Consider the following 57,119-nt stretch of genomic DNA (forward strand, 5'->3'; position numbering starts at 1 on the left):
TTCCACCCCCAAGTCGCCTGAACCACCACCACAGCGGTCCAGGCAGCGCCAGTCACGGCGCTACGCGCCATGCCTGGCGCACCAACAAAAAGCCCGGCGCGAGGCCGGGCTTGATATCAGGAATTTCAGATGGATCAGGCGAGGCTGCCATTGATCCAGTGCGACAGCGCGGTCTTGGGCGCCGCGCCGACCTTCATGTCGGCCACTTCGCCGCCCTTGAAGATCATCAGCGTCGGGATCGAGCGCACGCCGAACTGCGCGGCAAGCTCGGGATTCTCGTCGATGTTCAGCTTGGCAATCTTAATCTTGGCGCCAAGTTCGCTGGCGATATCCTCAAGCGCCGGCGCGATCATCTTGCAGGGACCGCACCATTCCGCCCAGAAATCGACGACGACCGGTACGCTGGCGTTAAGCACATCGGCCTGGAAATTGCTCTTGTCGACCTTGACGGTGGTCATGCGGAAATCCTTTCGAAATTTTTCGTCGCACCAAATGTGGTGGTGATCGCGCCCTTCTTCAAGCAGGTGTTGTGTCACGCTCCCGTGAGTCGAGCAAGGGCGTCATCCATGGCGCTCGCCGGCAGCCCGATCAGCCGCGGCGCCTCGGTGAACAGCAAGGCCGCCTGGACCGCGCGACCGGGATAAAGCGGCTGCAGCAGGGCACGATAGAGCGCCAGCTGCAGGACATAGGCCGGCGGGACCTCGGCCAGAGAGGCGGGTGCCGGCCGGTTGGTCTTGTAGTCGACGATCGAGACCGCGTCCGGCGTCACCGCCAGCCGGTCGATCTTGCCGGAAATCGAGCGCTTTTTGCCCTTGACCTCCAGGCTGCCCATGATCGCGACTTCGGCACGCGACGACGGCGCAAACAGCTGACTGAAGCGGGGATCCGCAAGGATCGAAGTGACCGAAGCCAAGGCTTTCTCCCGCTCTGACGGAGGCCAGCCGGCGCCGGTTCGTGCGAGGTAGCGTTCCGCTGCTCCCGCGCGTTCGGGCTCGGCAATACCGGGCAGCATCTGCAGCAGCTTGTGCAGGGCAAGCCCACGCAGCACGGCAAAACCTGGCTCCGCATCGGCATCGATAACCGGCGACGCCTTGTCGATCACGGCTTCCTTGCCTTCGTCGATCAGCGCCGCGGCGCCGGATGGCGACAGGGGACGCGGCAAGTCCTCGAACGGCGGCAAGGGCCGGAACAGGCCCGACGGCAAAGGCTCGAAAGCGTCGGCCTGCCGTGCCTGCTCGCTGGATACCAGTGCGACCGGCGGCAGCTTCGTGACATGGAAACGATGCGCCGGCTCGCCGCCGGCGGGATGCGGATGCTGCTGGCTCTCCGGAGCGCCGACCAGTGCGCGGCTGACGATCGAGTGCCAGGTGCCGGCGTTCGGCGCCCGCTTGCCGTGATAGCCGCAGACGATCAGCCGGTCCTCGGCACGGGTCATGCCGACATAGAGCAGCCGGCGGTATTCGTCGTCGGCAAGTTCTCGTGCCCGCGCTGCCGCTGCTTTGGAAAAGCCGTTGGCGACGTCGCTGGCCGAGCGCCAGAGATAGCCCTTGCCATCCCAGGTGGCGCCGGAGCCATCAAAGGGCATCAGGCGCGGCAGATGCTGGTCGCTGAACGGGGCGGAGCCGCCATCGACCAGGAACACCACCGGCGCTTCCAGGCCCTTGGCTGCGTGTACGGTCATGACCCGGACCTCGTCGCGGGTCTGGTCCATCTCGCGCTTGATCTCGGGACCGGCGTTTTCCAGTGTCGACAGGAAGGCTTCCAACCCAGGCAGGCCGGTCCGCTCCTCGGCAAGGCAGAAACTCAGGAACTCGTCGAGAATGTCGCCGGCTTCAGGCCCGAGCCGCGCGATCATTTTTTTGCGCACGCCATCGCGCGCCAGCAGCCCGGCATAGAACTCGAAGACCGGCTTGAACGCGGCCTCATTTGTCCAGATGTCCAGTTGCGCGACGATCTTTGTCAGTCGCTCGCTTTCGCCGGCAAGCTGGCGCAGCGATGCGATCAACGACAACCCAGCCGACCTCTGCGCAGCGAGCGTGAACAATTCCTCCTCGGGCAAATCGAAGATCGGACTGCGCAGCACGGCGGCGAGCGACAGGTCGTCTTGCGGCTGGATCAGGAAATGGCCGAGCGCGATCAGGTCCTTGACCGCTATATGACCGGGCAAGCTCAGCCGGTCGGCGCCGGCGACCGGAATGTCGCGGCGTTTCAAGGCGCGAGTCAGCGCATGGACGAAGCGGTCGCGCTTGCGCACCAGCACCAGCACGTCGCCAGGCCGCAGCCGCTTGCCGCGGCCTTCGATGATCTCACTGGTGCCGATCCAGCCCGCAATGGTGGCGGCGACGTTCTCGGCCACGCGAACCGCCGGTGCATGCGCATGGTCGATGGCTTGCGTCCAATCGTCGGGCTCGTCGACGACGTCGGCGCCGACCGACGGCCACACCTCGACATATCCCGGCGCATCGGTGCGGATCGCCTTGTGGCTCAGCGGATCGGGATCGTGGCTGATGCCGCGCCGCACGAGGGGATCGGCGAAGACGCGGTCAACGGCGGCCAGAACATCGTCGGTCGAGCGGAATGACCAGGTCAGCTTCAGATCGGCGAAGGACGCCTCGGCGTCGCGCACCCTGCCGGCAAACAACAGCCGGCTGTCGGCGAAGGAATCCGGCGCCGCACCCTGGAACGAATAAATCGACTGCTTCTCGTCACCGACTGCGAAGACGGTGCGTTGGACCTTGTCGCGGGCGCCGAAGCCGGCAAAGAACTCTTCCGCCAGCCGCTTCACAACCTCCCATTGATCCGGGCTGGTATCCTGCGCCTCGTCGAGCAGGATGTGGTCGATTCCCTGGTCGAGCTTGTATTGCACCCAGGGGCCGGCATCGGGCCGCGCCAGAAGATTGACGGTGCGGGTGATCAGGTCGTTGAAATCGAGAAAGCCGCGGCTGCGCTTCAGCACTTCATAGCGGGCGATCAGCCAGTCGGCGATGGTCAGCGCGGCAACCGTGCCTTCCAGCATCCGGAACAGGGCCAGCCGATCGACGGTTTCAACGATCGTGCTGGCTGCTGAGAGATAGCGCTCCGCCAGATCCGGCAGTCGGTCGACCAGCGCCTTCTTGAAGGCGTTTGCCGGGTCGTAGGCGTCGCCATCGGTCTTGAGGAAGGCTCTTGCGAGCAATTGCAGGCGGCGAATGGGATCGCTCTCGGCGAACGCCTGGCGCGCATAGGGCAGGATGTTGTTCAGCACCGTCCTGGCATCGGCGGCATCGGCGGCCTGGGCAAAGCCGGCAAAATAATCGGGCAGGAAGCCCGGCAACGGCCAGACCGATGCCGCTATTCCTTCGGCGGTCTGACCGCGGCGGAAATGGAATTCGTCGAACAATGCCTGGAAGCGCGTGCCGTCGCGCCCGACTGCGTCGATGAAATCGCGCAAGCCGTCGCGCTTGCGCACGATCTCGCCTAGCAAGGCATCGAGCCCGGCCTCACCGCCACGATCGAGGATGGTGGCAAAGGCCTCGGCCAGATCCCTGTCGCCGGCGGCAGTGCCGGAAATCATGTCGCGGCGCGCCGCGGCAAACAGCGAAGCCTCCATCTGGCCATCGAGCATCTCGAAATGGGCCGGGATGTTGGCCTCCAGAGGGAACTGGTGCAGCACGGATTCGCAGAAGGCGTGAATGGTCTGGATCTTCAGGCCGCCGGGCGTTTCCAGCGCCTCGGCGAAAAGGCGCCGCGCCCGGCGCATGGTCTCTGGATCCGGCCGCCGGCCTTCCAGCGCCTCGACCTTTGCCGCCAGGTCCGCGTCACCGAGTGTGGTCCATTCCGACAGTGTCGAGAACACCCGGTTCGACATGTTGGCGGCGGCGGCGCGCGTGTAGGTCAGGCACAGTATCTTCGACGGATCGGTGCCGCGCAGCAGCAGCCGGATGACGCGCTGGGCCAACACATGGGTCTTGCCGGAGCCGGCGTTCGCCGACACCCAGGCGGAATTCTGAGGGTCGGCGGCGCGGGCCTGGCTGGTCGCGGTGTCGCTCGGGATGGGATAGGCCTTTTTCATGCCTCCCCTCCCTCGTCACCGGCGTCGCCGCCGGCCGACCATTCCAGCACGCGGGCAAGATGGTCGTAATCGCCATCGGTCTCGCCCTCGCGAAACGGCAGCGCGCGCGACAGGTAACCGGTCGCCGGGTCGGCATAGTGGATCAACAGCTTTTCCAGCCGCGCCCAGGCCTCTTCGGCAAGATCGGCTGCGGTGCGCGGTTGGCGGTTGTGTTCGAGGATCGATTCCTCGAACACCTCGCCATTCGGCTTCAACCTGATGAAGGCCAGTTGCGACGGTTCACGCGCGCCCAAATCCTTGAAGGCGCCGCGCCTGAGCAGAGCGCCCTCCAGCGCCAGTTGCGGCGCCAGCAGCGTGTGCGCCTGCGCCTTGGACGGCGAGGAGCCGGTCTTGTAGTCCAATATGTCGGCCATGCCGCCAGCCAGCAGGTCGACACGGTCGGCATAGCCGGACAGCGTCACGCCGGACTGGCCAACGACGGTCTTTCCGGCGCGCTCCTCGGCATGCCGCCGGATCACCGCGCCGGCGCGCGTGCGCTCCCACTCGATGATGTTGGCGGCAAGCTTTTCGAAACGCGGCCACCACACCGCTTCGACATCGGCTGGAAGGGCTGCATCGGCAAAACAGGCACGGCCGGCTGATATGAGGCCGGCGAGCGCATCGGGAGCACGTGGATCGGCGACGCGTGCCGCGAACAGGTGCAGGATGGCATGGAACAGCGTGCCGCGCTCGGCCGCACCGGGGTCGCGGATGACCGGATCGAGCGGCACCAGGCCGAGGATTCGTCTTGCGTAGACGGCATAGGGATCACGGCGCAGTGTCTCGATCTCGGTGACCGAGAAATGGCCAGGGCGCACTGACAAGGGCGGCCTCGGCTGCGGCCGCGGCGCGAAATCCTGTCTTGGACCGGAGTCGAGCGCGCGCGCCCAGGTGAGCAGTTCGTCACCACGGCGGCGCAGCGCTGCCGCCTGGTCGTTGCCGATGAAGGTGAGCAGGCGCTGCAACCAGCGCGACGGCACCGCCGGTGCATCGCCGGCACGCGCCGAGCGGGCCAGCAGCACCTTCTTCGCGCCCATGGCCATCTGGAAATCATGCGCGGCAAGGCCGATGCGCCGTTCCGGCGGTTCGAGATCGATGCCGGTCTTCATCAGCCGCGACATGAAGCGGTCGCTCTCGGGCTTGCGCGGCCATACGCCCTCGTTGAGCCCGCCGATGACCAGCGTGTCGACAGTCTGCAAGCGTGCTTCCAGCGCGCCCCAGATGGCGATGTTCCTGTCGGTGCCTTGCGCCGGTTTTACCGTTTCAGGCGCGACCAGCGCCGCCATCACGTCGGGCCATTCGTTCGCCGCGAACGACAAGGGCGCGGAAGCCGCGATCAGTCCGCGCAGCAGTTCGGCAAGCTTTTCGCCGGCGTCACCGGCATAGAGTTCGGCAAGGCCCCCATCTGCGGTGCGCCCGAGATTTTCGAGGGCGACGGCGCTGGCTGTGACCAATGCGGCAAGTTCGGCGTTATCCTGGCTCCGGAAAGCAGCAAGTGGCGCGAGCGCTTGTGTGAGGCGGTCGAGCAAATTCCGTGCGCTTTCGATGGAACGCACGGTCAGCCGCGACAACCAGAAGGGTGGCCGGCTCCCGCTGCCGAGGCCGGTGAGGCGAGCCTCGAACAATTCCGGAAGCGAAACGATGTCGGGGCGGCCGGTGCCGCCGCGCAGCGCCACCAGTTCGACCAGCTCCGCCGCACCGCGCACATCAGCCCGTTCGAGGCCAAGGCCAAGCAGCGGATGCTTGAGCAGCGACAGCAGTGCGACGGGATCGCCTGGCCGGAACACCGCCTCGAGCGCCAGCCTGAGCAGGCTGGCCGCCGGGGTGTTGGCGAGCGGTGTGCCACCGGAATCGTCGGCAACAACTCCGAAGCGCTGGAGCTCGACCGAAACGCGCCGCGCCAGCGCACGGTCGCCGGTGACGAGAGCGGCCTTTTGGCCTGATACTTCGACCGCGCGCTTGAGCGCGACGGCAATGGCCACGGCTTCATCGCGTTCGCTGGCTGCTTCGAGCAAGGTCACGCCGGCGAATGCCCCGGCGATATCGGACGCCGAAAAGCCATTGCGCGTCTCGGCCCACAATTCGGTGGTCTCGGCCGGCCGCAGGGCTTCGCCGACAAGGGCGGCGCGAAGCGCGAGCCGTGGCTCGGCCGCGTCGATCTCCTCGACATCGCCGCGCAACACTCCGATCTTGCCGATCAGCCTGGCCAGACCGTATTGCGGATGGCCAAGCACGGCCGGACGGGCGCCAGGCGCTGCAATTGCCTGAAAGGATGCTTCGTCCAGCGTGCGGTCAAGACCGGGCAGCACGATGGCGCCGCCGGGCAAGCGGGCAATCGCCGCAAGCAGTTCGGCGGTGGCCGGAATGGAGCCGGTCGAGCCCGCGGCGATGACCGGTCCAGCGGGCGGATTGCCCTGCAGCCGCGCCGCCTCGGCGCGGATCAGCGCGCTGCGATGCGCGGCCGGATTGGAGCGATCGCTCTCGGCAAGGAATTTCGGCCAGGCGTCGGTGACGATGCCTAGGAATTCGAGCGTCACCTGCCACCATCCGGCAAGGTTGCCACTCACCAGGTCGGTGAGCTTGGCCCAGTCCGTGCCTTCGGTCTCGATCTCGTCCATCAGCCTTGCCAGATCGCGCGCCAGCCAGATCGCATCGGCGGTGGAAGCCGGGATGAGTATCTCCTCGGCGAAAAGAGCGGCGACATGCGCCGGCAGCCGGCGTTTCCAGGCGCGCACCAGTGGCGTCAGCAGCAACAGGCGCTCAGTCGCGGCTATCGGCGGCGCGAGATGGATCGCCGCCGCTGCCTCGGTCTCGAACGCGGCCTCATCCTCGTCGAACTCGCCGAGTGGCCGGATGACCGGCAGGATCGCCGAACCGCCGCCACCGCGTGCCGCCAGGCTGTCGACGAAGACACCCCGCAGCGCGCGCGCTGCCCGGCGCGTCGGCACATAGATGGTGACATCGGCCAGAGCGAGCGGGTCGCCGTCGAAGCGAAAGCCAGGAACAAGGCGGCCGGCAAGCAGCGCTTCGGCAAGCGTCGGTAGAAACGGCGCTCCGGGCGGGATCGAGAAAACGCGGCTTGAGCCGCTCATTGCGACTCGATTAGCGCGCCGGCGACCGCCGCTTCGGCAAGCGGAATGGCATCGGGCGTGCCGACGGTGATCCACTGGCCGTGCATCGGCATGCCGAACAGCCGCCCGGCGGCGATGCTCGAATCGAAATAGGCGTTGAGCGAGTGCGGCCCGGCCGCTGCTTGCCCGAACAGGCGCGGATGGACGATCGCCGCCCCAGCATAGATCAGGCCCGCCGGATCGCCTTTCGAGCGCCGCAAGGCACCATCCGGCGCCACCAGGAAATCGGTGCTGCCGCAGTGTCCGGTCGCCTGATGGAGATCCGCCAGCATCAGCAGAATATCCATTTTCGCCGCGTCCCATGCAAGGGCGAGGCGATCGAGATTGAGGGGACCGTCGTCGATCCAGAAGGTGTCGGCGTTGAGGATGTAGAAGGGCTGCTCACCCAATTCCGGCAACGCCTTGACGATGCCGCCGGCGGAATCGAGAAGTCTTTCGCTCTCATCGGAAATGACGACCTGTGGCGCGTGGCGCGTGGCGACATGGGCGACGATCTGTTCGGGAAAATAATGGACGTTGACCACGGCCTTGCCGACACCGGCGGCGGCCAGGCTGTCGAGGCTCCAGTCGAGCAGCGTCTTGCCGGCGATCCTGACCAGCGGCTTGGGAATGGTGTCGGTGATCGGCCGCATGCGTTTGCCGAGCCCGGCGGCAAGTACGATGGCAGTGTCCGGTTTTGCTGTCACAGCGCTCGCTCCTCCAGCAAACCGTTGGCGTTGTAGAAATCGCGCATGCTTGCCAGCGCCGGATGAGACAAGGCCCGGCGCAGATAATCGCGAATGCGCGGCAGATGTTTTAGATAATAGGGCTTGCCGTCGCGCTTTTCGAGCCGGACGAAGATGCCGAGGATCTTGGAGTTCCGCTGCGCCGCCATGATGGCGTAGGATTCCAGGAAACTTGCTTCGTCGAAAGCGCCGGCTGCGTGGCGCGCCGCGATATAGGCATCGAGCGTCTCTCTCTCGATCTCGGGCGACATCGTGACGCGCGCGTCCATGGCGAGCGAGGCGACGTCATAGGCGGACGGGCCGATCAGCGCATCCTGGAAATCGACAATGCCCAGCCGGTCATGCCCGAAACGATCGCCGCGCCAGATGATGTTGGGCGAATGGAAGTCGCGCAGCATCAGCGTGACTTCGCGGCCGTGCAGACGATCGAGAAGCGCATTCCACTCCCTGTGGTAGCCGGCGCGCAAGCTGTCGCTTGCCGGGCTGCCCGATAGCGCCGGCACGTACCAATCGACCAGCAGATCGACTTCGATCATCATGGCATCACGGTCGAAAGGCGGCACGTCGTGGAAGCCGCTGTGCCCTGTTTCCAGGCGCTGCGGCCAGGCCCTGCCATGCATCATGGCCAGCAGCTCGGCCGCCGCCGCGCAGCGCTCGGCCACTGGCTGGCCATCGCTGCCGAGAAATGCTTCAGAACCAAGATGTTCGAGCAGCAGGAATCCCTGCTCCTGGTCCTCGGCATGGATTTCCGGAACGCTGACGCCGCCGGCCCTCAAGGCGCGGTCGATGGCGACGAAGGCGGAGACCGACTGGGCGGTATGAGCGATCTCGGCATAGGCTCTGCCGTCGCGCACAGGTGGGCCGAGCACCAGCCGGGGCGAGTTCATCAGCACTCGCGGCTTCCGGTCCGGCAGCGAAACGATTTCGTAGGAGCGGGCCGAAGCATCGCCAATAAAATGGCGGCGCTGCGCTTGCCCCCAGCCGGCGTTCACGAGAAAGTCGCGCATGGCCAGCGATCGTGCCGCCCGATCGAAGGCAGCGCCCTGCCCCGACAATCTCGCCAACCGGCCGTCGCCATGCTGGACGAGTTCGATCAGGACCGCGGTTTTCGGCAGATAGTCTTCCGCACGTTCCGGCCATTCGACCAAAGCGGCGCCTTGGGACAGGGCTTCGTCGAAGCCGAGCTCATCGATCTCGGCCGCCGAGGACAGGCGGTAGAGATCGAAATGATGGACCGGGATGCGCGTGTCGTAGCTCTGCACCAGCGTGAAGGTCGGGCTCGGAACATCGAGACCGGCATCGTCGGCCAAGGTCCTGATCAAGGCCCGCGCCAACGTCGACTTGCCGGCGCCGAGATCGCCCTTGAGGGCAAGCACATCACCCGGGCGCAGCGACAGGGCAAGATCTTCGCCCAGCCGTGCTGTCTGTGTCTCGTCGGCGAGCAAACGCTCCAGCACCAATCCCGTCATCGAGCGTGCTACTCGGCCGCGGCACGGATGCCCGGCATATCGGGAAAGGTGCAGATGACGGTCGTGCCCTTGTCCTTGCCGGTTTCGATGCGAACGCTGCCGCCATGCAGCTCGACAAAGCTCTTGACGATCGACAGGCCGAGACCGGCACCGCGCCGGCGGCCGCCATTGGCGCGCGGCTCGAAGCGGCGAAACACCGAATCGAGCAGGTCCGGCGGCATGCCGGGACCGTCGTCATGAACCGAGAATTCCACCCCGTCCGCCAGATTGCGGCAAGTGAGCCGGATGGTGCTGGCTTCCGGCGCGTAGTTGGCGGCGTTGCTAAGCAGATTGTAGAGGATCTGGCGGACGCGGATTTCGTCGCCGTGGAACGTCTTCGGCGCAGCGGTGGCGTCGACCTCAAGCCTGATCGAATGCTCTTCCAGCCGGTCGGCGACCAGTTCGGCCGCGGCCGCAATGGTGCGATCGACGTGCACCTCGGAAATGTCGAGCTGCATGATGCCGGCGTCCACCGTCGCCAGATCGAGGATGTCGTTGACGATGGTGAGCAGCACCGAGGACGACGAGCTGACATGCTCGACGTATTCGCGCTGTTTCTGCGTCAGCGGACCGGTCGTGGGCTGCGACAGCAGTTCAGTGAAGCCGATGATGTTGGTCAGCGGTGAGCGCAGTTCATAGGAGACGTGCTGGACGAATTCGTTCTTGAGCTGGTCGGATTTCTGCAGCGCCTCGTTCTTGTCCTTCAGCGCCCTTTCGACATGAACGCTGTCGGTAACGTCGACGAAGGTCATCATCACCTGCCCGTTGGGTAACGGGATCATGGCGTAGCTCAGCACATTGCCGTTGTTGAGTTCGGCCTGGCCGTGGCGGTCGCGGCGCTCGTCGTCGAAGCCGGTGATGGCGGCGACGAAGCCTGGCCAGGGACTGTCCGCCGCCCGCCGGTCGCAAAGGTCGCGGATCGTGGAGACGTGGACATTTGGCTTGGCCGCTTCGCCGCTCAAACCCCAGAGTGTGGCAAAGGCGGGATTCGACAGCCGAAGCCTGCCGTCGGGGCCGAACACCGCCACGCCTTCGGCAAGATTGTCGAGCGTCTCGCCCTGGACCCGCACCGCTGTCTGGTAGCGGCTTTCGAGGTCCATCTTCTCGGTCAGGTTCTCGAACACCCAGGTCACGCCACCCTTGGGCTGCGGGTTGGCAACGACGCGGATGGTCTTGCCGTCCGGCAGATGCCACCAATGCTCCTGCGATTCCACGGCACGATAGGCGCCGAGCAGACCTTCCTTCCAGCGGCGCCATTCCGGTTGCTCGGCGATCTTGCCCTCGCTGCGCAGCCGGTCGAGCAGCAGCGCATTGTCGGGAGCGCTGTGCAGGAAACCACTGTCGAGGCCCCATAGCTTCTGAAAGGCCTGATTGAAGAACCGCAGCTTCTCGTCGGTGTCGAAAATGGCGACCGCCGTATTGAGCTGATCGAGCGTGTCGGCGTGGCTCCTGACGGTCCGCTCGTATTCGCCGCGAACCGTCTCGATGGCGCTGGTGTCGCAAGCAAGCCCGGCCGAGCCATCGCTGCCGGCGAAATCGGTGACTGCAAACACACGGCGATCACCTTCGATCACGGTGGAAAGCGACTGTTCGAAGACCGGATGTGTCTTGTGCTGGGCTGCAATCGCATCGCGTGCCTGGCCGCCGAGGAACTCCTTTGCCTCCCGAACCGCGGTTTCGGCATTTTCGGATTCGACCGCATCGGCATAGGCCCGGTTGACCCACTTCAGCCGCCCATCCGCGCTGCGAAGCCAGGCCGGCATGTTCAGCGCGTCGAGCAGGCCGATCATCGTATCATGGTCGGCGGCCAGCCGCTGGTTCTCGATCTTCAGCCTGGCCTGGCTGCGCTGCGTCTCCGAAAGCGAGATAAAACGCACGAGCACATGCGCCGCGCTCTTGCGGCCATGCACTTCGAGCGGAGCGCCGGCCTGCGATTCGATGACGAGGTCGAAGGGTTTGGCCTTTTCGCGCAATCCCGCAACGGCATGTTCAAGTGCTGCCGCCGAACGCGGCATCAGCCAGCGGCCGAAAGCGAGGAAAGCGGCCCGGTCCTCCGGAGCGCCGGTTTCGACGGGCAATGTGCCGATGAGTTCGGGCTTCTTGTTCTCCGCGGCCCAGACGACCACGCGCTGGTCGCGCAGATTGAGCAGCGCCTCCGAGCGGCGGAGCGCCGCGTTGATGTCGGCGAGGCGGCTCCTGAGCTCGACATTTTCCGCCGAGGTGCGGGCTCTTTCGCGGATGAGAACGATGGCCGAGAGAAGGGCAGCGCCCGTCACCCCGACAAACACGGCAAGCTGCATCACCTCGACGGCGCTCATCGACAATCCGGCGACGGCGGAACCAGCGGTCTCGGCATGCGCGACAGCACCTGCCAAAGGGCCGGCAAGCACGGAGGTGGCAAGGAAGATCGACGCACGGACGCGCCAGGACAGGCCCCCGCTTTGCAAGGCGGAGCCAGTGATCCTCGAATCGTCATGGCCGCCGGAAACGGCCCGTCCCGCTCTGTGCGGGTGTTGCCCCGGCATGTCTTGGTCCTCTCCGCCGCCTGAATGCAAGACCGCCCTGATGCACACCTCTCTTGAACCCCTCTCGGGCTGGAAGCGTCGCGAATCAGCTGACAATAAACCCTCGCCGAATCGTCGTGAAGGCGATTGCGCGCAAAAAATAAAGCCGGGCGAAAAGTCAATCGCCCGGCCTCAATATCTGGTAGCAATTTTAGATTTGGTTAATAGCGGTAGTGTTCCGGCTTGAACGGACCCTGCGGCGTGACGCCGATATAGGCCGCCTGCTCACCGGACAATTCGGTGAGGCGGGCGCCAAGCTTGTCGAGATGCAGGCGCGCGACCTTTTCATCGAGATGCTTGGGCAGGACATAGACCTGGTTCTCGTACTGGCCGGGCTTGGTGTACAGCTCGATCTGGGCCAGCACCTGGTTGGTGAAGGATGCCGACATGACAAAGCTCGGGTGGCCAGTGGCGTTACCGAGATTGAGCAGGCGGCCTTCGGACAGAAGGATCATCCGCTTGCCGTCCGGGAAGGTGATCATGTCCACCTGCGGCTTGACGTTGGTCCATTTCAGGTTGCGCAGCGCGGCCACCTGGATCTCGTTGTCGAAGTGACCGATGTTGCCGACGATCACCATGTCCTTCATCGAGCGCATGTGGTCGAGGGTGACGACATCCTTGTTGCCGGTGGTGGTGATGACGATGTCGGCGGTGGGTGCCGCGTCTTCCAGCGTGACGACTTCAAAACCATCCATCGCCGCCTGCAGGGCGCAGATCGGATCGACCTCGGTGACCTTGACACGGGCGCCGGCGCCCTTGAGCGAGGCCGACGAGCCCTTGCCGACGTCGCCGTAGCCGCAGACGACGGCGACCTTGCCGGCCATCATCGTGTCGGTGCCGCGACGGATGCCGTCGACGAGCGATTCCTTGCAGCCGTATTTGTTGTCGAATTTCGACTTGGTGACCGAGTCGTTAACGTTGATGGCGGGAAAGGGCAGCAGGCCCTTCTTCTGCAGCTGGTAAAGCCGGTTGACGCCGGTCGTCGTCTCTTCGGTGACGCCGCGGATCGCCGCCTTCTGCTTGGTGAAGAAGCCGGGCGACGCCTTCAGGCGCTTCTTGACCTGCGCGTAGAAATATTCCTCTTCCTCGCTCTGCGGGTTGGACAATACGTCCTCGCCGGCCTCGGCGCGGGCGCCGATCAGGATGTACATGGTGGCGTCGCCGCCATCATCGAGGATCATGTTGGAGAGGCCGCCGTCGGCCCACTGGAAAATCTTGTCGGTGTAGTCCCAGTACTGCTCGAGCGACTCGCCCTTGACGGCAAACACCGGGATACCGGCCTCGGCGATGGCCGCGGCCGCGTGATCCTGGGTCGAGAAGATGTTGCAGGAGGCCCAGCGGATATCGGCGCCGAGCGCCTTCAGCGTCTCGATCAGCACTGCGGTCTGGATGGTCATGTGCAGCGAGCCGGTGATGCGCGCGCCCTTGAGCGGCTGCTTGTCGCCGAATTCCTCGCGGCTGGCCATCAGGCCCGGCATCTCGGTCTCGGCGATCTCGATTTCCTTGCGGCCCCAGCCGGCAAGCGAGATGTCGGCGACCACATAGTCCTTGCTACCCGTCATGGCAGTGCTCCGAAGTTTTGTGCTGCGAATTGGTTGCGGATGCGCCCACGCCGGCAGGCGCGTTGAAGGGCGCGAATTGCCGGGTTGACTAGCAGATCGGCACCGGGACGACAATGGGATATAAAGAAATCTTTATTCGTGCATGTCTCTCGGACATGCGTGCGCGGTGTGGCGGATCAGCTTTCCTCGCCGAAGCGGGACGCCACCAGCTGCTCCAGAGCGTCGATGACCTGCCGCGCCTGCGGCCCGCTGGCGGTGACGCGGATCGAGTAGCCGGGGCTTGCCGCCAGCATCATCAGGCCCATGATCGAGGTGCCGCCGACCTGGACGCCGTCCTTCTCGACATGCACCGAGGCGTCGAAACCGCTGGCCAGCTGGACGAATTTCGCCGAGGCGCGGGCGTGCAGGCCGCGCTGGTTGATGATGGGGAAGTCCCTCGTGATGGTATCTTTGGTGATCTGATCTTTTTCCGGGGACAGCGCGTTCATTTGCTGCTCAGAAGCTGACTGGCGACATTGATGTATTTGCGGCCGGCCGCCTGCGCCTCGTCGAGCGCGGCGGCCATATTGTCGCCCTTGCGGATCGAGGAGAGCTTGATCAGCATCGGCAGGTTCATGCCGGCGATCACTTCGGTGCGGCCGGACTCCATCACCGAGATGGCAAGGTTGGAGGGCGTGCCGCCGAACATGTCGGTCAGCACGATGACCCCCGCCCCTGTGTCGACACGGGCAACAGCGTCGACGATATCGCGGCGACGCTGCTCCATATCGTCATCGGCGCCGATCGCCACGGTTTCGAAATTGTCTTGTGGCCCGACGACATGTTCCACGGCATGTCGAAACTCGGCGGCCAGTTGACCGTGCGTTACAAGCACGAGTCCGATCATTCTTTGGTGGCTCCCGTCATCGCCGCTTCACAGGCGCATTTTATGCTCGCCAGCCATTCCAGGCGGCGGGAGCGCTATCTTGTCGACGCACGGCCCGTTGACAAGCCCAAAATTGCGCAGGTCCATGCCATTTTGACGCATTGCAGCAAAAAAGCCGGGGCGGATCATAGAAAAGGCGCGATCGACAGCCGCGCCATCACGGCGGGCAGTGCCGTGGCGGCGTTACGCTCGGCAAGGTCGATACGCGGCACCGGGCAGCCTGCGACAGGCTCGCTGATTTCCTCCTCCTGGAAACGGGCCATCTCTGCCTTTGGCACCAGCCTCACATGCAGGTCGATCACTCCGCCCGGCTCGAACGGCAGCGGGCGCGGCAAGAACCCAGGCACTTCGGCGAGACCGGCGATGGTCGCCGGCACGCGACAGACCAGCCGCCCGGCGCGGGCTGCGGCAAGCAGCCTGTCGTCGCCGATCAGCCGCGAGAACAGTCCGCGCGCGCGGCAATGGTCCAGGAGTGTCAGCGCCAACGTCGTCTTACCGGCGCCGGACGGCCCGGTGATAAGGACGCCGCGCTCGCCGATCAGGATCGCGGTTCCGTGAATGTTTTCAGGCTGTGCAACTGGATCAGGCACGATCTTGCACGATCATGTTTTTGGATGAAGCATGATGATCTTGTCCGAAAACCGGTTTCCACTTTTCGGGATCATGCCTGTTGGATCAAGCATGATCTCTGGACGAACGGAACCGTTCGTCCGAGAAAACCGGTTTCCACTTTTCGGGATCATGCTTCGGCCGGCAGCGTCACGACGAAGCGCGCGCCCTTGATCTCGCCGGGTTTGGTGCCGGGGATGTTCTCGGCGGTCAAGGTGCCGCCATGGGCCTCGACGATCTGCCTGGATATCGACAGGCCAAGGCCTGAATTCTGGCCGAACGCCTCGCCGGCCGGCCGGTCGGTGTAGAAGCGTTCGAAGATGCGGTCGATGTTGTCGGCCCGGATGCCGGGACCATTGTCGTCGATCGTGATGATGTTGAACTTGCCGGCGCGCGCCAGCGACAGGCCGATGTGGCCATGGTCCTCGGGAACGAAGGAGCGGGCGTTCTCGATCAGGTTGGTGATGACCTGGCCGATGCGCAGGTCATGGCCGACGACGAAATAGCCTTTGACGCCCTGCGGCAGTTTGGCGACCTTGAACTCGATCTCGACCGCCTTCTTGTTGCGCGTGGCTTCACGCGAAACGACAACGAGATCGGTGATGAATTTCTTCAAGTCGACGGTCCCGGCATCTTCGCGTGCGAGCTCCGCGTCAAGACGGGAGGCATCGGAAATATCGGTGATGAGGCGGTCCAGCCGCCTGACATCGTGCTGGATCACGTCCATCAGCCGGCCGCGCGAATCGTCGTTCTTGGCCAGCGGCAAGGTTTCCACCGCGCTGCGCAGCGACGTCAGCGGGTTCTTCAATTCATGCGACACGTCGGCCGCAAAGCTTTCGATCGCCTCGATGCGGGCGTAGAGTGCGTTGGTCATGTCGCGTATCGCGATCGACAGATTGCCGATCTCGTCCTGGCGGTCGGAAAAGTCGGGGATTTCCTCACGGCTCTTGACGCCGCGCCGCACCCGCACCGCCGCCGCCGACAGCCGGCGCAGCGGATTGGCTATGGTGGAGGCGAGCAGCATCGACAGGATGGCGGTGACCAAGGCCGCGATGCCGAAGACGCGCAGGATCGCCTTGCGCTCTGCGGCGACGATCTTGTCGATATCGCCGCCTTCGGTCGACAGCATCAGAACGCCGAGAACGGCGCGGAAGCGCTGGATGGGCACCGCCACGGAAACGATCTGCTCACCCTGCTCCGAGATGCGCACGATGGTAGATGGGCTGCCGGTGAGCGCCTTGACCACTTCCGGGAAGGCGGCGCCATTGCCGCCCGGCTGCTCGTGATAGACCGGCAGCTCGGTGTTGCGGAAGAAGTCGAAGACGAATTTCTGGATGCGCTCGAGCAGATCGGGCTGTTCCTCTTCGACCGGCGGCAGGTCGTAGCGCAGGATTTGGCCGCGCGAATAGAGATGGCGTGAATCGAGCAGCAGGTTGGCGTCGCGGTCATAGATGCGGGCGCGGGTCCGGGTCGGCGAGATCAGCCTTCTCAGCACCGGCGCGACACGTTCCGGGTTGATCGGGAAGTCGAGATTATCGAGCTGGTCGGAGCCTGGTCCAAGGCTTTCGCCGGCCTGCAGCTCAAGCAGCTTTTCCGGGTCGATGCTGATCGAATCCGTCTCGACCGTCGCCGACGCCGCGATCGCGCCGGCGATGATCTCGCCCTGCGTCATCAGGCTTTCGACGCGGGCGTCGATCAGCCCGTCGCGGAAGGTGTTGAGATAGAGGATGCCGGTCACCAGGACGGCAAGGCCGGCAAGATTGAGGAAAAGGATACGCCGCGTCAGGCTGGAAAAGATATGATGGCCGAGGAAGCGGCGCATCGGCACCGTGATCTTCGACACGAAGGACGGCATGATCCGCGACGGCCGCCTCGAGGCGCCCGCCGGTCTGCTTCGCTGTGCCTCGACTGCCATCGAATAGCAGCTCCCGCCTAGTCTCTACTTAGATGCATGTCGTCATCCCAAAACCGGCACCACTTTTGGGCGACATGCACTCACGCCTCGCGGAACCGGTATCCGACTCCGTAAAGGGTCTCGATCATCTCGAAGTCGTCGTCGACGGCCTTGAATTTCTTGCGCAGCCGCTTGATGTGGCTGTCGATGGTGCGGTCGTCGACATAGACCTGTTCATCATAGGCCGAATCCATCAGCGCATCACGGCTTTTTACGACACCGGGACGCTGCGCCAGCGAATGCAGGATCAGGAACTCGGTGACGGTGAGCGTCACCGGCTCGCCCTTCCAGGTGCAGGTATGGCGCTCCTGGTCCATGACGAGCTGACCGCGTTCGAGCGAGCGGGCCTGCTGGCTGGGTGTCTTGGCGGCGGCCTCGCGGGCACTGGCACGGCGCAGCACGGCGCGCACCCGCTCGACCAGCAGACGCTGCGAGAACGGTTTGCGGATGAAATCGTCGGCGCCCATCTTGAGGCCGAACAATTCATCGATTTCGTCGTCCTTTGAGGTCAGGAAGATCACCGGGAGGTCGGACTTCTGGCGCATCCGGCGCAGCAGTTCCATGCCGTCCATGCGCGGCATCTTGATGTCGAGGATGGCAAGGTTAGGCGGGCGTGCCGCCAATCCCTCCAGCGCTGACGCACCATCCGTGTAGGTCTCGACGCGATACCCCTCGGATTCGAGGGCGATCGACACCGATGTCAGAATGTTGCGGTCGTCATCGACAAGCGCGATTGTTGCCATTTCAAGCGGCTCCCTCATGAGCTGTCCCTTCTTTCGTAGAGAAGGGGCTTTTGCAGGACAAATTAGGTACAAAATGTGGCATAGGCCTTGCCCGCTGTCACGCGCGGCATGCCGGCGGCCACAATCCTACCTCGATATGGATTGGACGAACGTACATCGCCAATCCTTTGGGCAACCGCCGAACTTTTTGCACATATAAACGATTTAAACAACTTTCAAAATTTTTAAATCGATTAATGATTTGATATCATTCGCCTTTTCTGTTTCTGAGCATTTCAGTCCGCGGTGCGGGCTTGTCGGAAACACGCCGGCAAAGATGCGGCAATCCAAGAAGGGACACCCATGTCGGAAGTCGGCAAACGCAATCCTGCCTGCGCTATCGATCATATCGGCCTGAAAACCACCGGCGTGGTGCGCTATAATTTCGGTGCGGCAGCCCTTTATGAGGAATCGATCCGACGCGGCGAAGCCAGGCTGACCGCGCACGGCGCGCTGCTCGCCGAGACCGGCCAGCACACCGGCCGCTCGCCCAAGGATAAATTCGTCGTCCGCGACGGCGCCACCGAGCCGCACATCTGGTGGGACAACAACAAGGCGATCTCGCCGGCCCAGTTCGACGCGTTGCTTGCCGATTTCCAGGCGCACGCCGCCGACAAGGATATTTACGTCCAGGATCTGGTTGGCGGCGCCGATGAAGAGCTGAAGCTGCCCACCAGGGTCATCACCGAGTTTGCATGGCACTCGCTGTTCATCCGCAATCTGCTCATCCGGCCGAATGCCGCCGAGCTCGAGCATTTCGTACCGGACATGACCATCATCGACCTGCCGTCCTTCCGTGCCGATCCAGCCCGCCACGGCAGCCGTACCGAAACGGTGATCGCCGTCGACCTCACGCGCAAGATCGTGCTGATCGGCGGCACCTCCTATGCCGGCGAGATGAAGAAGTCGGTGTTCACCATGCTCAACTATCTGCTGCCGGCGAAAGGCGTGATGCCGATGCATTGCTCTGCCAATGAGGGCGCGGCCGGCGATGCAGCCATCTTCTTCGGCCTGTCGGGCACCGGCAAGACGACGCTCTCGGCCGATCCCTCGCGCACGCTGATCGGCGACGACGAGCATGGCTGGGGGCCGCATGGCATCTTCAATTTCGAAGGCGGCTGCTACGCCAAGACGATCAAGCTGTCGTCGGAAGCCGAGCCGGAAATATTTGCCACCACGCAGCGCTTCGGCACCGTACTGGAAAATGTCGTGCTCGATGTCGATGGCGTGCCGGATTTCAACGATGGGAGGCTCACCGAAAACACGCGCTGCGCCTATCCGCTGGACTTCATCCCCAATGCCAGCAAGACGGGACGCGCCAACCATCCCAACAACATCATCATGCTGACCGCCGACGCCTTCGGCGTGATGCCGCCGATCGCGCGGCTGAGCCCGGCGCAGGCGATGTATCATTTCCTCTCCGGTTACACCGCCAAGGTGGCCGGCACCGAAAAGGGCGTGACCGAGCCCGAAGCGACGTTTTCCACCTGTTTCGGCGCGCCGTTCATGCCGCGCCATCCGTCGGAATACGGCAACCTGCTGCGCGAGCTGATCGCCCGCCATGGCGCCGATTGCTGGCTGGTCAACACCGGCTGGACCGGCGGCGCCTACGGTACCGGCAAGCGCATGCCGATCAAGGCGACGCGGGCCTTGCTTGCCGCCGCACTCGACGGCTCGCTGAAGACGGCCGAGTTCCGCACCGACCCTCATTTCGGTTTCGAGGTGCCGGTGGCGGTTCGCGGCGTCGACAGCGCCATTCTCGACCCGCGCTCGACCTGGGCTGACAAGGCCGGCTATGACCTGCAGGCGGCAAGACTGGTCGGCATGTTCGCCGTCAACTTCGAGAAATTCGAACGCCATGTCGACGCCGTGGTGCTGGGCGCCGCGCCGCACATGCAGGAAGCGGCGGAGTAATCACGCCATCGGGCTAAGCCGTCGTTGAAGGGCCCGGTCTCGATCGGGCCTTTTCTTTTTTGATCCGCCGCGCCATGACTGCGGCATGGCGAGCGACGACAACATCATCATTGCCGACGAAGCGGTGATCTACCCGGGCGACCTGCACGAGGACTTCATCCGTTCGTCCGGTCCGGGCGGCCAGAACGTCAACAAGGTGGCGACGGCGGTGCAGCTGCGCTTCGATGCGGCCAACGCAACGGGCCTGTCGGAGCGCGTGCGCGAGCGCACGATCAAGCTTGCCGGCCAGCGTGCCACCAAGGACGGCGTCATCGTCATCGAGGCAGGCCGCTTCCGCACCCAGGAACAGAACCGGGCGGACGCACGGGCACGGCTCACGGCGCTGGTGGCCAAGGCCGCCGAACCGCCGCCGCCGCCGCGCAAGAAGACGCGGCCGTCGAAGGGTGCGGTGGAGCGGCGGCTGAAGAGCAAGGCCGGACGCGGCACGATCAAGAAACTGCGCGGCCGGGTGGAGAACGATTAAGCACTACACACCCAATGGCGAGCACACAAAACAACTTCCAATTTCGAACCGCAAATGACATGAGCGGCGACTTTCGGGTCGCCGTTTTCATTTGGCGATGGCATGCTTGACTTTTGACGAACGGATCTAGCGACCAAGCCTATGCTCGTCCTGCCCAAAGGCGTCCGCCACATGCCGGCTTACCTGTCACGCAGCGTGCAGGAAGCGCTGGTCGATGAGGTGAGAAGCATCGTGCAGCAGGCGCCGCTGTTCGTGCCGGCGATGCCGCGCACCGGCAAGGAGATGAGCGTGCGCATGACCAATTGCGGCCCGCTCGGCTGGGTTACCGACAAGGAGCAAGGCTACCGCTACCAGCCGACGCATCCGGTGACCGGAGCGCCATGGCCGCCAATCCCGAATAGCCTGCTCGAGCTGTGGCGGCAGGTCTCGGGCTATCCGCATCCGCCGGAAGCGTGCCTGGTCAATTTCTACACGCCAGAGGCAAAGATGGGCCTGCACCAGGACCGCGACGAGGCCGATTTTTCGGCGCCGGTGGTTTCCGTCTCGCTCGGCGACGATTGCCTGTTCAGGGTTGGCCAAGTGACGCGCGAGGGGGCGACGCGCGAGGGCGGCACAAAGTCGTTTCGACTGAAAAGCGGCGATGTCGTGGTGCTCGGCGGCGAAGGCCGCCTGTGCTTCCACGGCGTCGACCGGATCTATCCCTCGACTTCGGCGCTGCTGAAAAATGGCGGCCGTATCAATCTGACGCTGCGACGGGTGACGAAGCCGGCCGTCACAGCTTCCTGAGTGCCACTTCCTCGACCCGGTGGTCGGCGCCCTTGCGCAGGATGAGGTCGGCGCGGGCCCGCGTCGGCAGGATGTTCTCGCGCAGGTTCTTCAGGTTGATGTTGGTCCACAGACCTTCGGCGATGGCGCGCGCCGAACCCTCCGAGAGCTGCGAATAGCGGTGAAAGAAGGACTCCGGGTTGCGGAAAGCGGTCTCACGCAGCCGCATGAAGCGGGAGATGTACCAATTGTGGATCAGCTTCTCGTCGGCATCGATATAGATGGCGAAGTCGAAGAAATCCGACAGGAAGGGCACGATCTTGCCGTCCTGCGGCAGCTTGCCGGGCTGCAGGACATTGATGCCTTCGAAGATCAGGATGTCAGGCCGATCGATGGTGACGAACTCGCCGGGAATGACGTCATAGGTCAGATGCGAATAGACCGGCGCGCGGACATCGGGCAGCGCCGACTTGATCCCCGAGAGGAAGCGCAGCAGCGCGCCGACATCGTAGCTGTCCGGAAATCCCTTGCGTTCCATCAGGTTCTCGCGGCGCAGGACCTCGTTGGGAAGCAGGAAGCCGTCGGTGGTGATAAGGTCGACCTTGGGGCTCGACGGCCAACGCGCCAACAGCTCCTTCAACACGCGCGCCGTGGTCGATTTGCCGACCGCGACGGAACCGGCAATGCCGATGATAAAAGGCGTCTTGACGATGTCCACCGCGTTGAAAAAGGCCTGGCGTTGCCTGAACAGCAGCTGGCTCGCCTCGACATGCGCGGACAAAAGCCGCGACAACGACAGATAGATGCGCTTGACCTCTTCGAGGTCGATCGGGTCGTTGAGCGAGCGCAGGCGGCGGAATTCGTCCGCGCTTAGCGTCAATGGCGTGTCGGCGCGGAATTGCGACCATTGCTCGGCGGAGAAGAAGCGAAAGGGGGAATATTTCTCGGTTGGCGCGAGCTGATCCATCGAGATACCTGCCTTCCTCGCGGTCAGCCCTTGGGCCGTGACGCCTTCTCGGCGATGCCCGAATGCCCGGTGCGGCGTTCGAGTTCCCTAAGCACGTCGCTCAGCGGAACCCCGGAGAGGCCGAGAACGACGAGCCAATGATATACAAGATCGGCGCTTTCCGAAACGAGGGCCTGTTTATCGCCCTTGACGGCGGCAATGACGGTCTCGACCGCTTCTTCGCCAAGCTTCTGCGCCGCCTTGTCGATGCCGCGCGCAAACAGGTTTGCAGTCCAGGAGTCCGGATCACCGGAATGGGCGCGTTCCCCGACGATTTTTTCCAGGTCGGATAGCGAAAACTCGGTCATGACCGTTCATCTATCTGCTTGTTTCAGCATGATCTTTTTGCCGAAAACCGGTTCCCACTTTTCGGGATCATGCTTTAGGACCGATTGCCAAGCGAGTCCAGCCGCATCGGCAGCCCAGCGGCGGCCATATGCGCCTTGGCCTGCGCTATCGTATAGGTGCCGAAATGGAAGATGGAGGCCGCCAGTACCGCGCCGGCATGGCCATCGCGAATGCCTTCGACCATGTGATCGAGCGTGCCGACACCGCCGGAAGCGATGACCGGCGCCCGCACCGCGTCGGCAATGGCGCGGGTCAGCGCGATGTCGTAGCCGGCCTTGGTGCCGTCGCGGTCCATCGACGTCAGCAGGATTTCGCCGGCGCCGCGATCGACCATTTTTCGCGCGAACTCGACCGCATCGATGCCGGTCTTTTCTCGCCCGCCATGGGTGAAGATCTCCCAGCGATCGGCCTCGCCGACGCCGGACACCTTTTTGGCGTCGATGGCGACGACGATGCACTGGTTGCCGAACTTGTCGGCCGCCTCGGCGACGAAATCCGGGTTCTTCACCGCCGCCGTGTTGATCGACACCTTGTCGGCGCCGGCCAGCAGCAGCTTCCTGATATCGGCGATCTGGCGCACGCCGCCGCCGACGGTCAGCGGCATGAAGCATTGTTCGGCGGTGCGTGCGATGACGTCGAAGATAGTCTCGCGATTGTCCGACGAAGCGGTGATGTCGAGAAAGCAGAGCTCGTCGGCGCCGGCGGCGTCATAGGCTTTGGCCGCCTCGACCGGATCGCCGGCGTCGATCAGATCGACGAAGTTGACGCCCTTGACGACGCGACCGTTCTTGACGTCGAGGCAGGGGATGACACGGGCTTTCAGCATCAGCGGCCCTCTATCGTGGCGATGAGATCGTTGAGCAACTGACCGACCAGCGGCGGGACATCGCCCTGCGCGTCGAAGGCCGGATCGTAGGCGGAAACAGTGATGCCGACGACCGGCACAGCAAGTGCCGCGGCGCAAGCCGCGTCGCGCAACTGTTCCGGGCTCGGCCCGCCGGAACTGACGTAGCGGTTGGCCTGCAGCTGCTGGGGGTCATGCACGTCGAGGTCGAGATGCATGTGCACGCGTCTGGCGCCGGCCATCTTCAGTCTTTCGGTCGCCTGGGCCACTCCCGGACATTCCGTCCGGATGATCGGCAATGTCTCGAGGAGCTGCTCTTCCGCGACATCGAGATCGCGTGCGTTGATGAGCACGCAGCGTGACGGATCGATCGGCTTGAAGCCGGGAATGGCCGCCGCCATCGGGCGCCAGCACAGGCCCAGAACAGTGGCCAGCGCCATGCCGTCGAGAAAGCCATATATGGATGTCTCGGGCGTGTTGAGGTCAGCATGCTGGTCGGCCCAGATGATTGCATCGGCGTCCTCGCCGGCAACCGCGCCGGCGCTGGTCAGGCAGTTTCCGGCAAGAACGATGGGAAACCGACCGGCGTCACGGGCAAGGCGAACCTCGGCGGCTACCGCGTTGCAGACGGCGAAGCCGGTGGCGATCTCGCGCTCCTGAATGTCTCCGACCTTGCCGATGTCTTCCACGGCAACATCGTGGCCAGCTATGGTCAGCGCGTCCACGAGACCGCCCGATATCAGCGAATCCGGACCTTGGCCCATGCCGCCATGGTAGTGGCCGCTGTCATAAGAGGCCAGAATGATGGAGATCTTCACGACCGCGTCTCCGCCGCAGGCCGGCCTTTCAGGATCGCCAGCGCCTCGGTCGGATCGATGCGGCCATCATAGAGCGCGCGGCCGGAGATCGCGCCCTCGAGCTTTTGCGCGTCGGGCATGGTCATGCGCACGATGTCCGCGATCGAGGCGAGGCCGCCGGAAGCGATGACCGGGATCGACACGGCGTCGGCAAGGTCGATGGTGGCATCCCAGTTGATGCCGGTCAGAACGCCGTCGCGGTCGATGTCGGTGTAGATGATGGCGGCAACGCCGGCGCCCTCGAATTTCTTCGCCAGTTCGATGACGCCGAGGCTCGACGCCTCCGCCCAGCCTTCGACGGCAACCTTGCCGCCCTTGGCATCGATGCCGACGGCCACCTTGCCGGGGAAAGCCATGCAGGCCTGCTTGACCAGGCCGGGGTCACGCACCGCCACCGTGCCGAGGATGACGCGGGCCAGCCCGCGATCGAGCCAGTCCTCGATCTGCGCCAGCGTGCGGATGCCGCCGCCGAGCTGGACCGGATTCTTCGTCGCCTTGAGGATGGCGCCGACCGCCGCGCTGTTGACGCTCTGGCCCTGGAAGGCGCCATTGAGGTCGACGACGTGCAGCCATTCGAAGCCCTGTTTTTCGAAGGCCTTGGCCTGGGCCGCCGGATCGTCATTGTAGATGGTCGCGGTGGCCATGTCACCGTGCTTGAGGCGCACGCATTGGCCGTCCTTGAGGTCGATGGCTGGGAAAAGGATCATCCGTTCAGGCGCCTTCAACGATGACGAAATGGCCTGATGAGGCGGCAAGCCGAAACTTCGAGGCGTGCTGATACTCCGGCGAATGATAGCATTCGACCGCCTTGTCGTAGGACTCGAACTCGACCAGCACGTGACGGTTGCCGGTCGGTCCTTCGGGGCTCTCGTAACGACCGGCCCGCACCGGGAGTTTCGCGCCGTATTTCGCGAAGGCGACGGCATTCGCCTCGATGTACTGCTTGTACACATCGGGATCGCGGACATCGATCATCGCCATCCAGTAGCCCTTCTTACTCATGGTGTTTCAGGGCCTCCAGCGCAGGAAATTGGTGATCAGCGCCAGGCCCAGCGCCTGGCTCTTTTCAGGATGGAACTGCGTACCGACGAGATTGTCACGGGCGACCGTGGCCGTCACCGGGCCGCCATAGTCAGCGACCGCCAGGACCTCGTCCGCCTTGAGCGCATCGAGATGGTAGGAATGGACGAAATAGGCATGCAGCCCGTCCGGCCCGGTCGGAATGCCGGCAAACAGCGGATGCTGGCGTTTGAGGTCGATCGTGTTCCAGCCGATCTGCGGGATTTTCAGCGCCGGATCGGCGGGCGTGATCTCCTTGACGTCGCCTGATATCCAGCCAAAGCCGTTGGTAATTGTCTTTTCGAGGCCACACTGCGACATCAGCTGCATGCCGACGCAGATGCCGAGGAAGGGCCGGCCTTTGCCGATCGCGACCTCCTCGATCGCCTCCCACATGCCTTCGACGCCATGCAAGCCGGCCGCACAGTCGGCATAGGCGCCGACGCCGGGCAGGACGATGCGATCGGCCGTGCGCACCCTCTCCGCATCGGCGGTCAGGTCGATGTTCGCGGATATGCCGGCTTCCCGAGCGGCACGCTCGAAAGCCTTGGTGGCAGAGCGCAGATTGCCCGAGCCGTAATCGATGATGGCAACCCGCATCAGCGTCTTCCCGGAATGTGGGTCAGCCCCAGCGCCATGCCCGGCTGCGATGGCCGCGCCAGGGCAGCGTCCGGGACCATGCGCGGTCCCGGTGCGGGCTGATCGAAAAGCGCTTCCGTCTCGAGCGCATAGCGCGTATCGGCATCATCGAGCCATCCGGCCTCGACCACGCCCCATTCGTGCCAGCCGCGCCGGCGAAGTGCCGATATGCGCAGTGCCTGCCCTTCCAGTCCGACATACAGCGAAACCAGCAACGAGAGCAGCGATGCGGCCGGGCCAAGGCCGAGCTTTTGGCCAAGCATAGAAAGCAGGCCCATGACGACGAAGGCAAGGGCTGCCTCGATCCACAGCCGATGCCAGGCGAACCAGAGTGGCGGCACCAGAAATCCCAGCCAGGCGAAGCCGTCGCGGACAAAGGCCGTTGTATCGGCCCTCTCGCTGCGGCCCGGCGGTTCCATGACGACATAGGCGGTCATGACGCTATCCCTTCAAAGATCCCTTGGTGGAGGGTACCGCGTCCGGCTGGCGCGGGTCGCGTTCAAGTGCCATGCGCAGCGCACGCGCCACCGCCTTGAAGCAAGTCTCGGCGATATGGTGATTGTTGGCGCCATAATGGTTGGTGACATGCAGCGTGATACCCGCATTCTGCGCCAGCGCCTGGAAGAACTCGCGCACCAGTTCGGTGTCGAACGTGCCGATCTTCGGCGACGAGAAGGAAACGTTCCAGACCAGGAACGGACGGCCGGACACGTCGATCGCCGCACGCGTCAGCGTCTCGTCCATGGCAAGGTCGATCGAGGCATAGCGCATGATGCCGCGCCGTTCGCCGAGCGCCTTGGCCAGCGCCTGGCCGAGTGCGATGCCGGTGTCCTCGACCGTGTGGTGGTCGTCGATGTGCAGGTCGCCCTTGGCCTTGACCGTCATGTCGATCAGCGAGTGGCGGGAAAGCTGGTCCAGCATATGGTCGAAGAAGCCGACGCCCGTCGAAATGTCCGACTTGCCCGAACCGTCGACATGGACCGATACCACGATATCGGTTTCCTTGGTCTTGCGGCTGGCTTCGGCGGAGCGGGGCGACATGACCTTGTCCTTATCCCAGGGTTTTCACGTGTTCCAAGCCCTTCACCGCTTGAAAACGAGAGCCTTCTAGCAGCATGATCCGGCGATTGCCAGTTGCCATCCGGGTCGGTATCGAGCGGTTTGCAATCATCGGGCCCATGCATACATATGGCCGATCAAGTTACTCGTACCGCGCCAATCGCCTTTTGGGATAGCGCTGCTCGGAGCCAGAAATGTCGAACGAACTGACCATGCACGCCACGACCATCGTGACGGTGCGCAAAGGCAACAAGGTGGTGATCGCCGGCGACGGCCAGGTCAGCCTTGGCCAGACCATCATGAAGGGCAACGCCAAAAAGGTGCGCCGGATCGGCAAGAGCGGCAATGTGATCGCCGGTTTTGCCGGCGCCACGGCCGACGCCTTCACCCTTCTGGAGCGGCTTGAAGCCAAGCTCGAACAATATCCCGACCAGTTGACGCGCGCCTGCGTCGAACTCGCCAAGGACTGGCGCACCGACCGCTATCTGCGCCGGCTGGAAGCGATGATGCTGGTTGCCGACAAGTCGGTCTCGCTGGCGCTGACCGGCACCGGCGACGTGCTCGAGCCCGAACATGGCGTCATGGCCATCGGTTCTGGCGGCAATTTCGCGCTGGCCGCGGCGCGCGCCCTGATGGACAGCGACAAGGACGCCGAGGAGATCGCCCGCAAGGCGATGCAGATCGCATCCGATATCTGCGTCTACACCAACAACAATTTCGTCATCGAAACGCTCGATGCCGGCTGACCCGGCCGCCGACCATGATCCCGAAAAGTGGAGACCGGTTTTCGGGAAAGATCATGGTTGAACAAGAAGATAGATATGATTTTCGGCCGGTGACCGAGAAAGACCTGCCGATGATCGCCGGCTGGCTCGCCGAGCCGCATGTGGCAGCGTGGTGGGACGATCCCGAAACGGAAATCGCCGAGATTCGCGATCATATCGACTCGATCTCCGTCGAGCCGCTGATTGTCGAACTCCACGGCAAGCCGATCGCCTATCTGCAGAGCTACGACCCGCATCTGGAAGACGACCACCCCTATGCCGACCAGCCTTACGGAACGCTCGGCATCGACCTGTCGATCGGCCGGCCGGAGCTGCTCGGGCTCGGCCATGGCTCGGCAATCGTGCGCCAGTTCGTCGAACAGCTGTTCGAGGAAGGCGTGCCGCGCGTCATCATAGACCCGGATCCCGCCAACGGGCGGGCTATCCGCGCTTATGAAAAGGCTGGCTTTGTTGCCTTTGACACCAGAATATCGGAATACGGGCCAGCATTGATGATGGCGCGCGACGCGCCACAGGAGCCCGATTGATCCGCGCGGAAACACTCGACAAGGCGATCGCCGCGGGTCTGATTTCGCAGACGCTGCGGGATCAACTTGAGGCCATGGAACGCTCGGTCGCAGCTGAGGCCCAGCACGTCGATGATGAGGGTGACGAGGAAAACCTGCGACTGGTCGGCGGCGGCAATGATCTCTTCATCACCGTGGGGACTGTTCTGCTCAACGCCGGTATTTTCTTCGTCCTCATCACCATGCTTCCTGGTCAGACGTTCTGGATTGCCGGCATTCTTGCGGTTTTCGCATGGGCGCTCGCCGAAATTGTCACACGTCAGCATCGGATGAAATTGTCTTCTTCAGTGCTTGCCCTGATCTTCATGGTCGCCATCCTGGTCGCGCTGGCGCTGCGGGTTAGGGCCAGCTTTGACATCCGCATGCCTGAGACCATCTGGCAGCTGTTGGCGTTGCGCCAGACGGCTTCCCGGGCCGGATATCTGTTTCTCGGCGGGGGAATAGCGGCGGCGGTAATCTATTTCTGGCGCTTTCGCGTCCCCGTCCTTGCCGGGGTCATCGCCATCGCCTTCACCCTGCTTGCTTTCCTGCAAACGGCAATAATCCTGTACGACGGCGTGACGACAGGCGCGGTTGCGCCGCCAAGCCTCGAGGATGTTCCCGAATTGCTCCGCGCGGCACTCTACATGCCGCTGATCTGCGGCCTGATCGTATTCTCGACGGCCGTGGCTTTCGACATCCACGACCGAGATCGACGCAAAATCTGGTCCGATTGTGCGTTCTGGCTGCATGTCGTATCGGCGCCCATGCTGGTGCATCCGCTCTTTATCATGGCAACTGGCCAGAACGTCGCATTCGGACATATCGCGCCCGACGCCAATGCGACCATCATGCTGACGATCCTGATCCTTGGCTTCGTTTATGTTGCGCTCGCCATAGATCGCCGTTCGCTGTTGGTTCCCACATTGGCCTATTTCGGCTCGCTGGGCATCTACTATCTGGTCAACTCCGCCTCCCATTCGACTGGCATTCCACCTTTTGCCTTGATCTTGGTCGTTGTCGGCGCGTTGATCATCCTTTTCGGGGCGGGCTGGCAGCGTATCCGGCGAATTGTCGTCAAGCCCACTTTGCCGGCGGCCGTAATCCGCTGGCTGCCGCCGCTGAAGGCGTAGCGGGCTGTGATGACCGAAGAGCACGACGGGCATGAGGGGGAATGAGGGCATGAAAGCATCCGGCGAGGACAAAAACCTCTCGGCCTACGAAAACAGCTGGCGGATGGGGCTGCTCATCGTGCTTGGCCTGATCATCATCCAGGCTGTCACGCTCTATTTGATGGGACGGACACCGATCTGCACCTGCGGCTACGTCAAGCTCTGGCATGGCGTCGTGCAGAGTTCGGAGAATTCCCAGCATATTTCCGACTGGTACACGCCATCGCATTTCATCCACGGCTTCCTGTTCTATGCCTTGGCGCAATTCCTGTTTCCGCGCTCACCGATCGGACTGAGGCTGGCATTCGCCGTCCTCATCGAAGGCGGCTGGGAGCTGGTCGAGAACAGCCCTTTCATCATCGACCGCTACCGCGCCGGCACCATTTCGCTCGATTATTACGGCGACAGCATCATCAATTCGGTGTCCGACACACTGGCCATGGTGCTGGGATTTGTGATGGCGCGAACCCTACCTATATGGGTGATCGTCAGTCTCGCCGTCGTTTTCGAATTGGGTACCGGTTATCTGATCCGGGACAATCTGACACTCAACGTGATCATGCTGCTGCATCCGTTAGAGGCCATCAAGCAGTGGCAAAGTGGAATTTAATGATATGACTACATTTTCTCCTCGCGAAATCGTTTCCGAACTCGACCGCTTCATCATCGGCCAGAAGGACGCCAAGCGCGCCGTGGCCATCGCCTTGCGCAACCGCTGGCGCCGCCAGCAGCTGGAAGGCCAGATGCGCGAGGAGGTGATGCCGAAGAACATCCTGATGATCGGGCCGACGGGCGTCGGCAAGACCGAGATTTCGCGCCGCCTGGCGCGGCTGGCCGGTGCGCCTTTCGTCAAGGTCGAGGCGACCAAATTCACCGAAGTCGGTTATGTCGGCCGCGACGTCGAGCAGATCATCCGCGACCTGGTCGAGATCGCCATCGGCCTGGTGCGCGAGAAGATGCGCGAGGACGTCAAGGCGCGCGCCCATATCAATGCCGAGGAACGCGTGCTGGAATCGCTAGTCGGCAAGACGGCGAGCCCGGCCACCCGCGATAGCTTCCGCAAGAAGCTGCGCGACGGTGAGCTTGATGACAAGGAGATCGAGATCGAAGTCGCCGACACCGGCACTGGCGGCATGCCCGGCTTCGAGATTCCCGGCATGCCGGGCGCCAATATCGGCGTGCTCAACATCAACGACATGCTGTCGAAGGCAATGGGCGGCAAGAAGACCAAGTCGCGCAAGACGACGGTCAAGGAATCCTACGAGCTGCTGGTCAACGATGAGTCCGACAAGCTGCTCGACCAGGACGAGGTGGTGCGCCGGGCGCTCGACGCGACGGAGAATGACGGCATCGTCTTCCTCGACGAGATCGACAAGATCGCGTCGCGTGAAGGCGGCATGGGCGCGGGCGTTTCTCGCGAAGGCGTGCAGCGGGACCTGCTGCCGCTGATCGAGGGCACGACGGTGGCGACCAAATACGGACCGTTGAAGACCGACCACATCCTGTTCATCGCCTCCGGTGCGTTCCACGTTTCCAAGCCGTCCGACCTTTTGCCGGAATTGCAGGGCCGACTGCCGATCCGCGTCGAGCTGCGCGCGCTGGAGAAGGACGATTTCGTCCGCATCCTGACCGAGACCGAGGCCAGCCTGATCAAGCAGTATATCGCTCTGATGAAGACCGAAGGCGTCGACCTGACCTTCACCGACGACGCCATCGATTCGCTGGCCGGCATCGCCGTCGACCTCAACGCCAGCGTCGAGAACATCGGCGCAAGGCGGCTGCAGACGGTGATGGAGCGGGTGCTGGATGAAATCTCCTATGACGCGCCGGACCGCAACGGCACCAGCGTCACAATCGACGCCGCCTATGTGGAAAAGCATGTCGGCGATCTGTCGCGAAACACAGATTTGTCGCGATTCATCCTTTAAACGACGGCGCCGGGGTCATTCCGGCGCCGGTCCGGACGACACGGTTCCGGCAAACAGTTTGGGGTGTGGCCAGATGGTACCATCTGGCCATCTTTCGTAGTGCTGGGCGAAGGGGTGCTCTCGACTCGATCAAGAGCTTTACCTAGTTTGCGCGGCATTCTCGATCTCTTGGTTGACGCAATTCCGGGCGGAAAACCGTTTCACACTTTTCCTGGAATTGCTTGGGCGGCGGCGCATGAAAAAACTGATCCTGCTCATTCTCGGCTTGACGCTGGCGGCGACGCTGTACGCCACTGAAGCCGCGACATTGGTGCCGGCGGGAAACCGCAATGCCGTACAGCCGGACATTCCCGGCGCTTCAAGCCGGCGCACGCAGGCGACCAACACCACCTTCCAGGCGAAGTACCGCAAGGTCTACGCCCTGCTGCAGAACGACGCCGACCTGCGCGGCAAGATCAAGAAGGCAGCAGCCACCTACGGCATTGATCCGATGCACATCGTCGGCGCCATCGTCGGCGAGCACACCTACAATGTCGATGCCTACGACCGGCTGCAGACTTATTACGTCAAGGCGATCTCTTACCTGTCGAGCAAGCTGTCCTTCGCTTATGACGGCGAGGACGTCACTGATTTCGTGCAGCGGCCGGAATTCAAGAAATGCGCCGGCGTCTCGGACAGCTATGATCTGTGGGAATGCCGTGAGCAGGTGTGGAACCATTCGTTTCGCGGCAAGAGCGTTGGCGGGACAAGCTTTCCAGACGACCGCTTCGGAGCAACCTTCTTCCAGCCCTATTATGCCGGCCAGACCTTCGGCCTCGGCCAGCTCAATCCGCTGACCGCCCTGCAGATGAGCGACCTGGTGCACAGGGTTTCCGGCCTGCCGGAGCTCGATGTCGCCGATCCCAACTCGGTCTACAAGACCATCATGGATCCAGACCTGACGCTGCCTTACGTCGCCGCGACGATCAGGAAATCGATCGATGCCTACAAGAGCATTGCCGGCTTCGATATTTCGGGCAATCCGGGGCTGACCGCCACGCTCTACAATGTCGGCAATCCGGAGCAGCGCGCGCATGCGCTGAAGGCGGAGAACGACAGGCGCCGTGCTGCTGGAGAGCCGGAGAAGCTGCCGGAGGAGAATTACTACGGCTGGCTGGTCAACGACAAGCTGCCGGAGCTGAAGGCGCTGTTCTAGAGTCTCAGCCCTCCATTCCCGACTGTCGTCGCCTTCGCAAGCTCAGGCCGCCAGCAACGACTTCAGCTTGACGGACTGCGAACCGAGCGCTTGCGAGGCCGGTTTCGCCTGCTTGCCAATCAGCATTTCGGCCAGCCTGATGTCGCGAGCGACCGCATTGCCGGGGCCGATGCCACTGGCCGCCACCAGCCTGCCGTCTTCAGCCAAATGGAAGAGGATGAAGGCGCCATCGCCGACATCACGGCGCACTGTGCTACGGCCCTCGTCGGAGAGGCCTGCAATCTGCAGGGACAGGCCATACTGATCCGACCAGAACCACGGCACCGCCGCATGCGCCTCGCCGGCACCCAGCATGTTCCTGGCCGCCAGCGCGCCTTGTTCCTGGGCGTTGCGCCAGGCTTCCAGCCGGACGCGGCGACCGCCATAGACGGCAAGCGGAAACGAGCAGCAATCGCCGGCGGCAAAGATGTCGGGATCATTGCTGCGCAGCTCGGCATCGACAGCGATACCGTTGTCGATCGCCAAGCCGGCTTCCGCCGCAAGCCCGGTCACCGGCACGGCGCCGATGCCGATGACGACGAGGTCGGCTGATATCTCCTGTCCGCCGGCAAGCGTCACGCGCACCTCGTTGCCATCGTCGGCGATGGACGCGATGCCGGTCCCGCACAGGATCTTCACGCCTTCGGCGACATGCGCCTCATGGATGATCTCGGCGATTTCGGCCGGCACGCCGCGCATCAGGATGCGCGGCTGCGCCTCGATGACGGTAACCGACGCTGCGAGCTTGCGCGCCGCGGCGGCGAGTTCGAGGCCGATGAAGCCGCCGCCGATGATGGCGATACGATTGCCGGCCTTGAGATGCGCGCGAATGGCGAGTGCATCGGCGAAGGTGCGGAGATAAACGCAGCGCGAACCCAATCCCGGCATCGGCAGCTTGCGCGGCGTCGAACCGGTTGCCAGCAGGAGCTTGTCATAGGGCAGGACTGAGCCGTCCGACAGGCGAACCGCATGCGCGGCGCGATCGATCGCGACTGCCTGGACTGAATGGATATGCCGGATCGACTTCTCGGCCAGAACTGCGTCGCTGGCGATCGCCTTGATCTCGGGCGTATCGCTGACCATCGCATCCTTGGACAGCGGCGGGCGTTCGTAGGGCAGATGCGGCTCGTCGCCGACGAGCGTCACAGGCCCCTCATAACCGAGATTGCGCAGTGCCAACGCTGCTCGCCCACCGCATTCGCCGGCGCCGACAATGACCATTCCCCGCGTCATATCGGTCATCCGACCTGGATCAGGACTTTGCCGGCATCGACCTTGACCGGATAGGTTTTCAGGTTGACGCAGACCGGGGCGCCGCGGGCGTCACCCGTCTTGTAGTTGAAGCGGCCATTGTGCTTGGGGCATTCGATGATGTCGTCCATCACCAACCCGTCGGCCAGATGCACCTTTTCATGCGTGCAGAGGCCGTCGGTGGCGAAGAACTCATCATCTGGGCTGCGATAGATGGCAAAGGTGCGTCCGCCATGATCGAAGCGCATCACATCCTCCTCGTCGATGTCACCGGTGTCACAGGCCTCGACCCAGTCGCTCATAGATTCCTCCTCAAAAATCGGGGCTCGCCTGGAAGTCCGGACGACCGAGCGATCATTCCGCAGCAGCCGCGACGGCATCGTTGTGGAATTCCTCGCGGTATGGCCTGGCGGTCGGCGGCAGCTCGCGCTTGAGGAAATAGTCCTCGTTGCGCAATTGGCGCAGGAAGACCGGGATCATCTCGCGGTAGCCGGCCAGGATCGACGGTGTCGGCGCCGGCAGATCGTGCTTGATCAGTTCGTGCAGCTTCGGCAGCGCGTGATAGGGCACCATCGGGAACATGTGATGCTCGACATGGTAGTTCATGTTCCAGTAGATGAAGCGGCTGATCGGGTTCATGTAGACGGTGCGGCTGTTGAGCCGGTGGTCGGTGACATTGTCGGCCAGGCCGCCATGCTGCAGAAGGCCGACCATGACGTGATGCCAGGCCCCATAGAGCCTGGGCAGGCCGATCAGCATCAGCGGCAGAAACGAGCCGGTGTAGAGCGCCAACGTAATGGTCGCGGCATAGATCGCCGTCCAGATACGGGCGACGCGGATCGCCCTTGGCTGCTCCTGCTCGGGAATGAAGGTCTTTTCCGCGGCGCTGATGTTGCCGGCGGCGTTGCGCAGCATGTCGCTCATCGCATGCCAGGCGTCGAGCACACCGACGAACCCCAGGACGACGCGGACCAGGTCCGGCGGTCGCATGACCGAGATTTCCGGGTCGCGGCCGACGATGATGGTGTCGGTATGATGGCGCGTATGGCTCCAGCGCCAGGTCACCGGATTGCGCATGATCATGAAGCAGGCGATCTGGTAGACCGCATCATTCATCCACTGCGTCCGGAACGCGGTGCCATGGCCGCACTCGTGCCAGCGGGAATCCGTCGAGGAGCCGTAGAGAACGCCATAGACGAAGAAGAACGGCACGCACCACCATGTGCCCCAGAACCAGGCACCGGCGGCGCCGCTGACGATCAGGGCAGCGAGCCAGATGATGGTATCGCGGATCGCCGGCCCGTCGGAGCGCTGCATCAGCTCCTTTATTTGCTTGCGCGGAATCTCGGTGTGATACCATTCGGCCGCCGACAGCCCGGTCTCGACGGCGAGCTTGGCGTCGCGGCCGATCAGGCTGTAGTCACGCCGGGACGGCGCAGCATGCATGGTTGCCTCCCTCGGCGAGGCACTCGTCGGAACGAATGCCCGAAATCCATTTGGCTTCGAGCCTGAAAAATAGTGCCAGATCATGATAGACTCAACATCATAAAGATAGTTTCTATCATTTCCCATCAGAATGGTGTAGGAAGCCTCAGGCGATCCAATGAGGCAAGCATGGCGAAACGGCCCACCATCACCGATCTGGCGCGCGTCTCGGGCGTCAGTGTCGCCACCGTCGACCGCGTGCTGAACAACCGGCTGCCGGTGCGCGAGGAGACCGCGCGCCGCGTCTACGAGGCCGCTACCGATATCGGCTATCACGCCGCCGGACTTATCAAGCAGCGCATGCGCCAGGAATTGCCGGAATACCGGCTGGGCTTCCTGCTGCTACGGGGCAATGATGCCTTCTACGGTGACTTCGCGCGGGAACTCGAACTGGCCATCTCGCAATCGCAGCGCTTCCGTGGCGTTGCGACCATCGACTTCGCCAGTTCCCTGGCTCCCGACGAGATCGCATCCCAGATGCGCAGGCTGGCGGCAAAATCGCGGGCTATCGCCGTTGTCGGCCCGGACCATCCGACCCTGACAGCGGTCGTGGAAACCTTGAAGGCGAGAGGCCAGCCGGTCTTTTCGGTGCTGTCCGACTTTGCCGCCGGCATCCGGGAGGGCTATATCGGCCTCGACAACCGCAAGGTCGGGCGCACCGCCGCATGGATGATCTCCAAGGCAGCGAAGGAACCCGGCAAGGTCGCCCTCTTCGTCGGCAGCCACCGCTTCCACGGCCACGAGCTGCGCGAGATCGGCTTTCGCTCCTTCTTCCGCGAGCATGCGCCGGACTTCAGCGTGCTTGAAACGCTGGTCAATCTGGAAGCCAACCAGGTGACCCATGATGCGATGATCGATCTTCTGGCGTGTTATCCGGATCTTGTCGGCTGCTACGTCGCCGGCGGGGGCATGGAAGGTGCGGTGTCGGCGCTGCGCGCAGCAAAGCCCGCGAACATGCCGGTAGTCGTTTGCAACGAGATCAACGCCGAATCGCGCGCGGCCCTCGCCGACAACATCCTCACCATGGTGATCTCGACGCCGCTCGCCGCTTTATGTCGTGAGCTTGTAGACCTGATGGCGCATGCCATCGAAACCGGCGCCGCCAACGCTCCAGGCCAGACCTTCCTGCCCTTTGACATCTATCTGCCGGAAAACATCTAGCTGCCGTGAGGCGAGCCGCCGAGGCAAATGATAGAATCCATCAGGGCGATGCGTAAATAGGCCCGCAGGCCGCTGAATCGCCCTTGACGCCCCGATGTGAAATGGAATAAATATTTCATCAGCTACGTATTTTGGTCCTTTCGTTCCGGACATCTGTTTCGAACTGGGAGCCTGGCGTTCCCCCTAGGAAAACGCCATCCGGAACAAAAGGCCGTGGGAGAGATTCCCCGGGGAGATCGGGGATTCCGGATAAATCGGTGAAACCGGACACCAATATGTGGAGGAGAAACACAATGAAGAAACTGCTTTTGGGCGTCGCCTTCGCGGCGCTGATGAGTTCATCTGCCATGGCCGCCAAGGTCGGCGTGTCGATGGCCAAGTTCGACGACAACTTCCTGACCGTGCTGCGCAACGGCATGATTGCGCAGGCCAAGGGCATGAGCGGCGTCGAGCTGCAGGTCGAAGACGCGCAGAACGACGTTGCCAAGCAGCTCGACCAGATCAAGAACTTCGCCGCCTCGGGCGTCGACGCGATCATCGTCAATCCGGTCGACACCTCGGCCACGCAGGCGATGTCGGACGCTGCCGCCGCAGCCAAGATCCCGCTGGTCTACGTCAACCGCGAGCCGGTCAATGTCGACACGCTGCCTGACAACCAGGCCTTCGTCGCCTCGAACGAGGCCGATTCCGGCACGCTCGAGACCAAGGAAGTCTGCCGCCTGTTCAAGGAAGCCGGCAAGAAGGAAGCCAACGTCTACGTGATCATGGGCGAGCTCTCCAACCAGGCCGCCGTGCAGCGAACCAAGGATATCGAAGAGGTGATCGCCACGCCGGATTGCAACTTCATCAAGATCATCGACAAGCAGACGTCGAACTGGAACCGCGACGAGGCGCAGAACCTGATGACCAACTGGCTGTCGACCGGCAAGCCATTCGACGGCGTCATCGCCAACAATGACGAAAGCGCGATCGGCGCCATCCAGGCGATGAAAGCCGCCAACATCGACATGAAGTCGGTTGTCGTCGGCGGCGTCGACGCCACCCAGGACGCGCTGGCCGCCATGCAGGCGGGCGACCTCGACGCAACCGTGTTCCAGGACGCGGCCGGCCAGGGCGCCGGTGCGCTGGATGCGGCGCTCAAGCTCTCCAAGGGCGAAAAGGTCGAACACAAGGTCTACGTCCCCTTCCAACTGGTGACGCCGGCGAACATCGACAAGTTCCTGAAGAAGAACTGAGCAGCGGACATACGGAGCGGCGCTCTCACTGCGCCGCTCCTCTTCCCCTCAGCGCCGGCAAGGCAGCAAGGGGAGAACTGCGGCTGACGGAGGATAGAACGATGGCACAGACATCTCATGGCGTCGGCGGCCTCACCTATGATGCGAAGAAGCGCGCATGGCCTGCCGAACTCAACGTCTTCCTGGCGCTCGTCATTCTTGTTGTCGTCTTCGAATTGATCGGCCGGCTCTTTCTTGGCGACAGCTTCCTGTTCAACACCCGCAGCGACGTCAGCGCGATCTTCAATGAAGCGCGGCTGCAGATCATCATCCTGCAGGTGTCGATCGTCGGCATCATCGCCATCGGCGTGACGCAGGTGATCATCACCGGCGGCATCGACCTGTCCTCGGGTTCGATCGTCGGCGCGACGGCGATGATTGCCATGAGTTTTGCCCAAGTGGCGACCGTCAACGGCAATCCCAACCCCAAGGCGATGTTCCTCGCGCAGGGCTGGACCGACCTGCCGGTGATCGTGCCGGTGTTGGTCGCTATCGGCTGCGGCCTGTTTGCCGGCCTGATCAACGGCGCCTTGATCGCCTACACGCGCATTCCGCCGTTCATCGCCACGCTCGGCATGATGGTGACCGCGCGCGGCATCGCCAAATGGTGGTCCAAGGGCCAGCCGATCTCGTTTCCCACCGAGAGTTTCGCGGCGATCGGCAAAGGCCTGATGCCCGTCATCATCTTCCTGTCTCTGGCGGTGCTGTTCCAGCTGATCATGAGCTACACAAGGTACGGCAAGCATTGTTATGCGATTGGCTCCAATGAGGACGCCGCGCGTATGTCCGGCATCAAGATCGCCAACCACAAGATCCTGGTCTACGTCATCGCCGGCGTACTCGCCGCGCTCGCCGCCGTGGTGCTGAGCTCCAAGAACCTCACCGCACAGTCCGGCATGGGCGTGATGTACGAACTCGATGCCATCGCCATGGCGGTCATCGGCGGCGTCTCGCTGTCAGGCGGCCGCGGCTCGATCATCGGCACGGTGATAGGCTCGCTGATCTTCGGCGTCATCATCTCCGGCTTTACCTTCCTGCGCCTCGACGCCTACTACCAGGAGATGGTCAAGGGCGTGATCATCGTCGGTGCTGTCGTTCTCGACCAGTGGCGCCAACGCCTGCGGGCAATGAGGGCTTGACCATGTCAGACATCGTCCTGAAGACCGAAAACCTGACCAAGCGCTATGGCGGCGTGCATGCGCTGGAGGGCGCGAACTTCGAGCTGCGCAAAGGCGAGCATGTCGCCATCATGGGCGACAACGGCGCCGGAAAATCGACTTTCGTGCGCCAGATCACCGGAGTCGAGCAACGCACCAGCGGCCAGATCTGGTTCGACGGCAAGGAAGTGAATTTCACCGGGCCGATCGAGGCGCGCGAGGCGGGCATCGAGACGGTGTTCCAGAACCTGGCGCTGGCAGACGACCTCGATGTGCCGTCGAACCTGTTCCTCGGCCGCGAAAAGGTGCTGTTCAATCTCGGCCCGTTCTCGATCCTCGACCGCAAATACATGCGCAAGGCGACCGAGGCCGCACTTGTCCGCACGGCGGTGAAGATACCCAATTTATCCAACACCATCCGCCATATGTCGGGCGGCCAGCGCCAGTGCGTGGCGATCGCCCGGACCGCAACCTTCGCTTCAAAACTGATCATCATGGACGAACCGACGGCGGCACTTGGCGTGCAGGAGACCGCACAGGTCGAAAACATCGTCCGTACGCTGAAGGACAATGGCGAGCCGCTGATCCTGATCAGCCACAACATGCGCCAGGTGTTCGATCTTTGCGACCGCATCGTCGTATTCCGGCGCGGCCGCATCGTCGCCAATTTGCGCAAGGAGAACACCGACGGAAACGATATCGTCTCCTACATCACCGGCGCCAAGACCGGGGAGGCAGAGCTCGCGGCCTAAACAGGGTGATCACCCGGTTTAGGCACAATCTGGCGCATTGAGCAATTCCAGGAAAGGTGTGACACGGTTTTCCGGCCGGAATTGCGCCAAAACAAAAATACGCCTGCCACCTTTCCCTGACAGGAAGGTGGAGACACCACTCTCTCGAACCCATCCCCAGAGGAAATTTCCATGACTCTCCGCTTCGCCCTCCTCGGTGCCGGCCGCATCGGCAAGGTCCACGCCCGCGCCGTCGGCTCCAATCCGCAGGCCACACTGGTTGCCGTCGCCGACGCGTTCGAGAAGGCGGCGACCGAGTTGGCGAGCGCCTATGGCGCCGAAGTGCGCACAATCGACGCCATCGAGAAATCCAAGGACATCGACGCCGTCGTCATCTGCACGCCGACCGACACCCACGCCGACCTGATCGAGCGTTTCGCCAAGGCCGGCAAGGCGATTTTCTGCGAGAAGCCGATCGATTTGAACGTCGAGCGGGTCGAGAAATGCCTGGCGGTGGTCGACAAGACAAAGGCGACGCTGATGGTCGGCTTCAACAGGCGCTTCGATCCGCATTTCGCCGCCGTGCGCAAGGCGATCGACGACGGCGCGATCGGCACCGTCGAGATGGTGACGATAACCTCGCGCGATCCGGGTGCGCCGCCGATCGATTACATCAAACGCTCGGGTGGCATTTTTCGCGACATGACCATCCATGATTTCGACATGGCGCGCTTCCTGCTCGGCGAGGAGCCGGTGGCGGTCAGCGCGCATGCCTCGGTGCTGGTCGACAAGAAGATCGGTGAGGCCGGCGATTTCGACAGCGTCAGCGTCATCCTCGAAACCGCATCCGGCAAGCAGGCCGTCATCTCCAACTCGCGCCGCGCCACCTATGGCTACGACCAGCGCATCGAGGTGCACGGCTCGAAAGGCATGATCGCGGCCGAGAACCAGCGCCCGGTGTCGATCGAACTGGCCAACGAGAAGGGCTATACGCGCCCGCCGTTGCACGACTTCTTCATGACCCGCTATCTCGACGCCTATGCCAATGAGATCGCTGCCTTCATCGCGGCGGCGACGTCGGGCAAGAAGGCGGCGCCAAGCGGCGCGGATGGCCTCGTGGCACTGAAGCTGGCGGACGCGGCACTAAAGTCCGCGACATCGGGCAAGACCGTCCGCCTCGACAAGTAAGAACCGGATTTCGGACCCCAGACACAGGAGCATCGCGATGAGCACATCAGCCGATCGCAATTCACAGACACGCGCCATCGTCACCGGTGGTGCGCAAGGCATCGGCTTTGCCGTTGCCGAGGCGCTGGCCGACGAGGGCTGCCGGGCGCTGGCGCTCATCGGCCGCTCGCAGGAGAAGGGCGACAAGGCCGTTGCCCATTTCAGGAAACTGGGTGTCGACGCCATCTTCATCAGCGCCGACGTCTCGAAGGTCGCCGACTGCAAACGCGCTGTCGCCACCGCGATCTCACATTTCGGCACAATCAACGCCCTGGTCAACGCCGCCGCGACGTCGGCGCGCGGTTCGCTGGTCGAAACGAGCGAAGAGCTTTTCGACCAGATCTTCGACACCAATGTGCGCGGCCCGTTTTTCCTGATGCAGGGCCTGGTGGCGCATCTGCTCGATCGCAAGGCGCCTGGCTCGATCGTCAATGTGCTGTCCATGTCGGCGCATTGCGGGCAGTCTTTCCTGACGCCCTATTCCACGAGCAAGGGCGCGCTGATGACGCTGACCAAGAACGTCGCCAATTCGTATCGACACAATCGCATCCGCTGCAACGCCGTGCTGCCCGGCTGGATGGACACCGAGGGTGAGGATATCGTCCAGAAGAAATGGCACGACGCGCCGGACGACTGGCTGGCAAAGGCCGAAGCCGCGCAGCCGATGGGCCAGTTGGTGAAGCCGGACCAGCTGGCTCGGCTGATCAGCTACATGGTGAGCCCGCAATCGGGCGTCATGACCGGATCGCTGGTCGACTACGACCAGGGTATTGCCGGGTCGGCGCCGGAATAGCGCCGGCGAGTCCAGCGGAAACGCCCGTCACCCGCGCCCTGTTGCCGACGCATCGCTATTCCATGTAGTCAGGATGGTCACGGAGGTCGAGATGCCATCTGCACCCAAAGAGGGTACCAACTGGACGGTCGCCGGAGCAAAGGCCCGGCTCTCGGAGGTTATCGAGCGCGCACAGTCCTCACCGCAGACGATCACCAGAAACGGCAAACCAAGCGTGGTTGTCGTCTCGGCCGAGGAATGGCATCGCAAGACCGCGCGCAAGGTCACGCTTGCTGAGTTCCTGCAGGGCTCGCCGCTGCGCGGCGCCGATCTTGACCTTGAGCGCCGGCGCGACGAACCCGCGTGATCTGCCGTTGTGAGGCTGCTGCTCGGTTGCCATCGGGGCACGTGACAAACACTTCGGCTTCGACTATATGAGCTTCATGATCAACCTGACCGCCACGTATTGGTACTTTAGGAGCTCGCTGGCGGCGGGAGGATTGCGCTCGATCTGAAGATTGCAGCAACAAGATCCGAACAGCCGCCATACCTGGCGGCTTTTTTGTTTCAGCCGGCAGGTTCCCCAAACAGGAGCAGAAAGCCGTGTTGACCACTACAGATGATCTTCGGGTCAAGGAAATCAGGGAATTGAGTACGCCGGACCAGGTGATGCGGGAAATACCGCGCACGCTGACGGCGACGCGCACCGTCAGCGCTTCACGTAATGCCATCCACGCTATCTTGAACGGCACCGACGATCGGCTGCTCGTCATCGTCGGCCCGTGTTCGATCCACGATCCGGTCGCTGCGGTAGACTATGCCAGCCGTCTGGCGGCGCTGCGCGAGAGCCTGTCGGACCGGCTTGAGATCGTGATGCGGGTCTATTTCGAGAAGCCGCGCACCACAATAGGCTGGAAAGGCCTGATCAACGATCCCGATCTCGACGGCAGCTTCAACATCGACAAGGGACTGCGGATGGCGCGCAACGTGCTGTCTGCCGTCAACAATCTCGGCCTGCCGGCTGCGACCGAATTCCTCGACATGACAACGCCGCAATACATTGCCGACCTCGTCGCCTGGGGTGCCATCGGCGCGCGCACGACCGAGAGCCAGATCCACCGCGAACTGGCATCGGGCCTGTCCTGCCCGGTCGGCTTCAAGAACGGCACCGACGGCAATCTGCGGATCGCTGCCGAGGCGGTGAAATCCGCCGCCCAGCCGCATCATTTCATGGCGGTGACCAAGGGCGGCCGCAGCGGCATCGCGACGACCACCGGCAACGAGGACTGCCACGTCATCCTGCGCGGCGGCGTCCAGCCGAATTATGACGCGGCGAGCGTCGAAGCTGCCTCTGCGGAACTCGCCCGCATCGGTGTCGCGCCCCGTCTGATGATCGATGTCAGCCACGCCAACTCAGCCAAGAAGCCCGAGAACCAGCCCAAGGTGGCGGCCGATGTCGCCGGCCAGGTCGCGGCGGGCGACGAGCGCATTATCGGCGTCATGATCGAGAGCAACCTCGTCGCTGGCCGGCAGGACGTGGTGGCAGGCAAGCAGCTCGTCTACGGCCAGAGCATCACCGATGGCTGCATCGACTGGGCGACCACCGAGACGGTGCTGCACGGCCTTGCCGGCGCCGTCGAGTGGCGCCGCTCGGTGCGCCGCGCCATGATCGACAGCCGCCAGGGAGCCGCCTAAGCCACTATTGCCGGCCGTTGCCCGGCACGGACCCCCGCCCCTAACCCCTCTCACAAGGGGGAGGGAGACTCCAGTCGGCGCTGACAACGGCAAACTGCCAACGTTCAGGCGCCAAAAGGATCGAATTGGAGTGCGCGGCAGTGTTCCCTTCCCCTTGTGGGGAGGGTTAGGGTGGGGTCCTCTTCGCAAGAAATCCGTGTCCTACCCCGCTCTCAGTCCTTCCCATGCCGTGAATACCGAGACCGCAACCAGGAGCAGTCCGGCTGCCCGGCCGGCAAAGGCGGTCGCCTGGGGATTGGCGACCAGCAGATTTCGGCTGCGGCCGGCGGTGACGGCGAGCCCGCCATAGACGGTAAACTGCATGGTGATCGTCATCAATCCCATGATGGACGCCTGGATCCAGATCGGACCGTAGGCCGGCTTCAGAAATTGCGGATAGACCGCGAAGACGAAGAGATAGGCCTTTGGATTGATCAGGCAGATCACCAGCCCCTGGCGAAACGCCTTCCATGCGGAACGGCTGCCGGCAGGCCCCGCAGCGCCGACCCTGATCGAGCTGCGCATCAGCGACAGGCCTATGAAGGCCATGTAGGCGGCGCCGGCAATCAGCAGCGGATTGTAGAGGATCGGCACGAAATGCATCAGCAGGCCGACGCCGAGCGCGCCGTTCAGCGTGTGTACCATGCCGCCCAGCATGATACCGCCGGTCGCGGCAAGTCCCCTGTTGCCGCCACCGGTCAACGCATTGGCAAGCACGAAAAGCATGTCCATGCCCGGCACGATGATGATGCCGAACAGGAGGAGACAGAAGAGCCAGAGATTTGCCGCGTAATCCATGTCAGTTGCCTGTCGCTTCGCCGGCCAGGCCGCAGCGGAATGTGTTGATTCTCAACCCGATAGGCGCTCCTATAGAACAGCCCAACTGACGATGGTGTGTCAGTTGTCATCGGAAACCCGGGTGAAAAATGCGAAAGGCGTCACGCCTGTTCGAGATCATCCAGATCATGCGGTTGGCGCGGCAGCCGGTAACGGCGGCGACGATTGCCGAGCGGTTGGAAGTCACGGTGCGCTCGATCTATCGCGATATCGCGGCACTTCAGGCGATGCGCGTGCCGATCGAGGGCGGGCGTGGCATCGGCTATATACTGCGCCCCGGCTTCGACCTGCCGCCGCTGATGTTCTCGATCGAGGAGATGGAGGCGATCGTCCTGTCGCTGGCGCTGCTGGAGCGAACAGGGGACAGCGAGCTCAAGCAGGCGGCCAAGCGTGTCAGTGCCAAGATCGCCGGTGCGGTGCCGCCACCCTTGCGCCAGGCGTTCGATGCCAATGCGCTGCATGCGTGGGGGTTCGCCGCGCCTTCGACCGGCGCGATCGATCTGGCCCTGGTGCGCCGCGCCATCCGCGACGAGGAGAAGCTCGACATCTCCTATCGAGACGAAATGGGCCGCGCCTCCGAGCGGCTCGTCCGCCCGATCGCCCTGATCTACTACGCCGAGACCGCCAATATCGTCGCCTGGTGCGAATTGCGCCAGGCGATCCGCAATTTCCGCAGCGACCGGATCGAGGATTGCCAGGCGACGGGGCTACGGTTCAAGGGCGAAGGCGACCGGTTGCGGCAGGTCTGGGTAGACGGGTGGGAGACGAATGCCTCGAACGCTGGCTAAAAGCGGCCAACGCAAAGCGAATGCCAGAAGCGGACCTACCTCACATCCACCCAGCGCTTTTCCTCGAACGAGCGCGCCATCGCGTGCACGGTGCGCTCGATCTCCAGTCCTTCGGCGAATTCGATGAGCCGCGCCGGCTTGCCGGCAAGCCGCGTCAGCAATTCGTGGCACTCGATGATCTTGAGATCGTTGAAGCCGAGGCCATGGCCTGGCGCCGGCAGGAAGGCGTCGTAGGGCTTGTGGTGCGGCGCCACAAGGATGGTGCGATAGCCTTGCTCGGTCGGGCGGTCGGCGGTGACATAAAGCTGGATTTCATTCATCCGCTCCTGATCGAACAGGATCGACCCCTTCGATCCGAATATCTGGATGGCGATGCGACCCTTGCGGCCCCAGGCCGATCGGTTGACCAGCAACGTGCCGGCGATGCCGTTCTCCAGATGCATCAGCACGCTGGCAATGTCGTAGGTCTCCACCACACGGCGGCCGCCGCTGGCCACCTTGCGATCGGCATAGGGTTTGGCCATGTCGCAAATGACGCTGGCGACACGGCCGAACAGGGCGGAAACTAGCGACAGTGGGTGCACGGCGAAATCGTCAAGCGCGCCATAGCCGGAAGCCGCTTCGTGCTTCCAGAAAAACAGCGCTTCGGGATCGGCCATGAAATCCTCGTCCATCTCGATGCGCAGATGGTTGACCTCGCCGATGATCTTCTCGTCGAGCAGCGTGCCGATGTGGCGGATGGACGGGCTCTGGATGTAATTGTAGCCGAGGGCCGCGACCTTGCCGGACTTTTTCGCCGCCGCCGCCATCGCTTCGGCCTCGGCAAAACCTGGCGCCATCGGCTTCTCGCACCACAGATGTTTGCCGGCTTCCAGGATGGCGATGGCCATTTCCGGGTGGAACTGGTTGGGCGTGGTCAGCGAGACGATGTCGACCTCCGGGTCGTTGACGACGGCGCGCCAGTCGCCGGAGGCCTTGGCGAAACCGAACTCGGCCGCCTTGCGCCGGGCAAGCTCTTCATTGACTTCGCCGAGATGGACCAGCCGCGGCTTGGCGACATCGGGAAAGACGGCGCCGACCGCGCTCCATGCAATGGCGTGACACTTGCCCATGAAACCCGTGCCGATGAGACCGACTCCGACCATTTTCAGTTTCTCCACTGCCTGAAGCGCTGCGTGGATGAATTAATCCATTTTCTCTTGGAATGGAATGTCTGCCTCATTTTTTGTGGTGTTCTTGCGCAGGCTCACTATGATGAGGCACAGAGGGACGCTTCACGCATGAGCTTGGACAGAGCGACGATGGACGAACGGGTACCTCGCGACTTCGAGACGCTGCGCGCAACGATCCTCGATCGGCGCGAAAGCCTGCCCAGGCGCATCGCCCAGATCGCCGCCTACGCGCTCGACAATCCCGACGACATTGCCTTCGGCACCGCCGCAAGTATCGCCGCTTCGGCCGGCGTGCAGCCGTCTACCCTGATCCGCTTTGCCCAACAGCTCGGCTTCGACGGGTTCACCAGCCTGCAGCAGGTATTCCGCGAGCGGCTGCGCGAGCGCAATTCGTCCTACGACGAAAGGCTGCAAGCCTTGCGCGCCAAGGCCGAGGGCGCCGCGGGCCACCGGGCGATCTTCGACGGCTTCGTCGCCGCCGCCAGCACCTCGCTCAACGACATCTCGCGCACGCTGGACGACACGCATCTGGAAGACGCAATTTCGCTGCTGGCAAGGGCGGAGACAATCTACGTGCTGGCCAAACGCCGCTCCTATCCGGTGGCGTCCTACATCGCCTATGCGCTGGGCAAACTGAAGATCCGCAACCAGCTGATCGAATCAGCCGCCGGCCTGAATGCCGAGATGATCGGTTTCGCCACTCCGGCGGATGCCGTCATCGCCATCTCCTTCTCGCCCTATGCGCCGGCCACCATCGAGGAGGCGCGCAGCATTTCGGAACGGGGCGTGCCTATCGTCGCCATCACCGACAGCTCGTTTTCGCCGCTTGCCCAGTTCGCCAAGGTCTGGTTCGAGGTTGCCGAGGCCGATTTCGCCGGCTTCCGCTCGCTGTCGGCGACGATGGCGCTGGCCATGGCGCTGACCGTCGGCGTCGGTGAGAAGCGAGGCGACACGGGCCGCAAGCGCAAAAGTTAGAGAATTTCTGCCGAAGCCTCGCCTGCCGCCGAAAGCCGCGCTGCGTCGCGCGCGGGCGGCAAGCCGAACTGGCGGGCGTATTCGCGGCTGAACTGGGAAGCACTCTCGTAGCCGACGGCGAAGGCGACGCTTGCAACATTGCCTGGCTGGGCGGCCAGCAAATGGCGGGCTTCCAGGAGCCGGATTTGTTTTTGATACTGGATCGGGCTCATGGCCGTCGCCGCCTTGAAGTGGCGGTAAAATGCAGCGTTGCTCATATGGGCGATTTCGGCCAGATCGCTGACCCGGACCGGCTCATGGCAATGTGACCAGATCCACGCGATCGCCTGGCCAATCCGGGATAGATGGCCGTCGGCGCGCGCAAGCTGGCGAAGCTTTGCGCCCTGGGGGCCTTGCAGCAGCCTGAACAACATCTCGCGTTCGAGCATGGTCGACAGCACGGGAATCTCACTTGGCCGGTCGAGCAGCCGCATTATTCGCCGCAATGCGTCGAGCAGATCCTCATTGACGGGCGAGGTGGAGAAATTGTCTCCGCCGAGTGCCGGCTCGTGCTCGACGAGAAGAGCGGCAATGGCCTGCAGATCGAGGGTAAAGCCGATTGCCAGGTAGGGATGTCTGGGGCTGGCTGCCACCAACTGGCTGATGGTGGGCGTGTCGACGGTGTAGATGAAATAGCTGGCGGGATCATAGCGGAGGGTCCGGTCTCCGATCAGGACCGTTTTCGCGCCCTGCAGCACAAACAGGATTCCCGACCCCCATACCCCCGCCATTGGCGCCGTGGCGACTTCGCTGCGGCCGATCGAAACGCGGGGGATCGCCGTTGTCGTTCGTCGCCCGCGCGCATGACGGCCGGCGATATCGATCAGCTCCTGCAGTGCCTCGCTCATGGCATCAGCATCGCGCGTCCATCGTGGCCGCGCAACCCATATGAGAGGATTAGGCAAAAGCCGAAGAGTTTTCGGCGCGCGGCATTCCTCATAGGACGCCATCTCTGGGTCTTCGACATGGAGAGATGGAGAACCCAAATGACGAAATCGAAAACCGCCGTGGTGACAGGCGCCAACAAGGGCATCGGCCGCGAGATTGCCCGGCGTTTGGCGACGATGGGCTTCAAGGTGTGGCTTGGCGCCAGGAATGCCGAGCGCGGCATGGCGGCAGCGCAGGAATTGTGCAGCGAAGGCCTCGACGTGCAATGGCTTGCGCTGGATGTCACACAGGACGAAAGCGTCGCGGCGGCCGCCAGAACTGTCGAGGCGGAAAGCCCTTGTCTCGACGTGCTGGTGAACAATGCCGGCGTCGCCATCAACTACGAGCTGCCGCCGAGCCAGCAGCAGCTTGCCGATGTCAGGGCGACCTATGACGTCAATGTCTTCGGGCCGATCCGCGTGACCCAGGCTTTCCTGCCGCTGCTGCTTGCAGCGCCGGCCGCCCGCATCGTGATGGTGAGCAGTTCCACGGGATCCATCGGGCGCGCGCTCGATTCGGGCACGCCGAACCAGTCGGTCAACCTGATGGGTTATGGCAGTTCCAAGACGGCCCTGAACGCCATCACCGTCGCCTTCGCCCGCGAACTTGCGCCACAAGGCATCAAGGTCAATGCAGCGGCGCCCGGCTATACCGCCACCGACCTGAATGGATTTAGAGGCCACCGCACCGTGCAGCAGGCGGCCGAGATCGTCATACACCTGGCGACCTTGGCTGCCGATGGTCCGAACGCCGGGTACTTCAACGACGATGGCCCGCTGCCATGGTGAGCGGAGCCAGGCCGGCCAAAGTGTCTTCCCGAACGCGACACCTGGTGGCACTTTTCGCCGAAGGAACGCTCATTCCATATTGACTATGGATTGGAATTATTATTTCATATTCCCGGCACCACGCTGCCGCTCGCGCGTGTTACCCAACAATGTTGTTCATGACAACAAGGCCGACGGGAGGTTCCAATGAGCGAAGCCGTGGACGCGAAACAGGCGCCGCTCGACGTGATCACCATCGGTCGCGCGTCCGTCGACCTCTACGGCCAGCAGATCGGCTCGCGGCTGGAGGATATCACCTCCTTCGCCAAGTCGGTCGGCGGCTGCCCGGCCAACATTTCGGTCGGTACGGCCAGGCTCGGCCTGCGTTCTGCGCTGTTGACCCGCGTCGGCGACGAGCAGATGGGCCGCTTCATCCGCGAGCAGCTGACGCGTGAAGGTGTCAATGTCGACGGGCTGAAGACCGACAAGGAGCGGCTGACGGCGCTAGTGCTGCTCTCGGTCGAGGACGAAGGCGTCTCGCCGATGATCTTCTACCGCTCGGACTGCGCCGACATGGCGCTGGCCGAGGAGGATATCGACGAAGCGTTTATCTCTTCGGCCCGCGCGGTCGTCGTCACCGGTACGCATTTTTCCCGGCCCAACAGCGATGCCGCGCAGCGCAAGGCGATCCGCATCATGAAGGCCAAGGGCGGCAAGGTGGTGTTCGACATCGACTACCGGCCCAATCTCTGGGGTCTTGCCGGTCATGCCGAAGGCTTCGAGCGCTATGTCAAATCGGACCGGGTCTCGGCCCAGTTGAAGACGGTGCTGCCCGATTGCGACCTCATTGTCGGCACCGAGGAAGAGATCATGATCGCGTCGGGGGCCGATGATTGCCTGAGCGCGCTGAAGGCGATCCGCTCGCTGTCGTCCGCCACCATCGTATTGAAGCGCGGCGCCATGGGCTGCATCGTCTATGACGGACCGATCAGCGACGATCTCGAGGACGGCGTCGTCGGCAAGGGGTTCCCGATCGAGATCTACAATGTGCTCGGCGCCGGCGACGCGTTCATGTCCGGCTTCCTGCGCGGCTGGCTGGGGGGCGAAGACCATGCGACGGCGGCGACCTGGGCCAATGCCTGCGGCGCCTTCGCCGTGTCGCGGCTGCTCTGCGCGCCGGAGTATCCGACCTTCGAGGAGCTGCAGTTCTTCCTCAAGCACGGCAGCAAGCATCTGGCCTTGCGCAAGGACGAGGCGATCAACCACATCCATTGGGCGACGACGCGCCGGCGCGACATTCCCTCGCTGATGGCGCTCGCCTGCGACCACCGTGTGCAGCTCGAGGATGTGGCGGCGAAAGCTGGCGCCAATCCGGCGCGGATCGAAGAATTCAAGGTGCTGGCGGTCAAGGCGGCAGCGAAGGTCGCCGCCGGCCGCGACGGCTATGGCATGCTGATCGACGAGAAATACGGCCGCAAGGCGATGTTCGAATTCGCCCGCCATCCCTTCGCCTGGCTCGGGCGGCCGGTCGAACTGCCGGGATCGCGGCCGCTGCGCTTCGAATTCTCGCAGGACATCGGCTCGCAGCTCACCGAATGGCCGGTCGATCACTGTATCAAGTGCCTGTGCTTCTACCATCCCGACGATCCGGCAGCCTTGAAGGAAGAGCAGCAGCAGAAGCTGCGCGCACTGTTCGAAGGCGCGCGGAAAGTAGGCAGAGAACTTCTCATCGAGATCATCGCCGGCAAGCATGGCAAGCTGGACGACACGACGATCCCGCGCGCGCTGGAGGAACTCTATGCGCTCGGCATCAAGCCCGACTGGTGGAAGCTCGAGCCGCAGGCGTCGAGCGGTGCCTGGGCCAAGATCGAAGCCGTCATCCTGAAGCACGATCCGTGGTGCCGCGGCGTCGTGCTGCTTGGGCTGGAAGCGCCGCAGGACGAGCTGGAAGCGGCTTTCGCAGCCACCGCCAAGGCGCCGATCGTCAAGGGTTTTGCCGTCGGCCGCACCATCTTCGTCCATGCGGCCGAACAATGGCTGGCCGGCAAGATGTCGGATGACGAAGCTATCGCCGACATGGCGCAGCGCTTCGAACAGCTGACTGAAGCGTGGCTTGCCGCGCGCGGCCGCAAAGCGGCATAAGAAGCGCGGCACAACGACTGCGGAGGAGACACCATGAGCAAGACAATCCGCCTGACGATGGCGCAGGCGCTGACCCGCTTTCTCAGCAAGCAGATGATCGAGATCGACGGCAACAAGGTCCCGATCTTCGGCGGCGTCTGGGCGATCTTCGGCCATGGCAACGTCGCCGGCATAGGCGAGGCGCTCTATCAGGTGCGCGACGAATTGCCGACCTTCCGAGCCCACAATGAGCAGGCGATGGCGCATGCTGCGATCGCCTACGCCAAGGCCAACTTCCGCCGCCGCTTCATGGCCGCGACGTCTTCGATCGGTCCCGGCGCGCTCAACATGGTGACGGCCGCGGCGCTCGCCCATGTAAACAGGTTGCCCGTCCTGTTTCTGCCCGGCGATGTCTTCGCCAACCGCATTCCCGACCCGGTGCTGCAGCAGGCCGAGGATTTCTCCGACGGCACAGCGACGGTCAACGACTGCTTCCGTCCGGTGTCGCGCTATTTCGACCGCATCACCCGGCCGGAGCAGATTATTCCGGCGCTGAGCCGTGCCATGGCCGTGCTGACCGATCCGGCCGAGTGCGGCCCGGTGACGCTGTCGCTCTGCCAGGATGTGCAGGCCGAGGCCTATGATTATCCCGAAAGCTTCTTTGCCGAGCGGGTCTGGCACCAGCGCCGTCAGCGACCGGACCGCCACGAATTGGCCGCCGCGGTCGCGGCTCTGAAGGGAGCAAAAAAGCCGCTGGTGATCGCCGGCGGCGGCGTTCTCTATTCCCAGGCTTCGAACGAGCTGGCGAAATTCGCGGAAAGCGCCGGCATTCCGGTCTGCGAGACGCAAGGCGGCAAATCCTCGCTCCCGGACGAGCATCCGCTCAACATGGCGGCGGTTGGCGTCACCGGCACTTCCGCCGCCAACCGGCTGGCCGAAGAAGCCGACGTCGTGCTTGCCATCGGCACACGCCTGCAGGATTTCACCACTGGCTCATGGGCGCTGTTCAAGAACTCGGGCAAGACCATCATCGGACTCAACGTGCAGCCCTTCGACGCCGGCAAGCACCGCGCGCTGCCGCTGGTCACTGACGCGGCCGAGGGTTTGGCCGAACTCGGTGCAGCGCTTAAAGGTTGGAAGGCGCCGGCGACCTGGACAGACAATGCGACCAGCGGCAAGACGGCCTGGCAGGCTGAGGCGGCCAAGGTGACGGCGTCGACCAATGCCGCCTTCCCGTCGGATGCTCAGGTGATCGGCGCCGTGCAGCGCGCGATGGGCTCTGGCGTGACGCTGTTGCATGCCGCCGGCGGTCTGCCGGGCGAGTTGCACAAGCTCTGGCAGGCTGGCGCGCCTGGCTCCTATCACGCTGAATACGGCTTCTCGACCATGGGCTACGAGATTGCCGGCGGGCTGGGCACCAAGATGGCGAAGCCCGACGAAGAGGTCGTCGTCATGATCGGCGACGGCTCCTATCTGATGCTGAATTCCGAGATCGCCACCTCGGTGATGCTCGGCCTGAAGCTGACCATCGTGCTGCTCGACAACAGGGGCTATGGCTGCATCAACCGGCTGCAGATGGCGACCGGCAGTGCCAACTTCAACAACCTCCTGAAGGACGCGCGTCACGAAGTCCTGCCCGATATCGACTTCGCCGCGCATGCGGCGAGCATGGGGGCGATTGCCGAAAAGGTGCCGTCGATCGCCGGATTGGAAAACGCTCTGGAAAAATCCACGAAGAACAACCGCACCACGGTGCTTGTCATCGACACCGACCCGCTGGTTTCCACCGATGCCGGCGGTCACTGGTGGGATGTGGCGGTGCCGGAAGTATCGGCGCGGCCGCAGGTTAACGCGGCGCGCAAAGCCTATGATGAGAAGCGGCAGATGCAGACAATCGGCGATTGATGTAACGCGGCCAAGCCCCTACCTCCGCCTTGTGGGGAGGTCGGACCGAAGGTCCGGGTGAGGTCCGGCGCCGCACCCCCACCCCGCTGCTTCGCAGCGACTTGCCGGAGCGAGCCACGGGTCTCGCCCGTCCTTCGGACCCCCACAAGGGGGAGAGTGAATACGAACTGAAACTGGAGTGACGACTTGAAAGCCAAACTGGGCATGTCCCCCATTGCGTGGTGGAACGACGATCTCGCGGAACTCAGCGATGACGTGTCGCTGGAGGAGTGCTTGCTCCAGTCGCGTTCGGCCGGCTTCACCGGCATGGAAATGGGCCGGCGTTTTCCCAACGACCCCGATGTCATGCTGCCGATCCTCAAGGCAGCAGACGTGACGCTGTGCGGCGGCTGGTTCTCCGGCACGCTGGTCGATGGGGGGATGGCTGACAATAAGGATCGCATCCAGCCGATGATCGACCTGTTCAAGGCGGTGAACGCGCCTTGCATCGTCTATGGCGAGGTCGGCCGCTCGATCCAGGGCGACCGCTCCAAACCGCTGGCCACCAAGCCGAAGCTGTCGGACGACGAGATGAAGGCCTATGCGAAGCGCCTCACCGAATTCGGCGAATGGTGCGGCGAGCAAGGCATGCCGCTGTCCTACCACCACCACATGGCGGCGGTGGTCGAGACCGAGCCGGAGCTCGATGCCTTCATGCGCTATTCGGGCGAAGGCATTCCATTGCTGCTCGATGCAGGCCATCTGGCATTCGCCGGCGGCGACGTGCTGCGCGCCATCGACAACCATCATAAGCGCATCAGCCATGTTCATGTGAAGGACGTGCGCATGGGCGTGATCGAGAAACTCGACCGCACGAAACAGTCCTTCCTCGACGCGGTGGCGCTGGGTGCCTTCACGGTACCGGGCGACGGCTCGCTGGATTTCGGCGCCATCGTGCAGCGCTTTGCCGACCATGGCTATGAGGGCTGGTTCGTGGTCGAGGCCGAGCAGGATCCGAAGAAGAACCCGCCGCTCAGGATGGCGCAGGTCGGCTACAAGGAATTGATGCGCGTCATGACCGCCGCCGGCTACACGGTCGAAACGCAAGGCTTTCCAAATGTCTGATCAAGGGAGGCCTGATGCGATGGGTTCCCGGCGAAGCCGATTGCTGTAGATTGGCCCGATGAAAGATTACGAACACCCCTTCTTCCGGCCTTTGTGGCGGCGTGTCGCCGTCGTCGCGGTCTGCGTCATCTGGTCGATCATCGAGTTCGCCACCGGCACGCCGTTCTGGGGCGTCATCGCGCTTGGTTTCGCCGGCTACGCCGTCTGGCAGTTTTTTTACCTCTACAAGCCCGCGGACGAGGGCAAGGCCGAGGCCGAACCGAAGGAGTGACAGGGATGTCGAAGCTGCTGGTGAAGGCCGACAAGGGCCATGGCCGCGTCGCCCATGTGACGCCGGAGAACGCAAGCTGGAGCTATGTCGGTTTCGACCTGCATCGGCTGCGGCCCGGCGAGAGCGCTTCCGGAAAAACCGATGATCGCGAAGTCTGCCTGGTGTTCGTCACCGGCAAGGGCAACGCGAGAGCCGGCGGCAAGGATCTCGGCCTGCTTGGCGAGCGCATGTCGCCCTTCGAGGGCAAGCCGTGGTCGGTCTACGTTCCGCAAGGCTCCGACTGGTCGGTGACGGCGGATACCGAGCTGGAACTCGCGGTCTGCTCGGCGCCGGGCCTTGGCGGCGGTCTGCCGGTGCGGGTGATCGCACCGGACGATCTCGGCCAGGAGGTGCGCGGCAAGGGCACCAACACGCGCTACGTCACCAACATATTGCCGGAGGGCAAGCCGGCCGATTCGCTGCTGGTGGTCGAGGTGATCACGCCCGGCGGCCATACGTCGAGCTATCCGCCGCACAAGCATGACCAGGACAACCTGCCCGACGAATCCTATCTCGAGGAAACCTACTATCACCGGCTCAGCCCACCGCAGGGCTTTGCCTTCCAGCGCGTCTACACCGACGCCGACAAGAATGGCCACCGCGCGCTCGACGAAGCGATGGCGATCGAGGACGGCGATGTCGTGCTGGTTCCCAAGGGCTATCATCCCTGCGCCGCCTGCCACGGCTACGACCTCTATTATCTCAACGTGATGGCCGGGCCTAAGCGGACGTGGAAATTCCACAATGCTCCTGAGCACGAATGGCTGATGAAGGCCTGATCGATCGTCTCTTCCGGGTAAAGCTGTTGGTCCAACCCGAAAAAAATGCCGGCTAAGGACCGGAAGGCTCGATTTGCCTTCGAAAACCCTTCAAAGCTTCGTCAATCCGTCATGGAAATCACCTATGGCAACGGGACTGACGAGGACTTCCTAATGCGCTACGCCCTCTATTTCACCCCCCGGCAGGACGAGCCACTGGCGCGGATCGCCGCCAACTGGCTTGGCCGTGACCCATTTGGCGGCGCGACAAGGCCGGCCGAGGCGGTGGCCGACCTGTCGGCGGCGGAGGTTGCTTTCCACACAGCTTCGGCGCGCCGCTATGGTTTTCACGCCACGCTGAAAGCCCCTTTCCGCCTGGCCGCCAGCGAAACCGAAGCCTCGCTGCGCGCCGCACTCGACCATTTTGCCGAGGCGACGCCGGCGGTGAGCATCCCGCGTCTCATCGTCAGCCAGATCGATGGCTTCTTCGCACTGGTGCCGGACGGCCCGCTGCCTGCGCTCAACCGCTTCGCCGATGATGTGGTGCTCGGCTTCGACCGGTTTCGTGCGCCGTTGACCGAGGCAGAAATCGAGCGGCGCAGCCCGGATTCGCTGAAGCCGGCCGAGTTCCGCAATCTCTGCCAATGGGGCTACCCCTATGTCTTCGAGACCTTTCGCTTCCACATGACGCTGTCCGGCCGAGCGGGGCCACAGGAAAGCCCTCGTTTGCGCGCAGCAATCGACAGTCTGTTTGCGCAGGTGCTGCAACAGCCGCTGCTGGTGGATGCGCTGACGCTGTTCGTCGAAACCGAACCGGGCGCACCGTTCATGGTGCTCTCGCATCACGCGCTCGGGCGCCGCCCGGCTAGAAAAACCGCCTGAACAACCAAGGACTGCCTGAAATGACCGCCGAGACTGTTCTCCACAACGCCCGCATCGTTCTTGCCGACGAGATCGTCGAGGGTTCGCTGGTGCTGCGCGACGGCTTTATCGCCGGCATCGATGCCGGCACCAGCCAAACCGGCGGGAGCATGGCCGGCGAGGATATGGGGGGCGACTACATCATTCCCGGGCTGGTCGAACTCCATACAGACCATCTCGAAGGCCACTACGCGCCGCGGCCCAAGGTGCGCTGGAACCCAATCGCCGCCGTGCTCGCTCATGACGCGCAAGTGGCGACAGCCGGCATCACCACCGTGCTCGATGCCTTGCGCGTCGGCATGGACGAGGATGCCGACCTGACGTCGACCGACATCCGCAAGCTGGCCGATGCGATCGAGGACAGCGTACAGCAGGATCGTCTGCGGGCCGACCATTTCATCCATCTGCGCTGCGAGGTTTCGGCGCCGGACTGCCTCAAGGCGTTCGCCAATTTCGACGGCGACGAACGGGTGAAACTGGCATCGCTGATGGACCATGCGCCCGGCCAACGCCAGTTCGTCAATCTCGAGACCTATGCCTATTATTACCAGCGCAAGCTCAAGCTGACCGATCGCGACTTCAAACTGTTCTGCGAAAAACGGATGGCGGAATCGGCGCGCAATTCGGTACCGAACCGGGCGGTGATCGCCGCCGCCTGCCATGAGCGCGGCATCGTTTTGGCCAGCCATGACGACGCCACCCTTGGCCATGTCGGCGAAGCGATCGAACAGGGCGTGCGCGTCGCCGAGTTCCCGACCACGGAAGAAGCCGCCAGGGCCTCGAAAGAGGCCGGGCTCGGCGTGCTGATGGGTGCGCCCAACGTCATGCGCGGCGCCTCGCATTCGGGCAATGTCTCGGCCCGCACGCTGGCCAGCGATGGCCTGCTCGACATCCTGTCGTCCGACTACATTCCCTTCAGCCTGATCCAGTCGGCGTTCTTCCTCGGCGACGTCGTCGACGGCATTTCCCTGCCGCAGGCGGTCGCCATGGTCTCGAAGAACCCGGCCGAAGCGATTGGCCTGACCGACCGCGGCGTCATCGAGCAGGGCCGCCGCGCCGACCTGGTGCGCGTACGCGTCGACGACCATGTTCCGGTCGTGCGCACCGTCTGGCGCCAGGGACGCCGGGTCGCATGATGGTGTCCGCGTTGATCGAGCGTGAATTGTCGGCCGAGA

The 57,119-nt window shown here is 63.4% G+C and carries 55 protein-coding genes (1 of these 55 running past the window's edge); 28 read left to right on the forward strand and 27 right to left on the reverse strand.

Annotation, left to right across the window (positions count from 1 at the left end):
* Positions 1-134 precede the first annotated feature (134 nt).
* From trxA to NKI20_RS06510, 12 genes are all read right to left on the reverse strand, one after another.
* Positions 135-458 (reverse strand): thioredoxin, encoded by a 324-nt coding sequence (gene trxA / locus NKI20_RS06455; protein WP_352603141.1) that lies wholly within the window; start codon positions 456-458, stop codon positions 135-137.
* A 74-nt stretch (positions 459-532) separates the two neighbouring features.
* Entirely contained in the window at positions 533-4,051 is a 3,519-nt protein-coding gene (addA, locus tag NKI20_RS06460) for a double-strand break repair helicase AddA (RefSeq protein ID WP_352829208.1), read from the reverse strand.
* On the reverse strand, positions 4,048-7,182 hold the full coding sequence (gene addB, locus NKI20_RS06465) for a double-strand break repair protein AddB (RefSeq protein ID WP_352829209.1): 3,135 nt from the start codon (positions 7,180-7,182) through the stop codon (positions 4,048-4,050). The genes addA and addB overlap by 4 nt, the downstream gene beginning before the upstream one ends.
* Positions 7,179-7,907 carry a nucleotidyltransferase family protein gene (locus tag NKI20_RS06470; RefSeq protein WP_352829211.1) on the reverse strand — a complete coding sequence of 243 codons (729 nt, stop codon included), beginning with the start codon at positions 7,905-7,907 and terminating at the stop codon, positions 7,179-7,181. Before NKI20_RS06470 ends, addB begins: the two co-directional genes overlap by 4 nt.
* Complete coding sequence (tsaE, locus tag NKI20_RS06475; protein WP_352829213.1) at positions 7,904-9,415, reverse strand: tRNA (adenosine(37)-N6)-threonylcarbamoyltransferase complex ATPase subunit type 1 TsaE; 1,512 nt, start codon at positions 9,413-9,415, stop codon at positions 7,904-7,906. Before tsaE ends, NKI20_RS06470 begins: the two co-directional genes overlap by 4 nt.
* A gap of 8 nt (positions 9,416-9,423) precedes the next feature.
* Positions 9,424-11,979 carry a sensor histidine kinase gene (locus NKI20_RS06480; protein ID WP_352829215.1) on the reverse strand — a complete coding sequence of 852 codons (2,556 nt, stop codon included), beginning with the start codon at positions 11,977-11,979 and terminating at the stop codon, positions 9,424-9,426.
* Between the two features lie 200 nt (positions 11,980-12,179).
* Positions 12,180-13,580: an adenosylhomocysteinase gene (ahcY, locus tag NKI20_RS06485; RefSeq protein WP_352729304.1), complete on the reverse strand. Its 1,401-nt coding sequence runs from the start codon at positions 13,578-13,580 to the stop codon at positions 12,180-12,182.
* 176 nt (positions 13,581-13,756) lie between these two features.
* Positions 13,757-14,068 (reverse strand): HPr family phosphocarrier protein, encoded by a 312-nt coding sequence (locus NKI20_RS06490; RefSeq protein ID WP_352829218.1) that lies wholly within the window; start codon positions 14,066-14,068, stop codon positions 13,757-13,759.
* Positions 14,065-14,466, reverse strand: a complete 402-nt coding sequence (locus tag NKI20_RS06495; RefSeq protein WP_023761135.1) for a PTS sugar transporter subunit IIA — start codon at positions 14,464-14,466, stop codon at positions 14,065-14,067. The genes NKI20_RS06490 and NKI20_RS06495 overlap by 4 nt, the downstream gene beginning before the upstream one ends.
* Before the next feature lie 164 nt (positions 14,467-14,630).
* Positions 14,631-15,095: an HPr kinase/phosphorylase gene (locus NKI20_RS06500; protein ID WP_023761133.1), complete on the reverse strand. Its 465-nt coding sequence runs from the start codon at positions 15,093-15,095 to the stop codon at positions 14,631-14,633.
* A 149-nt stretch (positions 15,096-15,244) separates the two neighbouring features.
* Positions 15,245-17,029: a sensor histidine kinase gene (locus tag NKI20_RS06505; RefSeq protein WP_352829221.1), complete on the reverse strand. Its 1,785-nt coding sequence runs from the start codon at positions 17,027-17,029 to the stop codon at positions 15,245-15,247.
* Positions 17,030-17,109: 80 nt separating this feature from the next.
* Entirely contained in the window at positions 17,110-17,811 is a 702-nt protein-coding gene (locus NKI20_RS06510; RefSeq protein WP_013528337.1) for a response regulator transcription factor, read from the reverse strand.
* A gap of 342 nt (positions 17,812-18,153) precedes the next feature.
* On the opposite strand from NKI20_RS06510, the gene NKI20_RS06515 reads away from it, so the two are divergent.
* The 3 genes from NKI20_RS06515 to NKI20_RS06525 all read left to right on the forward strand — a co-directional run bounded on the left by NKI20_RS06515 (position 18,154) and on the right by NKI20_RS06525 (position 21,073).
* Positions 18,154-19,764, forward strand: coding sequence for a phosphoenolpyruvate carboxykinase (locus NKI20_RS06515; protein ID WP_352829223.1), 1,611 nt, complete (start codon positions 18,154-18,156; stop codon positions 19,762-19,764).
* A gap of 85 nt (positions 19,765-19,849) precedes the next feature.
* Complete coding sequence (gene arfB / locus NKI20_RS06520; protein ID WP_352729312.1) at positions 19,850-20,287, forward strand: alternative ribosome rescue aminoacyl-tRNA hydrolase ArfB; 438 nt, start codon at positions 19,850-19,852, stop codon at positions 20,285-20,287.
* A 141-nt stretch (positions 20,288-20,428) separates the two neighbouring features.
* Positions 20,429-21,073 (forward strand): alpha-ketoglutarate-dependent dioxygenase AlkB family protein, encoded by a 645-nt coding sequence (locus NKI20_RS06525; RefSeq protein WP_023761129.1) that lies wholly within the window; start codon positions 20,429-20,431, stop codon positions 21,071-21,073.
* On the opposite strand, the gene coaA is transcribed toward NKI20_RS06525, so the two are convergent.
* The 9 genes from coaA to hisB all read right to left on the reverse strand — a co-directional run bounded on the left by coaA (position 21,060) and on the right by hisB (position 26,846).
* Complete coding sequence (coaA, locus tag NKI20_RS06530; protein ID WP_023761128.1) at positions 21,060-22,019, reverse strand: type I pantothenate kinase; 960 nt, start codon at positions 22,017-22,019, stop codon at positions 21,060-21,062. The genes NKI20_RS06525 and coaA overlap by 14 nt on opposite strands.
* A gap of 23 nt (positions 22,020-22,042) precedes the next feature.
* A complete protein-coding gene (locus NKI20_RS06535; RefSeq protein ID WP_023761127.1) occupies positions 22,043-22,366 on the reverse strand; it encodes a phosphoribosyl-ATP diphosphatase in 324 nt (107 codons plus the stop codon).
* Between the two features lie 74 nt (positions 22,367-22,440).
* Complete coding sequence (gene hisF, locus NKI20_RS06540; protein WP_352829390.1) at positions 22,441-23,235, reverse strand: imidazole glycerol phosphate synthase subunit HisF; 795 nt, start codon at positions 23,233-23,235, stop codon at positions 22,441-22,443.
* Positions 23,232-24,068, reverse strand: a complete 837-nt coding sequence (locus tag NKI20_RS06545) for an arginase family protein (RefSeq protein ID WP_352829226.1) — start codon at positions 24,066-24,068, stop codon at positions 23,232-23,234. Before NKI20_RS06545 ends, hisF begins: the two co-directional genes overlap by 4 nt.
* Positions 24,065-24,814 (reverse strand): 1-(5-phosphoribosyl)-5-[(5-phosphoribosylamino)methylideneamino]imidazole-4-carboxamide isomerase, encoded by a 750-nt coding sequence (gene hisA, locus NKI20_RS06550; protein WP_352729318.1) that lies wholly within the window; start codon positions 24,812-24,814, stop codon positions 24,065-24,067. Before hisA ends, NKI20_RS06545 begins: the two co-directional genes overlap by 4 nt.
* Before the next feature lie 4 nt (positions 24,815-24,818).
* Complete coding sequence (locus NKI20_RS06555; RefSeq protein ID WP_352603115.1) at positions 24,819-25,109, reverse strand: DUF1330 domain-containing protein; 291 nt, start codon at positions 25,107-25,109, stop codon at positions 24,819-24,821.
* Between the two features lie 6 nt (positions 25,110-25,115).
* The gene (hisH, locus tag NKI20_RS06560; protein ID WP_352829229.1) at positions 25,116-25,766 is read right to left on the reverse strand and encodes an imidazole glycerol phosphate synthase subunit HisH; all 651 of its coding nucleotides are present in this window, start codon (positions 25,764-25,766) and stop codon (positions 25,116-25,118) included.
* The gene (locus NKI20_RS06565; protein WP_352829231.1) at positions 25,766-26,242 is read right to left on the reverse strand and encodes a DUF2628 domain-containing protein; all 477 of its coding nucleotides are present in this window, start codon (positions 26,240-26,242) and stop codon (positions 25,766-25,768) included. The genes hisH and NKI20_RS06565 overlap by 1 nt, the downstream gene beginning before the upstream one ends.
* A 4-nt stretch (positions 26,243-26,246) precedes the next feature.
* Complete coding sequence (hisB, locus tag NKI20_RS06570) at positions 26,247-26,846, reverse strand: imidazoleglycerol-phosphate dehydratase HisB (RefSeq protein ID WP_352829233.1); 600 nt, start codon at positions 26,844-26,846, stop codon at positions 26,247-26,249.
* A 212-nt stretch (positions 26,847-27,058) separates the two neighbouring features.
* Between hisB and hslV the strand changes: the two genes are divergently transcribed.
* The 6 genes from hslV to NKI20_RS06600 all read left to right on the forward strand — a co-directional run bounded on the left by hslV (position 27,059) and on the right by NKI20_RS06600 (position 32,489).
* Positions 27,059-27,610: an ATP-dependent protease subunit HslV gene (gene hslV, locus NKI20_RS06575; RefSeq protein WP_023761119.1), complete on the forward strand. Its 552-nt coding sequence runs from the start codon at positions 27,059-27,061 to the stop codon at positions 27,608-27,610.
* A gap of 53 nt (positions 27,611-27,663) precedes the next feature.
* Positions 27,664-28,176 carry a GNAT family N-acetyltransferase gene (locus NKI20_RS06580; protein WP_352829235.1) on the forward strand — a complete coding sequence of 171 codons (513 nt, stop codon included), beginning with the start codon at positions 27,664-27,666 and terminating at the stop codon, positions 28,174-28,176.
* Positions 28,173-29,327, forward strand: coding sequence for a hypothetical protein (locus NKI20_RS06585; RefSeq protein WP_352829237.1), 1,155 nt, complete (start codon positions 28,173-28,175; stop codon positions 29,325-29,327). The genes NKI20_RS06580 and NKI20_RS06585 overlap by 4 nt, the downstream gene beginning before the upstream one ends.
* Positions 29,328-29,376: 49 nt before the next feature.
* Positions 29,377-29,976, forward strand: coding sequence for a DUF2585 domain-containing protein (locus tag NKI20_RS06590; protein WP_352829239.1), 600 nt, complete (start codon positions 29,377-29,379; stop codon positions 29,974-29,976).
* Positions 29,977-29,980: 4 nt separating this feature from the next.
* Complete coding sequence (hslU, locus tag NKI20_RS06595; RefSeq protein ID WP_352603099.1) at positions 29,981-31,294, forward strand: ATP-dependent protease ATPase subunit HslU; 1,314 nt, start codon at positions 29,981-29,983, stop codon at positions 31,292-31,294.
* A 235-nt stretch (positions 31,295-31,529) separates the two neighbouring features.
* A complete protein-coding gene (locus NKI20_RS06600) occupies positions 31,530-32,489 on the forward strand; it encodes a DUF1402 family protein (protein ID WP_502898039.1) in 960 nt (319 codons plus the stop codon).
* Between the two features lie 42 nt (positions 32,490-32,531).
* Here the strand turns inward: NKI20_RS06600 and NKI20_RS06605 are convergent, their stop codons facing one another.
* Genes NKI20_RS06605 through NKI20_RS06615 form a run of 3 tightly spaced genes read right to left on the reverse strand, consistent with a single transcriptional unit; the run spans position 32,532 to position 35,225 of the window.
* Positions 32,532-33,770, reverse strand: coding sequence for an NAD(P)/FAD-dependent oxidoreductase (locus NKI20_RS06605; RefSeq protein ID WP_502898040.1), 1,239 nt, complete (start codon positions 33,768-33,770; stop codon positions 32,532-32,534).
* Positions 33,767-34,081 carry a Rieske (2Fe-2S) protein gene (locus NKI20_RS06610; protein WP_352829243.1) on the reverse strand — a complete coding sequence of 105 codons (315 nt, stop codon included), beginning with the start codon at positions 34,079-34,081 and terminating at the stop codon, positions 33,767-33,769. The genes NKI20_RS06605 and NKI20_RS06610 overlap by 4 nt, the downstream gene beginning before the upstream one ends.
* Positions 34,082-34,133: 52 nt before the next feature.
* Positions 34,134-35,225 (reverse strand): fatty acid desaturase family protein, encoded by a 1,092-nt coding sequence (locus NKI20_RS06615; RefSeq protein WP_352829244.1) that lies wholly within the window; start codon positions 35,223-35,225, stop codon positions 34,134-34,136.
* A gap of 168 nt (positions 35,226-35,393) precedes the next feature.
* Here NKI20_RS06615 and NKI20_RS06620 point away from each other — a divergent pair, with 168 nt between their 5' ends.
* From NKI20_RS06620 to NKI20_RS06655, 8 genes are all read left to right on the forward strand, one after another.
* A complete protein-coding gene (locus NKI20_RS06620) occupies positions 35,394-36,425 on the forward strand; it encodes a LacI family DNA-binding transcriptional regulator (protein WP_023761110.1) in 1,032 nt (343 codons plus the stop codon).
* Positions 36,426-36,718: 293 nt separating this feature from the next.
* On the forward strand, positions 36,719-37,660 hold the full coding sequence (locus NKI20_RS06625; protein WP_023761108.1) for a sugar ABC transporter substrate-binding protein: 942 nt from the start codon (positions 36,719-36,721) through the stop codon (positions 37,658-37,660).
* A gap of 101 nt (positions 37,661-37,761) precedes the next feature.
* Positions 37,762-38,838, forward strand: coding sequence for an ABC transporter permease (locus NKI20_RS06630; RefSeq protein WP_023761107.1), 1,077 nt, complete (start codon positions 37,762-37,764; stop codon positions 38,836-38,838).
* A 2-nt stretch (positions 38,839-38,840) separates the two neighbouring features.
* Positions 38,841-39,608, forward strand: a complete 768-nt coding sequence (locus tag NKI20_RS06635) for an ATP-binding cassette domain-containing protein (RefSeq protein WP_023761106.1) — start codon at positions 38,841-38,843, stop codon at positions 39,606-39,608.
* Between the two features lie 171 nt (positions 39,609-39,779).
* Positions 39,780-40,775, forward strand: coding sequence for an inositol 2-dehydrogenase (gene iolG, locus NKI20_RS06640; protein ID WP_352829246.1), 996 nt, complete (start codon positions 39,780-39,782; stop codon positions 40,773-40,775).
* Between the two features lie 37 nt (positions 40,776-40,812).
* Positions 40,813-41,607 carry an SDR family oxidoreductase gene (locus NKI20_RS06645; RefSeq protein WP_352729344.1) on the forward strand — a complete coding sequence of 265 codons (795 nt, stop codon included), beginning with the start codon at positions 40,813-40,815 and terminating at the stop codon, positions 41,605-41,607.
* Positions 41,608-41,698: 91 nt separating this feature from the next.
* Positions 41,699-41,953, forward strand: coding sequence for a type II toxin-antitoxin system prevent-host-death family antitoxin (locus NKI20_RS06650; protein ID WP_031260719.1), 255 nt, complete (start codon positions 41,699-41,701; stop codon positions 41,951-41,953).
* Positions 41,954-42,189: 236 nt separating this feature from the next.
* Positions 42,190-43,281, forward strand: a complete 1,092-nt coding sequence (locus tag NKI20_RS06655) for a 3-deoxy-7-phosphoheptulonate synthase (protein ID WP_352829249.1) — start codon at positions 42,190-42,192, stop codon at positions 43,279-43,281.
* 201 nt (positions 43,282-43,482) lie between these two features.
* Here NKI20_RS06655 and NKI20_RS06660 read toward each other — a convergent pair whose 3' ends face one another.
* Positions 43,483-44,118, reverse strand: coding sequence for a LysE family translocator (locus NKI20_RS06660; protein WP_352829251.1), 636 nt, complete (start codon positions 44,116-44,118; stop codon positions 43,483-43,485).
* Positions 44,119-44,246: 128 nt separating this feature from the next.
* On the opposite strand from NKI20_RS06660, the gene NKI20_RS06665 reads away from it, so the two are divergent.
* Entirely contained in the window at positions 44,247-44,945 is a 699-nt protein-coding gene (locus tag NKI20_RS06665; RefSeq protein WP_352829253.1) for a helix-turn-helix transcriptional regulator, read from the forward strand.
* Positions 44,946-44,980: 35 nt separating this feature from the next.
* Here NKI20_RS06665 and NKI20_RS06670 read toward each other — a convergent pair whose 3' ends face one another.
* Positions 44,981-46,090, reverse strand: a complete 1,110-nt coding sequence (locus NKI20_RS06670; RefSeq protein ID WP_352829255.1) for a Gfo/Idh/MocA family protein — start codon at positions 46,088-46,090, stop codon at positions 44,981-44,983.
* Positions 46,091-46,246: 156 nt separating this feature from the next.
* Between NKI20_RS06670 and NKI20_RS06675 the strand changes: the two genes are divergently transcribed.
* Positions 46,247-47,092, forward strand: coding sequence for a MurR/RpiR family transcriptional regulator (locus tag NKI20_RS06675; RefSeq protein ID WP_352829392.1), 846 nt, complete (start codon positions 46,247-46,249; stop codon positions 47,090-47,092).
* Here the strand turns inward: NKI20_RS06675 and NKI20_RS06680 are convergent.
* Positions 47,089-47,979, reverse strand: a complete 891-nt coding sequence (locus NKI20_RS06680) for an AraC family transcriptional regulator (protein ID WP_352829257.1) — start codon at positions 47,977-47,979, stop codon at positions 47,089-47,091. The two genes, NKI20_RS06675 and NKI20_RS06680, sit on opposite strands and share 4 nt — an antisense overlap.
* A 138-nt stretch (positions 47,980-48,117) precedes the next feature.
* Here NKI20_RS06680 and NKI20_RS06685 point away from each other — a divergent pair, with 138 nt between their 5' ends.
* The 9 genes from NKI20_RS06685 to phnN all read left to right on the forward strand — a co-directional run.
* Positions 48,118-48,846, forward strand: a complete 729-nt coding sequence (locus NKI20_RS06685) for an SDR family oxidoreductase (RefSeq protein ID WP_352829259.1) — start codon at positions 48,118-48,120, stop codon at positions 48,844-48,846.
* Positions 48,847-49,032: 186 nt separating this feature from the next.
* Positions 49,033-50,967 (forward strand): bifunctional 5-dehydro-2-deoxygluconokinase/5-dehydro-2-deoxyphosphogluconate aldolase, encoded by a 1,935-nt coding sequence (locus NKI20_RS06690; protein WP_352829261.1) that lies wholly within the window; start codon positions 49,033-49,035, stop codon positions 50,965-50,967.
* Positions 50,968-51,000: 33 nt separating this feature from the next.
* Complete coding sequence (gene iolD, locus NKI20_RS06695; protein WP_352829263.1) at positions 51,001-52,851, forward strand: 3D-(3,5/4)-trihydroxycyclohexane-1,2-dione acylhydrolase (decyclizing); 1,851 nt, start codon at positions 51,001-51,003, stop codon at positions 52,849-52,851.
* A 186-nt stretch (positions 52,852-53,037) separates the two neighbouring features.
* Positions 53,038-53,955: a myo-inosose-2 dehydratase gene (gene iolE / locus NKI20_RS06700; protein ID WP_352829265.1), complete on the forward strand. Its 918-nt coding sequence runs from the start codon at positions 53,038-53,040 to the stop codon at positions 53,953-53,955.
* A gap of 58 nt (positions 53,956-54,013) precedes the next feature.
* Entirely contained in the window at positions 54,014-54,226 is a 213-nt protein-coding gene (locus tag NKI20_RS06705) for a hypothetical protein (protein ID WP_023761908.1), read from the forward strand.
* A gap of 5 nt (positions 54,227-54,231) precedes the next feature.
* Positions 54,232-55,044 (forward strand): 5-deoxy-glucuronate isomerase, encoded by an 813-nt coding sequence (iolB, locus tag NKI20_RS06710; protein ID WP_352829267.1) that lies wholly within the window; start codon positions 54,232-54,234, stop codon positions 55,042-55,044.
* Between the two features lie 153 nt (positions 55,045-55,197).
* Positions 55,198-55,905 carry a DUF1045 domain-containing protein gene (locus tag NKI20_RS06715; RefSeq protein ID WP_352729425.1) on the forward strand — a complete coding sequence of 236 codons (708 nt, stop codon included), beginning with the start codon at positions 55,198-55,200 and terminating at the stop codon, positions 55,903-55,905.
* A gap of 20 nt (positions 55,906-55,925) precedes the next feature.
* Complete coding sequence (locus NKI20_RS06720; RefSeq protein ID WP_352829269.1) at positions 55,926-57,080, forward strand: alpha-D-ribose 1-methylphosphonate 5-triphosphate diphosphatase; 1,155 nt, start codon at positions 55,926-55,928, stop codon at positions 57,078-57,080.
* Positions 57,077-57,119, forward strand: partial view of a phosphonate metabolism protein/1,5-bisphosphokinase (PRPP-forming) PhnN gene (gene phnN / locus NKI20_RS06725; RefSeq protein ID WP_352829271.1) — the beginning only. 587 nt of this gene lie beyond the right edge of the window; 43 of the gene's 630 nt are visible here — the first part of the coding sequence; its start codon is at positions 57,077-57,079; its stop codon lies beyond the right edge, outside the window. The genes NKI20_RS06720 and phnN overlap by 4 nt, the downstream gene beginning before the upstream one ends.

The organism is Mesorhizobium sp. M0830 (assembly GCF_040319965.1).
Taxonomy (GTDB): Bacteria; Pseudomonadota; Alphaproteobacteria; order Rhizobiales; family Rhizobiaceae; genus Mesorhizobium.

Coding starts and splice junctions, on each gene's coding strand:
- NKI20_RS06505 (WP_352829221.1), bottom strand. CDS start 17,029: ATGGCAGTCGAGGCACAGCGAAGCAGACCGGCGGGCGCCTCGAGGCGG.
- NKI20_RS06685 (WP_352829259.1), top strand. CDS start 48,118: ATGACGAAATCGAAAACCGCCGTGGTGACAGGCGCCAACAAGGGCATC.
- NKI20_RS06645 (WP_352729344.1), top strand. CDS start 40,813: ATGAGCACATCAGCCGATCGCAATTCACAGACACGCGCCATCGTCACC.
- ahcY (WP_352729304.1), bottom strand. CDS start 13,580: ATGACGGGTAGCAAGGACTATGTGGTCGCCGACATCTCGCTTGCCGGC.
- NKI20_RS06495 (WP_023761135.1), bottom strand. CDS start 14,466: ATGATCGGACTCGTGCTTGTAACGCACGGTCAACTGGCCGCCGAGTTT.
- NKI20_RS06680 (WP_352829257.1), bottom strand. CDS start 47,979: ATGAGCGAGGCACTGCAGGAGCTGATCGATATCGCCGGCCGTCATGCG.
- NKI20_RS06705 (WP_023761908.1), top strand. CDS start 54,014: ATGAAAGATTACGAACACCCCTTCTTCCGGCCTTTGTGGCGGCGTGTC.
- NKI20_RS06610 (WP_352829243.1), bottom strand. CDS start 34,081: ATGAGCGACTGGGTCGAGGCCTGTGACACCGGTGACATCGACGAGGAG.
- NKI20_RS06590 (WP_352829239.1), top strand. CDS start 29,377: ATGAAAGCATCCGGCGAGGACAAAAACCTCTCGGCCTACGAAAACAGC.
- NKI20_RS06555 (WP_352603115.1), bottom strand. CDS start 25,109: ATGAGTAAGAAGGGCTACTGGATGGCGATGATCGATGTCCGCGATCCC.
- hslV (WP_023761119.1), top strand. CDS start 27,059: ATGTCGAACGAACTGACCATGCACGCCACGACCATCGTGACGGTGCGC.
- iolG (WP_352829246.1), top strand. CDS start 39,780: ATGACTCTCCGCTTCGCCCTCCTCGGTGCCGGCCGCATCGGCAAGGTC.
- NKI20_RS06515 (WP_352829223.1), top strand. CDS start 18,154: ATGTCGGAAGTCGGCAAACGCAATCCTGCCTGCGCTATCGATCATATC.
- NKI20_RS06660 (WP_352829251.1), bottom strand. CDS start 44,118: ATGGATTACGCGGCAAATCTCTGGCTCTTCTGTCTCCTCCTGTTCGGC.
- hslU (WP_352603099.1), top strand. CDS start 29,981: ATGACTACATTTTCTCCTCGCGAAATCGTTTCCGAACTCGACCGCTTC.
- hisH (WP_352829229.1), bottom strand. CDS start 25,766: ATGCGGGTTGCCATCATCGATTACGGCTCGGGCAATCTGCGCTCTGCC.
- NKI20_RS06630 (WP_023761107.1), top strand. CDS start 37,762: ATGGCACAGACATCTCATGGCGTCGGCGGCCTCACCTATGATGCGAAG.
- coaA (WP_023761128.1), bottom strand. CDS start 22,019: ATGGATCAGCTCGCGCCAACCGAGAAATATTCCCCCTTTCGCTTCTTC.
- trxA (WP_352603141.1), bottom strand. CDS start 458: ATGACCACCGTCAAGGTCGACAAGAGCAATTTCCAGGCCGATGTGCTT.
- NKI20_RS06510 (WP_013528337.1), bottom strand. CDS start 17,811: ATGGCAACAATCGCGCTTGTCGATGACGACCGCAACATTCTGACATCG.
- NKI20_RS06490 (WP_352829218.1), bottom strand. CDS start 14,068: ATGAACGCGCTGTCCCCGGAAAAAGATCAGATCACCAAAGATACCATC.
- NKI20_RS06675 (WP_352829392.1), top strand. CDS start 46,247: ATGGACGAACGGGTACCTCGCGACTTCGAGACGCTGCGCGCAACGATC.
- NKI20_RS06665 (WP_352829253.1), top strand. CDS start 44,247: ATGCGAAAGGCGTCACGCCTGTTCGAGATCATCCAGATCATGCGGTTG.
- NKI20_RS06565 (WP_352829231.1), bottom strand. CDS start 26,242: ATGACCGCCTATGTCGTCATGGAACCGCCGGGCCGCAGCGAGAGGGCC.
- NKI20_RS06525 (WP_023761129.1), top strand. CDS start 20,429: ATGCTCGTCCTGCCCAAAGGCGTCCGCCACATGCCGGCTTACCTGTCA.
- NKI20_RS06670 (WP_352829255.1), bottom strand. CDS start 46,090: ATGGTCGGAGTCGGTCTCATCGGCACGGGTTTCATGGGCAAGTGTCAC.
- hisB (WP_352829233.1), bottom strand. CDS start 26,846: ATGTCGCCCCGCTCCGCCGAAGCCAGCCGCAAGACCAAGGAAACCGAT.
- arfB (WP_352729312.1), top strand. CDS start 19,850: ATGGCGAGCGACGACAACATCATCATTGCCGACGAAGCGGTGATCTAC.
- iolD (WP_352829263.1), top strand. CDS start 51,001: ATGAGCAAGACAATCCGCCTGACGATGGCGCAGGCGCTGACCCGCTTT.
- iolB (WP_352829267.1), top strand. CDS start 54,232: ATGTCGAAGCTGCTGGTGAAGGCCGACAAGGGCCATGGCCGCGTCGCC.
- NKI20_RS06690 (WP_352829261.1), top strand. CDS start 49,033: ATGAGCGAAGCCGTGGACGCGAAACAGGCGCCGCTCGACGTGATCACC.
- NKI20_RS06615 (WP_352829244.1), bottom strand. CDS start 35,225: ATGCATGCTGCGCCGTCCCGGCGTGACTACAGCCTGATCGGCCGCGAC.
- tsaE (WP_352829213.1), bottom strand. CDS start 9,415: ATGACGGGATTGGTGCTGGAGCGTTTGCTCGCCGACGAGACACAGACA.
- NKI20_RS06650 (WP_031260719.1), top strand. CDS start 41,699: ATGCCATCTGCACCCAAAGAGGGTACCAACTGGACGGTCGCCGGAGCA.
- NKI20_RS06605 (WP_502898040.1), bottom strand. CDS start 33,770: ATGACCGATATGACGCGGGGAATGGTCATTGTCGGCGCCGGCGAATGC.
- NKI20_RS06600 (WP_502898039.1), top strand. CDS start 31,530: ATGAAAAAACTGATCCTGCTCATTCTCGGCTTGACGCTGGCGGCGACG.
- addB (WP_352829209.1), bottom strand. CDS start 7,182: ATGAGCGGCTCAAGCCGCGTTTTCTCGATCCCGCCCGGAGCGCCGTTT.
- NKI20_RS06625 (WP_023761108.1), top strand. CDS start 36,719: ATGAAGAAACTGCTTTTGGGCGTCGCCTTCGCGGCGCTGATGAGTTCA.
- hisA (WP_352729318.1), bottom strand. CDS start 24,814: ATGATCCTTTTCCCAGCCATCGACCTCAAGGACGGCCAATGCGTGCGC.
- NKI20_RS06620 (WP_023761110.1), top strand. CDS start 35,394: ATGGCGAAACGGCCCACCATCACCGATCTGGCGCGCGTCTCGGGCGTC.
- NKI20_RS06535 (WP_023761127.1), bottom strand. CDS start 22,366: ATGACCGAGTTTTCGCTATCCGACCTGGAAAAAATCGTCGGGGAACGC.
- addA (WP_352829208.1), bottom strand. CDS start 4,051: ATGAAAAAGGCCTATCCCATCCCGAGCGACACCGCGACCAGCCAGGCC.
- NKI20_RS06480 (WP_352829215.1), bottom strand. CDS start 11,979: ATGCCGGGGCAACACCCGCACAGAGCGGGACGGGCCGTTTCCGGCGGC.
- NKI20_RS06715 (WP_352729425.1), top strand. CDS start 55,198: ATGCGCTACGCCCTCTATTTCACCCCCCGGCAGGACGAGCCACTGGCG.
- NKI20_RS06635 (WP_023761106.1), top strand. CDS start 38,841: ATGTCAGACATCGTCCTGAAGACCGAAAACCTGACCAAGCGCTATGGC.
- NKI20_RS06720 (WP_352829269.1), top strand. CDS start 55,926: ATGACCGCCGAGACTGTTCTCCACAACGCCCGCATCGTTCTTGCCGAC.
- NKI20_RS06580 (WP_352829235.1), top strand. CDS start 27,664: ATGGTTGAACAAGAAGATAGATATGATTTTCGGCCGGTGACCGAGAAA.